The 57,400-nt window shown below is 69.3% G+C and carries 52 protein-coding genes, 4 tRNA genes and 1 pseudogene (1 of these 57 cut by a window edge); 46 read left to right on the plus strand and 11 right to left on the minus strand.

Features of this window, described 5'->3' with window-relative positions; translation table 11 throughout:
- Window positions 1-245 precede the first annotated feature (245 nt).
- The 4 genes and pseudogenes from menD to OPF83_RS13135 all read left to right on the plus strand — a co-directional run bounded on the left by menD (window position 246) and on the right by OPF83_RS13135 (window position 4,785).
- The gene (menD, locus tag OPF83_RS13120) at window positions 246-2,156 is read left to right on the plus strand and encodes a 2-succinyl-5-enolpyruvyl-6-hydroxy-3-cyclohexene-1-carboxylate synthase (protein WP_264887932.1); all 1,911 of its coding nucleotides are present in this window, start codon (window positions 246-248) and stop codon (window positions 2,154-2,156) included.
- Window positions 2,153-2,626, plus strand: a complete 474-nt coding sequence (locus OPF83_RS13125) for a DUF3592 domain-containing protein (protein ID WP_264887934.1) — start codon at window positions 2,153-2,155, stop codon at window positions 2,624-2,626. The genes menD and OPF83_RS13125 overlap by 4 nt, the downstream gene beginning before the upstream one ends.
- Before the next feature lie 61 nt (window positions 2,627-2,687).
- Window positions 2,688-3,878 (plus strand): annotated as a pseudogene (locus OPF83_RS13130) (glycosyltransferase family 4 protein); the annotation flags it as partial.
- A 217-nt stretch (window positions 3,879-4,095) separates the two neighbouring features.
- Entirely contained in the window at window positions 4,096-4,785 is a 690-nt protein-coding gene (locus OPF83_RS13135) for a demethylmenaquinone methyltransferase (RefSeq protein WP_264887935.1), read from the plus strand.
- A 41-nt stretch (window positions 4,786-4,826) separates the two neighbouring features.
- Here OPF83_RS13135 and OPF83_RS13140 read toward each other — a convergent pair whose 3' ends face one another.
- Entirely contained in the window at window positions 4,827-6,155 is a 1,329-nt protein-coding gene (locus OPF83_RS13140) for a geranylgeranyl reductase family protein (protein WP_264887936.1), read from the minus strand.
- A 181-nt stretch (window positions 6,156-6,336) separates the two neighbouring features.
- Here OPF83_RS13140 and OPF83_RS13145 point away from each other — a divergent pair, with 181 nt between their 5' ends.
- Window positions 6,337-7,431: a polyprenyl synthetase family protein gene (locus OPF83_RS13145; RefSeq protein ID WP_264887937.1), complete on the plus strand. Its 1,095-nt coding sequence runs from the start codon at window positions 6,337-6,339 to the stop codon at window positions 7,429-7,431.
- A 190-nt stretch (window positions 7,432-7,621) separates the two neighbouring features.
- Here OPF83_RS13145 and OPF83_RS13150 read toward each other — a convergent pair whose 3' ends face one another.
- From OPF83_RS13150 to OPF83_RS13170, 5 genes are all read right to left on the minus strand, one after another.
- The gene (locus OPF83_RS13150; RefSeq protein ID WP_264887938.1) at window positions 7,622-8,722 is read right to left on the minus strand and encodes a sulfate/molybdate ABC transporter ATP-binding protein; all 1,101 of its coding nucleotides are present in this window, start codon (window positions 8,720-8,722) and stop codon (window positions 7,622-7,624) included.
- Window positions 8,715-9,509: an ABC transporter permease gene (locus OPF83_RS13155; RefSeq protein WP_264887939.1), complete on the minus strand. Its 795-nt coding sequence runs from the start codon at window positions 9,507-9,509 to the stop codon at window positions 8,715-8,717. Before OPF83_RS13155 ends, OPF83_RS13150 begins: the two co-directional genes overlap by 8 nt.
- 40 nt (window positions 9,510-9,549) lie before the next feature.
- Window positions 9,550-10,344: a molybdate ABC transporter substrate-binding protein gene (gene modA, locus OPF83_RS13160; RefSeq protein WP_264887940.1), complete on the minus strand. Its 795-nt coding sequence runs from the start codon at window positions 10,342-10,344 to the stop codon at window positions 9,550-9,552.
- Window positions 10,341-10,751, minus strand: a complete 411-nt coding sequence (locus tag OPF83_RS13165) for a molybdopterin-binding protein (protein WP_264887941.1) — start codon at window positions 10,749-10,751, stop codon at window positions 10,341-10,343. Before OPF83_RS13165 ends, modA begins: the two co-directional genes overlap by 4 nt.
- An 81-nt stretch (window positions 10,752-10,832) precedes the next feature.
- Window positions 10,833-11,327: a YajQ family cyclic di-GMP-binding protein gene (locus tag OPF83_RS13170; RefSeq protein ID WP_230928324.1), complete on the minus strand. Its 495-nt coding sequence runs from the start codon at window positions 11,325-11,327 to the stop codon at window positions 10,833-10,835.
- Window positions 11,328-11,461: 134 nt separating this feature from the next.
- On the opposite strand from OPF83_RS13170, the gene OPF83_RS13175 reads away from it, so the two are divergent.
- The 6 genes from OPF83_RS13175 (at window position 11,462) to OPF83_RS13205 (ending at window position 16,931) form a co-directional block, all read left to right on the plus strand.
- Window positions 11,462-11,543: transfer RNA gene (locus OPF83_RS13175), tRNA-Tyr, on the plus strand.
- Window positions 11,544-11,742: 199 nt separating this feature from the next.
- Window positions 11,743-12,756: a polyprenyl synthetase family protein gene (locus OPF83_RS13180; protein ID WP_264887942.1), complete on the plus strand. Its 1,014-nt coding sequence runs from the start codon at window positions 11,743-11,745 to the stop codon at window positions 12,754-12,756.
- Complete coding sequence (locus OPF83_RS13185) at window positions 12,753-13,628, plus strand: phytoene/squalene synthase family protein (RefSeq protein WP_264887943.1); 876 nt, start codon at window positions 12,753-12,755, stop codon at window positions 13,626-13,628. The genes OPF83_RS13180 and OPF83_RS13185 overlap by 4 nt, the downstream gene beginning before the upstream one ends.
- Complete coding sequence (gene crtI, locus OPF83_RS13190) at window positions 13,625-15,286, plus strand: phytoene desaturase family protein (RefSeq protein ID WP_264887944.1); 1,662 nt, start codon at window positions 13,625-13,627, stop codon at window positions 15,284-15,286. The genes OPF83_RS13185 and crtI overlap by 4 nt, the downstream gene beginning before the upstream one ends.
- A complete protein-coding gene (locus OPF83_RS13195) occupies window positions 15,283-15,657 on the plus strand; it encodes a lycopene cyclase domain-containing protein (RefSeq protein WP_264887945.1) in 375 nt (124 codons plus the stop codon). Before crtI ends, OPF83_RS13195 begins: the two co-directional genes overlap by 4 nt.
- Window positions 15,654-16,931, plus strand: a complete 1,278-nt coding sequence (locus tag OPF83_RS13205; protein ID WP_309297787.1) for a prenyltransferase — start codon at window positions 15,654-15,656, stop codon at window positions 16,929-16,931. The genes OPF83_RS13195 and OPF83_RS13205 overlap by 4 nt, the downstream gene beginning before the upstream one ends.
- 73 nt (window positions 16,932-17,004) lie before the next feature.
- Here OPF83_RS13205 and OPF83_RS13210 read toward each other — a convergent pair whose 3' ends face one another.
- A complete protein-coding gene (locus tag OPF83_RS13210) occupies window positions 17,005-17,727 on the minus strand; it encodes a glycosyltransferase family 2 protein (RefSeq protein WP_264887946.1) in 723 nt (240 codons plus the stop codon).
- A 158-nt stretch (window positions 17,728-17,885) separates the two neighbouring features.
- On the opposite strand from OPF83_RS13210, the gene OPF83_RS13215 reads away from it, so the two are divergent.
- From OPF83_RS13215 to rplA, 10 genes are all read left to right on the plus strand, one after another.
- Window positions 17,886-17,958 (plus strand) — tRNA-Thr (locus tag OPF83_RS13215).
- Window positions 17,959-17,999: 41 nt separating this feature from the next.
- Window positions 18,000-18,073: transfer RNA gene (locus tag OPF83_RS13220), tRNA-Met, on the plus strand.
- A gap of 49 nt (window positions 18,074-18,122) precedes the next feature.
- Window positions 18,123-18,281 (plus strand): hypothetical protein, encoded by a 159-nt coding sequence (locus tag OPF83_RS13225; protein WP_264887947.1) that lies wholly within the window; start codon window positions 18,123-18,125, stop codon window positions 18,279-18,281.
- 90 nt (window positions 18,282-18,371) lie between these two features.
- Window positions 18,372-18,770 carry a (3R)-hydroxyacyl-ACP dehydratase subunit HadA gene (hadA, locus tag OPF83_RS13230; protein WP_264887948.1) on the plus strand — a complete coding sequence of 133 codons (399 nt, stop codon included), beginning with the start codon at window positions 18,372-18,374 and terminating at the stop codon, window positions 18,768-18,770.
- Window positions 18,767-19,279 (plus strand): MaoC/PaaZ C-terminal domain-containing protein, encoded by a 513-nt coding sequence (locus OPF83_RS13235; RefSeq protein WP_264887950.1) that lies wholly within the window; start codon window positions 18,767-18,769, stop codon window positions 19,277-19,279. The genes hadA and OPF83_RS13235 overlap by 4 nt, the downstream gene beginning before the upstream one ends.
- 250 nt (window positions 19,280-19,529) lie before the next feature.
- Window positions 19,530-19,602: transfer RNA gene (locus OPF83_RS13240), tRNA-Trp, on the plus strand.
- 38 nt (window positions 19,603-19,640) lie between these two features.
- Window positions 19,641-19,976 carry a preprotein translocase subunit SecE gene (secE, locus tag OPF83_RS13245; RefSeq protein ID WP_264887951.1) on the plus strand — a complete coding sequence of 112 codons (336 nt, stop codon included), beginning with the start codon at window positions 19,641-19,643 and terminating at the stop codon, window positions 19,974-19,976.
- Window positions 19,977-20,040: 64 nt separating this feature from the next.
- Window positions 20,041-20,922 carry a transcription termination/antitermination protein NusG gene (gene nusG / locus OPF83_RS13250; RefSeq protein WP_264887953.1) on the plus strand — a complete coding sequence of 294 codons (882 nt, stop codon included), beginning with the start codon at window positions 20,041-20,043 and terminating at the stop codon, window positions 20,920-20,922.
- 254 nt (window positions 20,923-21,176) lie between these two features.
- Window positions 21,177-21,611: a 50S ribosomal protein L11 gene (gene rplK / locus OPF83_RS13255; RefSeq protein ID WP_264887954.1), complete on the plus strand. Its 435-nt coding sequence runs from the start codon at window positions 21,177-21,179 to the stop codon at window positions 21,609-21,611.
- A 91-nt stretch (window positions 21,612-21,702) separates the two neighbouring features.
- The gene (gene rplA / locus OPF83_RS13260) at window positions 21,703-22,425 is read left to right on the plus strand and encodes a 50S ribosomal protein L1 (RefSeq protein ID WP_264887955.1); all 723 of its coding nucleotides are present in this window, start codon (window positions 21,703-21,705) and stop codon (window positions 22,423-22,425) included.
- A gap of 170 nt (window positions 22,426-22,595) precedes the next feature.
- On the opposite strand, the gene OPF83_RS13265 is transcribed toward rplA, so the two are convergent.
- The gene (locus OPF83_RS13265) at window positions 22,596-23,579 is read right to left on the minus strand and encodes a diacylglycerol kinase family protein (protein ID WP_264887956.1); all 984 of its coding nucleotides are present in this window, start codon (window positions 23,577-23,579) and stop codon (window positions 22,596-22,598) included.
- 346 nt (window positions 23,580-23,925) lie between these two features.
- Between OPF83_RS13265 and rplJ the strand changes: the two genes are divergently transcribed.
- The 23 genes from rplJ (at window position 23,926) to OPF83_RS13380 (ending at window position 52,117) form a co-directional block, all read left to right on the plus strand.
- Complete coding sequence (rplJ, locus tag OPF83_RS13270) at window positions 23,926-24,438, plus strand: 50S ribosomal protein L10 (RefSeq protein ID WP_264887957.1); 513 nt, start codon at window positions 23,926-23,928, stop codon at window positions 24,436-24,438.
- Window positions 24,439-24,498: 60 nt separating this feature from the next.
- Window positions 24,499-24,888: a 50S ribosomal protein L7/L12 gene (rplL, locus tag OPF83_RS13275; protein ID WP_264887958.1), complete on the plus strand. Its 390-nt coding sequence runs from the start codon at window positions 24,499-24,501 to the stop codon at window positions 24,886-24,888.
- A gap of 240 nt (window positions 24,889-25,128) precedes the next feature.
- Window positions 25,129-26,217, plus strand: a complete 1,089-nt coding sequence (locus tag OPF83_RS13280) for an ABC transporter ATP-binding protein (protein ID WP_264887960.1) — start codon at window positions 25,129-25,131, stop codon at window positions 26,215-26,217.
- 32 nt (window positions 26,218-26,249) lie between these two features.
- Complete coding sequence (locus tag OPF83_RS13285; protein ID WP_264887961.1) at window positions 26,250-27,080, plus strand: ABC transporter permease; 831 nt, start codon at window positions 26,250-26,252, stop codon at window positions 27,078-27,080.
- A 48-nt stretch (window positions 27,081-27,128) separates the two neighbouring features.
- Entirely contained in the window at window positions 27,129-27,938 is an 810-nt protein-coding gene (locus OPF83_RS13290; protein ID WP_375546268.1) for an MlaE family ABC transporter permease, read from the plus strand.
- Complete coding sequence (locus OPF83_RS13295) at window positions 27,935-29,371, plus strand: MCE family protein (protein ID WP_264887963.1); 1,437 nt, start codon at window positions 27,935-27,937, stop codon at window positions 29,369-29,371. The genes OPF83_RS13290 and OPF83_RS13295 overlap by 4 nt, the downstream gene beginning before the upstream one ends.
- Window positions 29,368-30,456 carry an MCE family protein gene (locus tag OPF83_RS13300; RefSeq protein WP_264887965.1) on the plus strand — a complete coding sequence of 363 codons (1,089 nt, stop codon included), beginning with the start codon at window positions 29,368-29,370 and terminating at the stop codon, window positions 30,454-30,456. The genes OPF83_RS13295 and OPF83_RS13300 overlap by 4 nt, the downstream gene beginning before the upstream one ends.
- The gene (locus OPF83_RS13305; protein WP_264887966.1) at window positions 30,456-31,478 is read left to right on the plus strand and encodes an MCE family protein; all 1,023 of its coding nucleotides are present in this window, start codon (window positions 30,456-30,458) and stop codon (window positions 31,476-31,478) included. Before OPF83_RS13300 ends, OPF83_RS13305 begins: the two co-directional genes overlap by 1 nt.
- The gene (locus tag OPF83_RS13310) at window positions 31,478-32,704 is read left to right on the plus strand and encodes an MCE family protein (RefSeq protein WP_264887967.1); all 1,227 of its coding nucleotides are present in this window, start codon (window positions 31,478-31,480) and stop codon (window positions 32,702-32,704) included. The genes OPF83_RS13305 and OPF83_RS13310 overlap by 1 nt, the downstream gene beginning before the upstream one ends.
- Window positions 32,704-34,032, plus strand: a complete 1,329-nt coding sequence (locus OPF83_RS13315) for an MCE family protein (protein ID WP_264887968.1) — start codon at window positions 32,704-32,706, stop codon at window positions 34,030-34,032. The genes OPF83_RS13310 and OPF83_RS13315 overlap by 1 nt, the downstream gene beginning before the upstream one ends.
- Entirely contained in the window at window positions 34,029-35,273 is a 1,245-nt protein-coding gene (locus OPF83_RS13320; protein ID WP_264887969.1) for an MCE family protein, read from the plus strand. The genes OPF83_RS13315 and OPF83_RS13320 overlap by 4 nt, the downstream gene beginning before the upstream one ends.
- A 53-nt stretch (window positions 35,274-35,326) precedes the next feature.
- Window positions 35,327-36,058, plus strand: coding sequence for a hypothetical protein (locus tag OPF83_RS13325; protein ID WP_264887970.1), 732 nt, complete (start codon window positions 35,327-35,329; stop codon window positions 36,056-36,058).
- Between the two features lie 16 nt (window positions 36,059-36,074).
- Window positions 36,075-36,755, plus strand: coding sequence for a hypothetical protein (locus tag OPF83_RS13330; protein WP_264887971.1), 681 nt, complete (start codon window positions 36,075-36,077; stop codon window positions 36,753-36,755).
- Window positions 36,756-37,209: 454 nt separating this feature from the next.
- Window positions 37,210-40,716: a DNA-directed RNA polymerase subunit beta gene (locus OPF83_RS13335; RefSeq protein WP_264887972.1), complete on the plus strand. Its 3,507-nt coding sequence runs from the start codon at window positions 37,210-37,212 to the stop codon at window positions 40,714-40,716.
- 131 nt (window positions 40,717-40,847) lie between these two features.
- On the plus strand, window positions 40,848-44,807 hold the full coding sequence (locus OPF83_RS13340; protein ID WP_264887973.1) for a DNA-directed RNA polymerase subunit beta': 3,960 nt from the start codon (window positions 40,848-40,850) through the stop codon (window positions 44,805-44,807).
- A gap of 212 nt (window positions 44,808-45,019) precedes the next feature.
- Complete coding sequence (locus OPF83_RS13345; RefSeq protein WP_264887975.1) at window positions 45,020-46,393, plus strand: glycosyltransferase family 4 protein; 1,374 nt, start codon at window positions 45,020-45,022, stop codon at window positions 46,391-46,393.
- Window positions 46,387-47,106: a class I SAM-dependent methyltransferase gene (locus tag OPF83_RS13350; protein WP_264887976.1), complete on the plus strand. Its 720-nt coding sequence runs from the start codon at window positions 46,387-46,389 to the stop codon at window positions 47,104-47,106. Before OPF83_RS13345 ends, OPF83_RS13350 begins: the two co-directional genes overlap by 7 nt.
- A 90-nt stretch (window positions 47,107-47,196) precedes the next feature.
- Window positions 47,197-48,288, plus strand: a complete 1,092-nt coding sequence (locus OPF83_RS13355) for a prenyltransferase (protein WP_264887999.1) — start codon at window positions 47,197-47,199, stop codon at window positions 48,286-48,288.
- A gap of 73 nt (window positions 48,289-48,361) precedes the next feature.
- Window positions 48,362-49,213 (plus strand): LLM class F420-dependent oxidoreductase, encoded by an 852-nt coding sequence (locus OPF83_RS13360; RefSeq protein ID WP_264887978.1) that lies wholly within the window; start codon window positions 48,362-48,364, stop codon window positions 49,211-49,213.
- Window positions 49,214-49,254: 41 nt separating this feature from the next.
- A complete protein-coding gene (locus OPF83_RS13365) occupies window positions 49,255-50,148 on the plus strand; it encodes an SDR family NAD(P)-dependent oxidoreductase (RefSeq protein ID WP_264887979.1) in 894 nt (297 codons plus the stop codon).
- A gap of 36 nt (window positions 50,149-50,184) precedes the next feature.
- On the plus strand, window positions 50,185-51,234 hold the full coding sequence (locus tag OPF83_RS13370; protein WP_264887981.1) for a pirin family protein: 1,050 nt from the start codon (window positions 50,185-50,187) through the stop codon (window positions 51,232-51,234).
- A gap of 66 nt (window positions 51,235-51,300) precedes the next feature.
- A complete protein-coding gene (locus tag OPF83_RS13375; protein WP_264887982.1) occupies window positions 51,301-51,663 on the plus strand; it encodes a GNAT family N-acetyltransferase in 363 nt (120 codons plus the stop codon).
- A gap of 1 nt (window position 51,664) precedes the next feature.
- On the plus strand, window positions 51,665-52,117 hold the full coding sequence (locus tag OPF83_RS13380; RefSeq protein ID WP_264887983.1) for a carboxymuconolactone decarboxylase family protein: 453 nt from the start codon (window positions 51,665-51,667) through the stop codon (window positions 52,115-52,117).
- 240 nt (window positions 52,118-52,357) lie between these two features.
- Here OPF83_RS13380 and OPF83_RS13385 read toward each other — a convergent pair whose 3' ends face one another.
- Window positions 52,358-52,774: a YccF domain-containing protein gene (locus OPF83_RS13385; RefSeq protein WP_264887984.1), complete on the minus strand. Its 417-nt coding sequence runs from the start codon at window positions 52,772-52,774 to the stop codon at window positions 52,358-52,360.
- A gap of 46 nt (window positions 52,775-52,820) precedes the next feature.
- Between OPF83_RS13385 and OPF83_RS13390 the strand changes: the two genes are divergently transcribed.
- Complete coding sequence (locus OPF83_RS13390; protein WP_375546267.1) at window positions 52,821-54,233, plus strand: sigma 54-interacting transcriptional regulator; 1,413 nt, start codon at window positions 52,821-52,823, stop codon at window positions 54,231-54,233.
- 27 nt (window positions 54,234-54,260) lie between these two features.
- Window positions 54,261-56,294, plus strand: a complete 2,034-nt coding sequence (locus OPF83_RS13395; RefSeq protein WP_264887988.1) for a VWA domain-containing protein — start codon at window positions 54,261-54,263, stop codon at window positions 56,292-56,294.
- 144 nt (window positions 56,295-56,438) lie between these two features.
- Here the strand turns inward: OPF83_RS13395 and OPF83_RS13400 are convergent, their stop codons facing one another.
- On the minus strand, window positions 56,439-57,098 hold the full coding sequence (locus OPF83_RS13400; RefSeq protein ID WP_264887989.1) for a class I SAM-dependent methyltransferase: 660 nt from the start codon (window positions 57,096-57,098) through the stop codon (window positions 56,439-56,441).
- A gap of 24 nt (window positions 57,099-57,122) precedes the next feature.
- Window positions 57,123-57,400 carry the 3' portion of a carboxymuconolactone decarboxylase family protein gene (locus tag OPF83_RS13405; protein ID WP_264887990.1) on the minus strand. Its footprint extends 121 nt past the window's final position, so 278 of the gene's 399 nt are visible here — the last part of the coding sequence; the start codon falls outside the window, past its right edge; its stop codon occupies window positions 57,123-57,125.

Consider the following 57,400-nt stretch of genomic DNA (forward strand, 5'->3'; position numbering starts at 1 on the left):
CACACTCACCCATCCGGCCCCACACCCCCGTCCCACAACGCTGGTGGCGGCACCTACCGCCCACCGTGATTCGAACTTGCGTTCCAGCTTAACGGAGTCGCTAAGATATAGCAATAGTTTTCGATAAAAATATCGATCTGAAGTTCGATCACACTCGCCTGTGTCGGCCAGCTACGCGCCCGGACCGGCCCACGCCTCGCCCGGACAACCCGGTGTCGGCACCGGGCCCGACTAGGCTGTGGACGATGACCCCTAGCCAGCACACTCAGAGCAATCCCAGCACCGCGCAGGCCCGCGTGCTGGTCGACGAGATGCTCCGCCACGGCATCACCGACGCCGTGCTGTGCCCGGGATCGCGGAGCGCGCCGCTGGCGCTGGCGTTGGCCGCCGCCGAGCGCGCAGGTCGGCTGCGACTGCACGTGCGCATCGACGAGCGCGGCGCCGGATTCACCGCCCTGGGACTCGCGATGGGGTCCAAGCGGCCGGTGCCCGTCGTGGTGACCTCCGGGACCGCGGTGGCCAATCTGCACCCGGCGATGGTCGAGGCCGCGCATTCCGGTGTGCCGATCCTGGCGCTCACGGCCAATCGCCCGCCCGAGCTGCGGGGGACCGGGGCGAACCAGACCATCGACCAGGTGGGGCTGTTCGGGCCGCACGCGCGCGCGGTGGTCGAGATGGGCGCGGCCGGTGATCCCGAGGTCGAGCACCGCCATTGGCGTGCGGCGATCGGGCGGGCGGTGCTCACGGCGACGGCGCCGTCGGATCCCGGGCCGGTCCAGGTCGACATCGCGTTCCGCGAGCCGCTGGTCCCCGCCGAGGGGGACGAGGAGTACCGCCTGGAGGGCGCGGCCGGCTCGGGCGGAGCCGGTGGCAATAACAACGACGACAACGACGACGACAACGACGACGACAACGACGACAACGTCCGCACAGACGGCAGTGCCGCAGACACCGCGCCCGGCGGTTCAGGCTCCGGCGCGTTCCCCGCCAGCGATTCACGCTCGGACGACTCAGGCTCCGGCGAGTCCGATCCCGTCCTTTCGCCGACCTTCGAACTGCCGCCCGGACGCTCAGGCGGTCGGCCGTGGGTACAGCGTGCGGTCGCGGGGGTCGACTCGGCTCCGGGAGAGTCCGCAGTCGCGGTGGACCTGACCCGCCGCACGCTGGTCGTCTCGGGCGTCGGTGCCCGGCCGGTCGCCGGGCTCGTGGGCGTTCCCACCATCGCCGAACCGGGCGCACCGGTCCCGCTGCACCCCGTGCACCCGTTGGCGCTGGCGGAACTGGACCCGGAACAGGTCGTGGTGACCGGGCGGCCGACACTGCACCGGTCGGTCACGCGATTGTTGTCCGACCCGGAGGTCGACCTCGTCGTGCTGGACGCTGGCCCGCGATTCCCGAACCCCACGGGCAGTGCTGCCGAGCTGGCGGACTCGGTGCTCACGGGATGGGGTGCCGACGCGAAGTGGACCGGCGCGACCGACGAGGCCGACGCCCGGGCGCGGGCGGCCGTCGACCGCGTCCTGGACCGCTACCTCGAGACCGGACCACCGACGGGACTGCACGTCGCCCGGGCAGTCGCGCGCGGGGTCCAGGCCGGGGACAATCTCGTGGTGGGTGCCTCCAACGCCATACGCGACCTGTCGCTGGTCGGGCCGCTCGACCCGGATGCCACCGTGTACGCCAACCGCGGCGCCGCGGGGATCGACGGCACGGTGTCGACCGCGATCGGCGTGGCGCTGTCCGCTCCCGGACGGACCGTCGCGCTCCTGGGAGACCTCACGTTCCTCCACGACATCTCCGGGCTCCTGCTGGGCCCACGCGAGGCGCACCCGACGGACCTGACGATCGTCGTGGCCGACGACGACGGCGGCGGGATCTTCTCACTCCTCGAGCAGGGCGATCCGCGGCTGGCATCCGACTTCGAGCGCGTCTTCGGCACCCCGCACGGTGCTGACCTGCGGGCGCTCTGCGTCGGGGCGGGCGTGCCGTTCACCGACGTCGACGCGGACGGGCTCGAGGAACTGCTGTCCCGGCCGTCGTACTCCCTCGAGCACCGCGACATCGTCCCCGAGGGGCTGCGGGTCGTCCGCGTGTCGACGAGTCGGCCGCGGCTGCGCGACCTGCACGCCGACCTGCGCGCCGAGGTGGCCGGGTGAGTGAGCCCGAGGCGCGAAAGGCCAGTCGGGCGGCGATCGCCAGGCGGCTCGTGCGGGGCGTCGCCGTCGTCGTCGCCGTCTTCTCCGTCGTCGTCGCCGTGCTCATCCTCCTGGCGTGCTTCGTCAACGACCAGCGCATCGACCAGGACATGGGCAGTGTTACGGCGACCGTCACCGAGGTCACCGACCGGCGCGCGGCGGTGGAATTCGACGCCGGCGGAGGGCGCCACGTCCGGCCCGTCACCGGCGTCTTCTATCCCACCGGACTGATCGAGGGCCAGCGCGTCCAGGTCGAGTTCCGGCGCGCCAACCCCGACCTCGTGCGGGTGTCCGGACGTAGTTGGACCGTCGCGATCGTCCCCGCGCTGAGCGTGCCCGTCGTGGTGCTGCCGCTCGCGGGGATCGTGCTGTACCTGACCTCACCGGTGCGGGGCAGGACTTTGCCCGGACTTAACCCACGCGCACGATGAGTTCGCCCCGGCGACCCGCTGTGATCACCGGCACGTCACCGGCCGGGGAGACAGTGGGAGCGTGCGCGTAGCCATCGTCACCGAATCGTTCCTGCCGAACGTCAACGGCGTCACCAACTCCGTCCTGCGCGTCCTCGAATACGCGCGGCGGCACGGACACGACTGCCTGGTCGTGGCGCCCTCGGGCAACGTCGGGCTCCTGCAGGGCGCGGCCGACGCCGTACGGGCCCACCCGCTCGTCAGCGCCATGACCCCGTACTTCGTCGGAGTCGACCAGTTGGCGCCCGAACGCGACCACCACCTCGGCTACCCCGTCCACCGCGTCACCTCCGTGCGCGTCCCGGTGGTCTCCTCGCTGCCCGTCGGCGCGCCCAGCCCGAGTGTCTACAACGCACTGCGGGACTTCGGGCCCGACGTGGTGCACCTGGCCTCGCCGTTCGTCCTCGGTGCCGCCGGTGCCGCCGCCGCGCGTGCCCTCGATGTGCCCACCGTGGCCGTCTACCAGACCGACGTCGCCGGATTCGCCACGTCCTACGGCGTGGGCGTGATGGCCGACGTCGCGTGGGCATGGACCCGCGCACTGCACATGACCTGCGACCGGACCCTCGCGCCGTCGACCGCGGCGATGGAGGACCTGGCCGAGCACGGCATCCCCCGGCTGTACCGCTGGGGCCGAGGCGTCGACAGTGAGCGCTTCACCCCCGCCCGCCGCAGCGAGGCGCTGCACCGGATGTGGTCACCCCAGGGACGGCCCGTCGTCGGCTTCGTCGGTCGGCTCGCCCCGGAGAAGCACGTCGAGCGACTCCAGGCACTGGCCGACCGATCGGGTCCGGACGGGGACCTGCAGCTCGTCGTTGTGGGAGACGGTCCCGACCGCGCCGCCCTGCAGGCCGCCATGCCCCACGCCATCTTCACCGGCGAGCTCCACGGCGAGCAGCTCGGACAGGCCTACGCCACCCTCGACGTGTTCTGCCATGCCGGCGAGTTCGAGACGTTCTGCCAGTCCATCCAGGAGGCGCAGGCCTCGGGCGTGCCCGTCGTGGGCCCCGACGCCGGCGGGCCGCGCGACCTCGTCCAGGCAGGTGTGAACGGCTACCTCCTCGAGCCGTCGCGGTACGCCGCTGAGGTGTCCGACACCGTCGACCGCGTCCTGGCCGACCGCGCCCGACTCGCCGCCGGCGCCCTGGACACCGTCTCCGGCCGCACCTGGGACGCCATCTGCGCGCAGCTCTTCGACCACTACGCCGCCGCCGGGGCCCGACCCGGCAGCGCCCGGCCGGGATACAGCAGCGTCGGCGCCGGGCGGGGCGCCGTCACGCGGGCTGGCATCGGGCGGGGCGGTATCGGACGGGGCGGTATCGGACGGGGCAGTGCCGGGCGGGGTCCGGCATGGCGGCAGCCGACCGTCGTGGCCTGAACCAGCGAGGCTGGCACCGTCACCGCGGGTGCGGGCGGGTAGCGTCGTGAGCGTGTCTCGCGCCGATCTCGACAAGCAGCCCCGCGACGTAGCGTCGATGTTCGACGGTGTCGCCGAACGCTATGACGTCACCAACACCATCCTGTCCGGGGGGATGGACCACCTCTGGCGTCGCACCGCCCGATCCCTGCTCGCGCCCCGACCGGGCGAGCAGATCCTCGACCTGGCCGCCGGCACCGCCGTGTCGACGGTCGAGCTCGGCAAGTCCGGCGCCTGGTGCGTGGCCGCGGACTTCTCGCTCGGCATGCTCCGCGCCGGATCCGGACGCGACGTCCCCAAGGTCGCTGGCGACGCGACGAAACTGCCGTTCGCCGACGAGTCGTTCGACGCCGCGACCATCAGCTTCGGCCTGCGTAACGTTCAGGACACCGCCGCCGGCCTGCGGGAGATGGCCCGGGTCGTGCGGCCCGGCGGACGGCTGGCCGTGGTGGAGTTCTCCACGCCCGTCTTCCCGCCCTTCCGCGCGGTCTACATGAACTACCTCATGAAGGCGCTGCCGAAGATCGCCACGAGCGTGTCCTCGAACCCGGACGCCTACGTCTACCTGGCCGAGTCCATCCGCGAATGGCACGACCAGGCGGCCCTGACGCGGATCATCGAGTCGAGCGGGTGGGAGCGGTGCGCGGTCACCAACCTCACCGGCGGGATCGCCGCGATCCACATGGCGCGCAAGTCTGCCTGATCTCCGGGCGGGTGCGAGAGCCCCCGGCGGGGGATCAGGGATCAGTGCGCGAAGAGCGGGCGGCGGTCCAAGCGGCTCGCGAGGGACCCCGCGGCACGCCAGCCGCGGGCGACGATGTCGCGGTCCGAATCGGCCACCGTGTTGGACATGCACCGCACGGCTGCCGTCATAAGTGTCTGCGAGCGCATCCCGATGGGGCCGGCGAACGGCAGGAACCGCGGGTAGGTCAAAAGTAGCGCGGCGTCGCGCGCGATCGCGAACGATTCGCCGTACGTCGCGCGGAGCAGTTCGGGCCAGGCACGCGTGAGGCCGGTGCCGGTGGAGCCGTAGCTGGTGGAGCCGTAGCTGGTGGAGCCGGACCCCACCGAGCCAGGCTCCGCACAGATGAGTTCGGCGAGGAGACGGCCGCCCTCGAGCGCGTAGTCGATGCCCTCTCCGTTGAGAGGGTTCACGCACGCGGCGGCGTCGCCGACGGCAGCCCAGTTGCGACCGGCCACGCCGGAGACCGCGCCGCCCATCGGCAACAGCGCCGACGTCACCGCGCGAGGCTCACCGGTCAGCTCCCACTCGTCGTGCACCGTCCGGGCGTAGTGGCGCAGGAGCTCCTTGACCGCGACCTTCGCCGGGCGGGCGGCCGTGGCCAGGGCGCCCACGCCGAGGTTCACCTCGCCGTCGCCAAGAGGGAAGACCCAGCCGTAGCCGGGTTGGATACCGCCGGCCTCGTCGCGGAGTTCGAGATCGGAGCCGATCCACGGGTGGTCGTGCCGCCGGGACTCGACATAGGACCGCGCCGCGACCGCGTACACCGTGTCGCGATGCCAGGTCCGCCCGAGCATCTTGCCCACCGGCGACCGAACGCCGTCGGCCACGACAAGAGTCCGGCACGCGATCCGGGTGTCGCCGACCTGCACTGCGCGGACGGTCGTGTCGTCGTCGTCCCCGCCGCGGGTGTCACGCTCCACGCCGGTCACCCGCGCGCCGTCGATCACCACCGCACCGGCGGAGACCGCGGCCTCGCGCATGCGGTCGTCGAAGACGGTCCGGCGCACGGCCGAGCCGGTTCCGCCGTGGTCGCCGTCGGGCCACGGGATACGACGACGGTGCCCGAATCCGCGCAGGTCCAGGCCCTGGATGGTGATGCGGTCGCGCGCCCAGGCGCCGAGGCCCAGGCGATCGACCTCGAGCATCGCGCGCGGGGTGAGGCCGTCGCCGCAGGTCTTGTCCCGCGGGAACTCGGCCGCGTCCAGCACCGTCACCTCGCGGCCGGCGCGCGCGAGCCACGTCGCCGTGGCCGAGCCGGCGGGGCCGCAGCCCACCACGAGGACATCGGTGGACGCGGGGAGGGTGGGCCGTGACTGCATGCGTTCCATGGTGGCAGGTCGCGGGGCGGGGAGGCCGCGGGGACCTCGCGCGGGGCGTGCGGCAGTGTCGTCCGGGGCGTGCCGCGACCTCGCGCGGGGTGGGATGACGCGGGCGGTGGGGTGGGACCGTAGTCTGTCGGGAGGACCGGACGACTCCGGGGCAGGACATGGCTGACGAGGACGAGTGGGGATGTCGAGCGATTCAATGACGACCGGCACCGCGGAGACGGCGCCCGACCACACCGTGGCGGGCGTGGACGTCGGTGACGCCGCCCTCGCGGCCATGCTGCGGGAGCGGCTGGGCGACGTCGAGACGATGCTGGTCGACAGGCTGGCCAGCGGGGAGGACTTCCTCTCCGAGGTCGCGCTGCACCTCGTCACCGCGGGCGGGAAGCGGTTCCGTCCGCTCATGACGCTGTTGACCGGACACCTCGGCCCGCAGCCCGACACGGATCGGCTCGTCAAGGCCGCCGTCGTGTGCGAGATGATCCACCTCGCGACGCTGTACCACGACGATGTGATGGACGAGGCCACCATGCGCCGCGGCGTCGAGTCCGCGAACAGTCGCTGGGACAACTCGACCGCCATCCTCGCTGGCGACTTCCTGTTCGCCCACGCCTCGATGCTGCTCGCCGATCTCGGCCCGGCCGCCGTCCAGCTCATCGCGCAGACGTTCGCCGAGCTCGTGACGGGGCAGATGCGCGAGACCGTCGGGCCCGGCGCCTACGACGCGGCCGACGGGGCGGCCGGCGGGGCGGCCGACGGGGCGGCCGGCGGGACCTTCGACGAGGCCGAGCACTACCTCCGCGTGATCTGGGAGAAGACCGGCTCGCTCATCGCCGCCGCGGCCCAGTTCGGCGGCGAGTACTCCGGCGCCGACGCCGAGCAGATCGCCCGCCTGCGCCGCCTCGGCGACGCGGTGGGGATCGCGTTCCAGATCGCCGACGACATCATCGACATCGCCTCGCCTTCCGGCGACTCCGGCAAGACCCCCGGCACCGACCTGCGTGAGGGCGTGCACACGCTGCCCATGATCTACGCGCTCGAGGCCGACTCACCGGACAGCCCGCGCCTGCGTGAGCTGCTCGCCCAACCGCTGACGGACGACGCCGAGGTCGCCGAGGCCCTCGACCTGCTCCGCGCCTCCGACGGCATGCGCCGCGCGCGGGCAACGCTGGAGAAGTACGTCGACGACGCCATGACCGAGCTCGACGCCCTGCCCGCCGGCCCCGCCAATGAGGCGCTGCGCCGGCTGGTTCGGTTCACCGTCGACCGAGTGGGCTGACGCGGCGGCGGCAAGTACGCCTATCTAACTCCACGAGACCTATGGGATTGCGCTACACCCATGGGATCCGAGCGGTTTAGGAGATTTCGATGGGCGTCGTGGGATCGTATGGGTGTCCTGCGCGCCGAGGCGTCGGAGGGGTGTCCTGCGCACCGAGGCGTCTACTGGCGTACCGAGTGGCGGCCCTGCGTCAGGGGCGCGGGTAGAGCGCGACCTGGGCGGCCTTGACCACCAGCATCACGCCCAGCCCGGGAGTCAACGCGAGGTCGGCGGCCGAGCGGCTCGTCACCTCGGCGTGGACGCGCTGGCCGTCCCGGAGTTCGGCCGTCACCCGGGTCAGCGCGCTGGCCGACGCCACCGAGACCACGCGTGCGGGCCAGGCGTTGCGCACCGACGAGGTGGGGTCCGCAGCGCCCGCCGGCGCGGGGACGGCCCGGATCGCCACCGATCGCGGGTCCACCGTCGCGATCGCCCGCACGCCCCTGCGCCAGCCGCCTGAGAGCTCGGACCGGACCCCGGTGACGGCGTCGCCGGCGGGGGTGCGGAGCTCGTCGTCGTCGACCACCTCGCCCTCCACCAGGGACACGCCCGCCAGTCGCGCGGCGAAGTCGGACGTGGGGCGGGTGAGGACCTGCTCGACCGTTCCGGTCTGCGCGACGCGGCCGGAGAGGACGACGACGACGTCGTCTGCCAACGCCCAGAGGTCCAGCGGATCGTGGGTCACCAGGGCAACCGCGCGGCCGGTGAGCCGATCCGCGAGGAGACGCCGGATCGCGGGGGCCACCTCCACGTCCAGGGCGGCGAGCGGCTCGTCGAGCAGGACGAGCTCGGGATCCACGGCCAGCGCGCGGGACAGGGCGACGCGTTGCGCCTGCCCGCCGGACAGCTGATGGGGGCGGCGGGAGGCGAGATCGGCGCAGCCCACGGCCTCGAGCTCGGTGCGGGCGCGGGCGAGCGCGTCGCGGCGGCGGGTGCCACGGGCGCGGGGGCCGTAGGCGACATTCTCGAGGGCCGTGAGGTGCGGGAACAGGCCTGGCCGTTGCTCGAGCGTCACCACGCGGCGGCGGTGTGCGGGCAGGTGGGTGCGGGCTGCTGAAACGATCCGGCCGTCGAGGCGGACCTCGCCCGAATCGGGGCGCAGGTGCCCGGCCAGCAGTGCCAGGGCGGTGGACTTGCCGGTGCCGTTGGGACCGACGATCGCCACGCGGCGGCCGGCGGGGATGGTGAGGTCCAGGTCCACGTCGCGGGCATCGATCCGGCAAGCGAGAGCGGCGGCGGGGTGCTCAGTCATGGCGCGCCACAGTCCGGCGGGCCACCCAGGCCGAGGCCGCCATGAGCCCGGCGGCGACGATGATCAGCAGGAGCGCCAGGGCGAGCGCGGTCTCGGTGTCGGACTCGCGGCTCAGGTAGATCTCGAGCGGGAGGGTCCGCGTGGTGCCCTGCAGCGACCCGGCGAAGGTGAGGGTGGCGCCGAATTCGCCGAGGGCGCGGGCGAAGGACATGCTCGTGCCGGAGAGCAGCGCCGGCAGGACCAGCGGCAGCGTCACCGTGCAGAGAACTCGGGTGGGGGAGGCGCCCAGCGACGCGGCGGTCCGCTCGAGGCGGGAGTCCACGGACCGGAGTGCGCCCTCGAGTGCCACGACGAGGAACGGCATCGCCACGAAGGTCTGCGCGATCACGACGGCTGTCGTGGTGAAACCGATCTCGATGCCGAGCACCGACAGGTGCTCGCCCACCACGCCGACCCGACCGAACGTGATGAGCAACGCCAGGCCGGCCACCACCGGCGGCAACACCATCGGCAGGGCGGTCACCGTCCGGGCGCACGCCGCGAGCGGACCGTTGCTGCGCGCGAGCAGAACCGCCACAGGGGTGCCGAGCAGGACGCACAGCACGGTCGAGAGGGCGCAGGTGCGCAGGCTGAGCGACATCGCCTCCCGGGCGGCCTCCGAGCTGAGCAGCGTCGGCACCTCGGTCCAGGGGATGCGCACCGCCAGACCGACCAGTGGCAGGGCCAGCAGCAGCACGGTGACAACGGCCGCGGCGTGCAGCCACCGGGGGAGCGGGGTCCTCAGCATGCCGGGTTGTGCCCCGCAGTGCCCAGAGGCGCCGTGGTGGTCATACGCCGCCGAATCCGTATCCGGCGAGCACCGCCCGGCCGTCGGGGCCGGTCACGGAGTCGAGGAACTGCCGCGCGAGGTCGGGCTGTGAGGAGCGGGAGAGCACGGCGATCGGGTAGCGGTTGGGGGAGTCCTCGGCGTCCGGGATCGGGATGGTCTCGACGGACTCTCCCGCGGCCGCGGCGTCGGTGGCGTAGACGATGCCGGCGTCGGCCTCGCCGGAGGTCACCTTGCCGCGGACGTCGGTGACCTTGGTCTCCTCGCTCACCGGCTGCAGGTCGAGCCCAGCAGATTCGGCCAACGCGCGGGTGGCGTTACCGCAGGGCACTCCCTCGGCGCAGATGACCAGCCGGGTACCGGACAGGGATTCGTCGAACCCGGTGATCCCCGCCGGATTGCCGGGTGGCGTGATGAGCGTGAGCACGTTGGTCGCGAACAACACCGGCTCGCCGGCGACCAGGCCCTCGCCCACGGCGCGGTCCATGTTCTTCTCATCCGCTGAGGCGAAGACGTCTGCCGGGGCGCCGCCCGCGAGCTGGTCGACGAGCCCGGAGGAACCGTCGAAGGACAGCCGGACCTCGACGCCGGGGTTCGCCTCCTCGAAGTCGACGGCCAACTCGGTGAAGGAGTCCGTGAGTGAGGCCGCCGCGAAGACGGTCAGGGTCCGGGAGTCGGCGTCGGTGGCGTTGTCGTCGTCACCCCCCGACGCACATCCCACCAGCACGGACAGCCCCACGGCGGCGCCCAGCGCGGCGGTGGCGACCCGGCGCAGCGGTGTGGCGACCCGGATCACCGCGCCGCCCCCTCGACCACGACGGACGTGGCCTTGACCCGCGCCGTGGCCAGCGAGCCGGGCTCCAGGCCCATCTCGCGTACGGCCTCCGTGGAGATCAGCGAGACCACGCGGTAGGGCCCGCACTGGATGTCGACCTGGGACATGACCTCGTCCGACTTCACCGACGTGACCAGACCGCGAAAGCTGTTGCGCGCGCTGACCGCGGCGTCGACGGAACCGCCCACTCCTGCGACCCGCCCGGCAGCCCGCTCCTGGGCCAGCCGGGCGAGATCGGCGCCGGCGACGGTCTTGCGACCGGAATCGTCCGGGGACGCGGTGAGTTCGCCGCGGTCGATCCACCGGCGCACGGTGTCGTCGCTGACCCCCATCAGGGAGGCCGCCTCGCTGATTCGCAACTGCGCCATGGAAGCCACTCTAGACCCGCAGGTGCGCAATGGTGGGGGAGGCTGGCTCGCTTCCGCGGGACCGCGCGCCAGGTTGGCGGGTCAGCGGTAGTTGGTGAACTGCAGCGCCACCTCGAAGTCCGCGCCCTTGAGTAGCGAAATGCAGGTCTGGAGGTCGTCGCGCTTCTTGGACGACACGCGGATCTCCTCGCCCTGGATCTGCGCCTTGACGCCCTTGGGGCCCTCGTCGCGCAGGAGCTTGGTGATCTTCTTGGCGTTCTCCTTGTCGATGCCCTGCTTGAGCGAGCCGACCAGGCGGAAGCTCTTGCCCGACGGCATCGGCTCGCCCACCTCGAGCGCCTTCATGCTGAGTCCGCGGCGGACCAGTTTCTCGATGAACACGTCCTTGGCGGCCATGACGCGGTCCTCGGTGTTGGCGGTGATCTCCACCGCGTCCTCGCCCTTCCACTCGATGCCGGCGTCGGTGCCGCGGAAGTCGTAGCGCGTGCCCAGCTCCTTGGCGGCCTGGTTCAGTGCGTTGTCCACCTCCTGGCGGTCGAACTCCGAGACGATGTCGAACGAGGACTCCGAGGCCATGGACGCTCTCTCCTTCACTGGTGGCGGGGCATGCTGAGGTCGATCCAGGCCAGGTTACCCGCCTCCGGAGACCCCCGATTTGGTACCCGGGGGGAGGGGCGTTGTAATGTGTCTCTGCGCCCTGCAGGGTGCACGCCAGATTGCCCGAGCGGCCAAAGGGAGCGGATTGTAAATCCGTCGGCTTAGCCTACGTTGGTTCGAATCCATCATCTGGCACTCGGAGACCCCTGCCACAAGCGGGGGTCTTCGTGCATTTCTGAGATGCTTCGGGTTCTGGTGGCCGACGCCGCGCGTCGCGATAGGCTGGCGGCGTGCATACGTGGGTGGCGACGACAGACTCGGACTCGACTGGCCGCGGTCCGGACCCATCCGCGTTCGCCTCCGCTCCGAACAACAGGGCATGACCCCGTGTTCTGTGACCGCAGTCCCTCGGATGGCCGTGCGTGACGTGCCCGCGGGGCTCGGCTCCGCCGTCGACGACTGGGTGGCCGATCTCGACGCCACGACGCGCACCGGCAAGGGGATACGTTCCGCGCTGCTGGAGGCTGTGTACGTCGCTGCCGGGGGCGATGACCCCGCGGTGCGGGTCGCGGTGGGCGAGGCGCTCGAACTGCTCCACGAGGCTTTTCTCATCCACGACGACGTCGTTGACGGCGACTGCCACCGTCGTGGTCAGTCCAATCTCCAAGGCCGGACGCGGGATCGGGTGGCTGCTCGGGGCGTCGCACCGGTGGACGCGGAGGGCGTCGGCAGGGCCGCCGGGCTGCTGGGAGGCGACATGCTGCTGGTCGCTGCGATGAGCGGCTTCGCGCGCCTACCGGTGCCCGCACCGACGGTGCACCGGGTCCTTGACGAGGTCGAACTGGCGGTCACGGTCTCCGTGGCCGGTGAGTACGCCGACATCCACTATTCCGCTGACGCCCGTCCGCCGAGCCGGGAGCGCGCACTGGCGATCGGGCAGGCCAAGACTGCCGCCTACTCGGTCTCCCTGCCGCTCGTGCTGGGCGCGATCCTCGCAGGTGCCGAGGACCAGACCGTCGAGTCGTTGCGTGAGGTGGGCGCTCACCTGGGCACGGCTTATCAGGTCGTCGACGATCTGCTGGGAGTGTTCGGCGACCCGGCGGTGACTGGTAAGTCCAACGAGGGCGATTTGCTGCGCGGTGCTCCCACCGTCCTGCTGGCGTTCGCCGCCACCACCGACGCCTGGCCGCGCATCGACGCCGCGCTCGGGGGCCACGGCCACGGAGATCCCGACCCGGATGCCGCGCGTGAGCTCCTGTACGAGTGCGGGGCCCGGGACCACGCGCAGCGGGTCGCCGAGGATCTGGTCGCTGCGGCCCGCACCGCGCTGGACCGCCCGAGCATCCCGGCAGGGATCCGGGCCGCCCTCGCACCCCACCTGACCGCCGCCCTGGAGAGGACCCGATGACCCCGACGAACCCCCACGCGGAGTTCACCGAGGCAGCGCGGGCGTGCGCGCAGGTGCTGCTGCGCCGCTACTCCACGTCCTTCGCCCTGGCCTGCCGACTGTTGTCGCCGGCCACCCGGCCCCATGTCGCCGCGATCTACGCGTGGGCGAGGGTCGCTGACGAGGTGGTCGACGGCGCGATGGACGACCCGGCCGCCGCGCGGGAGCTCATCGCCGAGGCACGCCGCCGCACCCACCGCGCGATCGAGCAGGGGCTGGACCCGGACCCCGTCACCCACGCCTTCGCCGACACCGCACGCCGGTTCGGGATCGGCGCACGCCTGGTGGACCCGTTCTACGACTCGATGGAGGCGGACCTGGACGTCACCGCGCACAGCGACGAGTCGCTGCGCCGGTACATCCATGGGTCCGCGGAGGTGATCGGGGAGATGTGCCTGCGGACGTTCGCGGGTGGCGGATCGGGCGACGACGACGAGCTCGCAGCCGGTGCACGTGCACTGGGATCGGCGTTCCAGAAGGTCAATTTCCTCCGGGACGTCCGCGAGGATTCCGGAGAGCTCGGCCGCAACTATCTGCCCGGTCGGGATCCGCTCGCGCTGACCGACCGCGATGTGCGCGAGCTGGCGGACGACGTGGACGTCGACCTGCGGCTGGCCCGCGTGGCGATCGACCGGATCCCCGGCCGGGACCGCCTCGCGGTGCTGGCCGCGCACGATCTGTTCGCGGAACTCAACGCGCGGCTGCGCGCCGCGGGCGCCGCCGGAGTGAGCTCCGGGCGGGTCCGCGTGCCCGACGCGGTGAAGCTGAAGATCATCGCCCGCGCCGCGGCCACCGGTCGCCGGGTCTCCCGACAGTCGGGGGTGTCCCGATGAGTGGTGAGGTCGAGCGGCTGCGACTGCGACTGCGGCCGCGTCGGGGGCGACCCGTCGCCCCCGACGGTCCCGTCGTGGTGGTGGGCGGCGGTATCGCCGGGCTGGCCACTGCGGCGCTACTCGCCCGGGAGGGCCGTGACGTCACGCTCGTCGAGGCCACCGAGGACGTCGGCGGCCGGGCGGGTAGCTGGTCGTCCGGCGGGTTCCGCTTCGACACCGGTCCGTCGTGGTTCCTCATGCCGGAGGTGTTCGACCACTTCTTCCGACTCTGCGGCACCTCGTCCGCCGAGCAGCTCGACCTGGTTCGACTCGATCCCGGCTACCGCGTCTACTTCGAGAACCAGTCCGAGCCGGTCGACGTCCGCTCGGACCGGGCCGCCTCCACGGCGCTGTTCGAGTCGCTCGAGCCGGGGGCCGGCGCGGTCCTGGACAGGTACCTCGACTCGGCCCGTATGACCTACGACCTCGCACTGCGGCGGTTCCTCTACACGAACTTCACCTCGTACCCGGCCCTGGTGCGGCGGGAGGTCGTGGCCCGCGCGGGGACGCTTCTCGCGCGGCTCGCCCAGCCGCTGCAGTCGTACGTGGCCCGCCGCTTCCGGGACCGCCGCATCCAGCAGATCCTCGGCTACCCGGCGGTGTTCCTGGGCTCCTCGCCGTACCTCGCGCCGTCGATCTATCACCTCATGAGCCATCTCGACCTGGCCGACGGGGTGCTCTACCCGCGCGGTGGTTTCACCGAGCTCATCGCGGCCGTCCGGAGGGTGGCAGAGCAGCAGGGCGTGCGCATCCACACCGGCACCGAGGCGATCGCCCTCACTGTCTCCGACCCCGGCCCGGAAAGGCACTCCGTGACGGGGGTCCGGGTACGTGACCGGGCAGGGGTCGAGCGGACGCTGCCGGCCGGCCTCGTCGTCGGCGCCGCGGACCTGCACCACCTCGAGACCCGGTGGCTGCCGGACCACCTCCGCACCTACCCGCAGTCCTACTGGGACCGGCGTGTGCCGGGACCCGGTGCGCTGCTCGTGCTGCTCGGCGTGCGCGGCGAGCTGCCACAGCTGGCGCACCACACGCTGCTGTTCACCGAGCGCTGGGAGGAGGGGTTCGACGCCATCTTCGGCGACGAACCGCACATCCCCGATCCCGCCTCCCTCTACGTGTGTAGACCGAGCGCGACCGACACCGACCCGAATGCCGGGATCGCGCCGGAGGGACACGAGAACCTCTTCGTCCTGGTGCCGATCCCCGCCGACCCCGCGTCGGGGCGTGGCGGTGTGGACGGGGCCGGTGACGCGACGATCGAGGCGGCCGCCGACCAGGCAATCGCGCAGATCGCCGACTGGACCGGCATCCCGGACCTCGCCGAGCGGATCGTCGTACGCCGAACCATCGCGCCGGCCGATCTCGAGGCGGATCTGGGTGCCTGGCGCGGTACCGCACTCGGCCCGGCGCACACCCTGGCGCAGAGCGCGTTCTTCCGCACCCGCAACGTCAGTAGGCACGTCGACGGGCTGTTCTACGCGGGCGCCTCGACCATTCCGGGGATCGGGCTGCCGATGTGCCTCATCAGTGCGGAGCTCGTGCTCAAGCACGTGCGCGGCGACACCGGCACCGCCCCGGTGGCCGAGCCGGGCGGAGGTACGGTGTTCAGCGGGTGATCGGGCTGGCGTACCTGGCTGTCCAGGCCCTGTCGTTCGCGGGGATCGGCGTGATCGACCACCGCCTGCGTCTCGCCGCATTCCGCGCCCCGGCCGCCACCGCACTGGCCGTCACCGCCGCAGTGGCGTTGTTCCTGACCTGGGACGTTCTCGGCGTGCGCAGCGGTGTGTTCTTCCGCGGCCGGACCGACTTCATGACCGGACTGCTCATCGCGCCGGAGATCCCTGTCGAAGAGGTGGTGTTCCTGGCTTTCCTGTCCTACCTGGCGCTCGTCTGTGCGACCGGGGTGACGGCCGCGGCCGAGCACCTCAGCGCGCGGCGGACAGGGAACGACCCGGCCCGTACCGGCGAAACGGGGGAGTGCCCGTGACCGGTATCTACACGACCATCAACCTCACCATGTCGATTCCGGTGCTCGGCGCCGCGGCGATCGCCCTGTGGCGACTGCGCGGGGCCGAGCGACGGCGGTGGTTGCTCGGCGTCGGCGGCTCGCTGGTGGTGCTGCTCGTCCTCACCGCGATATTCGACAACCTCATGATCGCCGCCGGTCTCGTGGCCTACGACGACGCCCTCACCAGCGGCCTACGCCTCGGGCTGGCGCCGATCGAGGACTTCTCGTACGCGGTCGCCGCCGCCGTTTTCGTGCCTTCGGTGTGGTCCGTACTCACGGCGCGGGCGCCGGCGGCCGTGGCCGACGGACATGCTTCTCCGCAGGAGCCCGGGACAGGCGTTCCGGACAGCGTTCGGGAAAGTGTTCCGGATAGGCTGGCGCCACCCGCACTGCTCACCACGCTGTTCTGGTCATCGCGTCCGGTGTCGTGGGTCAACACCGCCGCCCCGTTCGCTCTGGCCTACTTCCTGGCCACCGGCGGATTCGACCTCGTGGGGGTGATCGGCACGGTCTTCTTCCTGGTGCCGTACAACCTCGCGATGTACGGGATCAACGACGTCTTCGACTACGAGTCCGACCTGCGCAATCCGCGTAAGGGCGGGGTCGAGGGCGCCGTGCTCGACCGGTCGCGCCACACGGCGACGCTCGTATCCTCGGCCGTGACGACGGCGCCGTTCCTGGTCTACCTGGTCCTGGTGGGTTCGGCGGAATCATCACTGTGGCTGGCGGCCAGCATGTTCGCCGTGATCGCCTACAGCGTCAGAGGGCTGCGGTTCAAGGAAGTCCCGTTCCTGGACTCGGTCACCTCCGCATTCCACTTCGTCTCCCCGGCGATCATCGGGTGGACGATCGCCGGGGCCGAACTCACCGCAGGGGTGTGGGCGTGCCTGGTCGCGTTCATGCTCTGGGGCGCGGCGTCCCAGGCGTTCGGGGCCGTGCAGGATGTGCGATTCGACCGCGAGGCCGACCTCAAGTCGGTCGCGACCGTGCTCGGGGCGCGGAGCACCGTCTGGTTTGCGCTGGCCTGTTACGTCGCCGCCGTCCTGGTGTTGCTGATCTGCGCGCCGTGGCCCGCGTCGGGTGCGGCGTTCGCGATCCTGCCGTACCTGGCGACGGTCGCCGCCTACCTCCGGGTCGACGATGCGACCGCCGAGGTGACCAATGAGGGCTGGAAGCGCTTCCTCGTGCTCAACATGCTGGCCGGCTTCTGCGTGACCCAGCTCGTCCTCTGGTCGGTTCTCGTCTGGGGCTGACCGCCGCCTCGCCGTCCGGGCCTTCCGCGGCCGTGCCTGTCACGTCTGTCAGCGGCGGACGCGCTCACGTCTCTCAGCCGCGGGCGCGCTCCAGCCACCGCTGCGAGGGTGGGCTCGTACGCCAGTTGCGGAAGATCGTCCGGAACGCGCGGGAGAACCGTCTCCGCATCGCGGCTGGGTCGTCGAAGGGACGCGCGGAGATCCCGACGCTCAGCGAGCGGTCCACGACCACGCGGTCGGCGGCGCCGAACTGGAACGACAGGTCGATGTCGTCGTGGAGCTCAGGGTCGTTCCGGTCGACACCGTCACGCGCCCGATCCCACGCACTGCGGCGCATCGCCAGGTTGGAGCCGAACAGTACCGGGTGCGCCATCGCCGCGCCGACCGACAGGAAGAAGGCGTCCATGTAGAGCACCCGGGCCGCCGCGGCGCGCCATCCCTCGAGCCCGATGAACTCGCCGGGCCCGGAGAGTGCCGAAAGCTCCGCGTCCGTCTCAAAGGCCGTCTCGATTCGGGCGAGCCAGTCGGGGCCGGGGCGAGAGTCCGCGTCCAGCCGGGCGATCACATCGCCGGTTGCCGAGTCGTAGCCGGCCGCCGCCGCAGCCGGGATGCCCCTGACGGGCTCCTCGATCACCCGCGCGCCCGCGGCGAGGGCGACGGCCGCGCTGTCGTCGGAGCAGCCGTTGTCGACCACGACGATCTCGTCGGCCGGTCGCGACTGTCCGAGCAGTGCGGCGAGACATCCGCGGAGTTCTTCGGCGTCGTTCAGGACCGGAACGACCACGGAGATGCGCATGGGAGCATTCTGCCACCCCCGACGGCGAGCAGCCGCCGCTCAGATCGGGGTAGGCCACCATTGACCAGCCGATTTGTGTGCACTCGAAGCCTGTGTGTAATCTGCTAAAGGCTTACGCACCGAGCCGAAGACGGACAGTCCGAGACTCGATGTGGCCCGCCCCCTTAGCTCAGTCGGCAGAGCGTTTCCATGGTAAGGAAAAGGTCGTCGGTTCGATTCCGACAGGGGGCTCGCACTGTGCGGGCGGCGCGATCGCCCGACTAGCAGAGCATGCCGGTGTAGCTCAGCTGGTTAGAGCGCACGACTCATAATCGTGAGGTCGGGGGATCGAGTCCCCCCACCGGTACACCGAGAGAGCCGCCCGTGGATTCCGCGGGCGGCTCTCGTCGTCTCTGGTGTCTAAGGGATCAGCTTCGGGGCAGCGGCGTCAAAGCCGCGAGCTGGCGTACGCCTTCGAGGCCGTCCAGGTGTTCGGCTACCACCCACCGTCGCGGCGGGAGACCGCCGACAAGCTCTTCGCGTGGGCGCAGAACGAGGGCTTCCGATACGTCTGACCCGGCCTCGGGCCAGCAGCGTGCCGGGGCGGCGGCCACCCGGGCGAGACCGGCGGGACGGGCGCCGGCGCTGGGGTAGCGTCACCGGGTGTGAGCACAGACAACGCTGATGACCCCGTCGTCGTCGTCGGGGATCCCGTCACGGTCACCGACGCGGTGGTTGCGCGCTTCGCCGAGGCGGTCTCCGCACCGCCGGGGCAGCTTCCGGCGACCCTCGCCGCCGCGCTGACCGCCCCGGTCCAGCGCGCCGTGATGGAACACTCCGCGCTGCGTATCGACCTCTCGCGCACCCTCCACACCGCGCAATCCAGCGAGCACCACCGGCCGATCCGGGTCGGCGACGTCCTCACCGCCACCGCGACGGTCACCGGCGTACGGTCGGCGCGCGGCGGGCGGATGATCGGCTTCGACACCGTCCTGCGCGACGCCCGCGGCGCGGCCGTCCAGACCCTGACCAGTGCACTGCTCACCGCGGAGGTCCAGCCATGACGTCCCAGGGATCCACGCCCGAGGGCGAGGCGACGGGGGCCGCCGCACCGACGGCGCCGACGGCGACAACGACGACAACGACGACAACGACGACGGCACCGACTTCACCCTCCGCCGGCGACCAGTTGCCGACCCGCCGTCTCGAGGTCACCCGCGACGACCTGCGGAGATACGCGGAGGCCTCCGGTGACCACAATCCGATCCACCTCGACGACGCGGCGGCGCAGTCGCTCGGCCTGCCCGGAGTGGTGGCGCACGGGATGCTCACGTCCGCGCTGGCGATCGGGGTCGTCGCCGAGTGGGCCGGGGGAGCGGACACCGTGCTGGCCACGTCCATCAGGTTCGCCGGGCCCGTGGTGGTGCCCGCTGACGAGCCGGCGGTACTCGAGGTGGCCGGCAAGGTGCGCTCGGTCGCCGAGGACGGCGCGAGCGCCGAGGTGGCGCTGACCGTGACGTCCGCCGGCGCCAAGGTGTTCGGTAAGGCGATGATCACGGTCGCGCTGAGCTGACCCGGTCACTGCTGCGCTGGGTTGACCCGGTCACGGTCGCGCCGGGCTGACCCGGAGGCCGCGCGAACGACGTCCGTGCCCCCGCGACGGGCATGATTTCGACGCAGGGCACTGCTTGTCGTAAAGTGGGATGCCCGGCCGGAAGCGGTCGCGGCCCGCGCTGCCCACGGCAGTCGCCGACACTGTAGAGTCGAGGCGTTCGTGCGGACCGCAGTTCGTGGAAGGTACGGATGGTCGGGAAACCGGCCGAAGGGGCGTAGCTCAATTGGCAGAGCAGCGGTCTCCAAAACCGCAGGTTGCAGGTTCAAGTCCTGTCGCCCCTGCACTTACCCGCAAAGCCAGACGACCCGGAGGTAGGCGCGTGAGCACCGATCGCGACGACAGCGTCGACACAGACGGCGCCCGCGACTCCGAGACGGCTGTTCCCACCGGCAAAGCCGGTCGCGGCGACACCGCCGTGGCGAAGAGGGTGCGCACTGACGCGGACACGCCGGAAGACACGCGGACCGCTCGCGCGAACCCGATCACGTACATCCGGCAGGTGGCCGAGGAGCTGCGCAAGGTCATCTGGCCGACGCGTAATCAGATGGTCACCTACACCATCGTGGTGCTACTGTTCCTCATCTTCATGACGGCGCTGGTCTCCGGCGTCGACTTCGGTGCGGGCAAGCTCGTCGAGTTGGTCTTCGACCGCTGACGACCCGCCGCTGTACGTCCGGGGCGAGAACCGGACCGACGAAATTCGAGAGGACCGCAATTCCGTGAGCGAGATCGACCAGAGCCCTGAGGCCGACGGCGTCGAGGAGACCCCCGCGGCCGCTGAGCAGGCCGAGATCGAGGCCGACGCGGTGCTCGGTGACACGGGCGCGGATCCCGAGGACGCGCAGATGCCCCCGGCGGCGGACGACGTGATCGACGAGACCGTCGAGGGCGAGGCCGCCGGCGACGCCGCTGACGAGACCGCTGACGCTGGGGATGCTGATGCGGGAGAGGCTGATGCCGGGGAAACCGCGGCCCCCGCGATCGACCCGATCATCGCGTTCAAGCGCCAGCTGCGGAAGCTGCCCGGTGACTGGTTCGTCATCCACTCCTACGCCGGGTACGAGAACAAGGTGAAGGCCAACCTCGAGACCCGTGCCGTCACCCTCGGAGCCGAAGACAAGATCTACCAGGTCGAGGTCCCGATCGAGGAGTACACCGAGGTCAAGAACGGGCAGAAGAAGACCGCCAACCGCAAGGTCCTGCCCGGGTACGTCCTGGTCCGCATGGAGCTGGACGACGAGTCGTGGGGCGTCGTGCGCAACACCCCCGGCGTGACCGGCTTCGTCAGCGCGACCGGTGGTGCCACCGGCGCGCCGACCCCGCTGTCCCTGAGCGATGTCGCCAAGTTCCTGGCTCCCAAGCCGGAGAAGAAGCCCGCCGCGGCCGCCGCCGAGGGCGAGGGTGGACTGGTTCCGCAGACCATCGAGGTCGAGTTCGAGGTGGGCGAGTCCGTCACCGTCATGGACGGCCCCTTCGCCACGCTGCCCGCGAGCATCTCCGAGGTCGATCCGGCCGCGCAGAAGCTCAAGGTGCTGGTGTCGATCTTCGGTCGCGAGACCCCGGTCGAGCTGGGCTTCACGCAGGTCGAGAAGATCGACTGACGCCGACCTCGTACTTCCTGGCGAACCGCCCCACGCGCGCAGCGTGGGGCGGTTTCGTCGTCGAACGGGTGTGACAGGGCAGGGTGCGCAGCAGTCGATTCGTGTTGGGCAGGTATTGAACGTAGACTCTCCAAGGTTGCGCTTGTATTCCTCTGCCCGCTGCCGGTGGGTGGGGGTCTGTCAGGCACACACGACAGTCGGCCTCCCGCGTGTACAGCGCAGAGCCGAGATCCAGTCGAAGAATCAGGAAGACGATGCCTCCTAAGAAGAAGAAGGTCGCAGGGCTCATCAAGCTCCAGATCCAGGCCGGCGCCGCCAACCCGGCCCCGCCGGTCGGTCCGGCTCTGGGTGCCCATGGTGTCAACATCATGGAGTTCTGCAAGGCCTACAACGCCGCCACCGAGAACCAGCGCGGAAACGTCGTGCCGGTCGAGATCACGGTCTACGAGGACCGGTCGTTCGACTTCAAGCTGAAGACGCCGCCGGCCGCCAAGCTCCTGCTCAAGGCCGCCGGCCTGCAGAAGGGCTCCGGCACCCCGCACTCCGACAAGGTCGGCAAGGTCTCGATGGACCAGATCCGCGAGATCGCCCAGACCAAGATGGAAGACCTCAACGCCAACGACATCGACGCCGCGGCAAAGATCGTCGCCGGCACCGCCCGTTCCATGGGCATCACGGTCGACGGCTGACCCACCCCGAAGCACACACCTGTGGAAGGGCAGCTCAGGCCCGAACCACACCCAACCGCTGCGCAGTGGGCGCGGCAGGAATGGATGAGACATGAGCAAGAACAGCAAGGCCTACAAGGCCGCCGCTGAAAAGGTCGACCGCACCAAGCTGTACTCGCCTCTGGACGCCATGGCCCTGGCCAAGGACACCTCCTCGACGAAGATGGATGCCACCGTCGAGGTCGCCATGCGACTTGGCGTCGACTCCCGCAAGGCGGACCAGATGGTCCGTGGCACCGTGAACCTGCCGAACGGCACCGGTAAGACCGCCCGCGTCATCGTCTTCGCCGCGGGCGAGAAGGCCACCGAGGCCGAGGCCGCCGGCGCCGACGTCGTGGGTTCCGAGGACCTCATCGAGAAGATCCAGGGCGGCTGGCTGGACTTCGACGCCGCGATCGCCACCCCGGACCAGATGGCCAAGGTCGGCCGTGTGGCCCGCGTGCTCGGCCCGCGTGGCCTCATGCCGAACCCCAAGACGGGCACCGTCACCATGGACGTGACCAAGGCCGTCTCGGACATCAAGGGCGGCAAGGTCACCTTCCGCACCGACAAGGCGAACAACCTGCACTTCATCGTGGGCAAGGCCTCCTTCTCGGCCGAGCAGCTCACGGAGAACTACCAGGCCGCGATCGACGAGATCCTGCGCCTCAAGCCGTCCTCCTCGAAGGGCCGCTACCTGCAGAAGATCACCATCTCCACCACGACCGGCCCCGGCATCCCGGTCGACACCTCTGCAGTGTCCAAGCTGCTCGAGGGTGGCACCGACTCCGAGTGAGTCACACGTGACGAGATGAGCTGAGACTCCTCACCGGAACCCCGGGCCCCGCGACCATGACGGTCGCGGGGCCCGGAGTCCATTGCGGGGCGGCAGGGTGCGGCACGACGTTCGTGGAGCTGCGACGCACCTCAGCAGTGCCGGTTGTCGGATTCGGCGCGAGTGCGGCCTCAGTTCGCGACCCGCACCTTGAGACCACGGTTGGTGATGCGCGCCGAGAACTCGGTCACCTGACCGCAGTCCTCACCGTCGATCTGGAAGGCGGCCGGCTTCTCCAGGATCTGCGCCCGCATCCTGATGCCCTGTCGGAAGTCCACCGCCGAGGTCTGGCGCCGCTCCCGGTCCTCGGCCTGTGCAGTCGTGCCCCGGATCCCCTGGATTCGGTGGCTGACGGTGTGCTTGGCGAGTACGGCGCCCGCCTGGGCCCACTCGAGGGGGCCCTTCGCGCGCAGCGCCATGACGTCCAGCTTCCCGTCGTCGATCTGGGCCGCGGGCAGCAGTACCATGCCGCCCTGGAGCATCCCGCAGTTCGCCACGAGAAGCGTCCGGGCCTTCGTGTACACCTGCGGGTTCCGGTCGATCGAGTACTCGACCTTGATCCTGTGACCACGTAGCAGTGTGTTGGCGAACGCGCCGACATACGCCAGCCAGCCCACCCGGGCCTTGAGTTGGTCGTCGGTGCCCGCGATCATGTCGGCGTCCATTCCCGCGCCGAGCATGACGAGAAACACGTCGTCGTGCGACTCTCCCTCGCCGTCCGTGTAGGTGACCTCTCCGAGATCGATGGACGTGGTCCGGCCGCTCATCGCGACGAAGAGCGCGCGGTCCACCGCGTCAAGGGGGATCTCGAGGTTGCGGGCCAACAGGTTGCCGGTGCCGAGCGGGACGACCCCCATGGGGATCGTGCTGCCGAGCAGCCCCCGGGCGACCGATCGGATCGTGCCGTCGCCGCCGCAGGCGATCACGAGGCCGGCTCCCTCGGAGACTGCGGCAGCCGCCTGTCCGGTCCCCGGATCGTCCTCGGTTGTCTCATAGAACAGGGGGTCGGTCCACCCGTGGCGGGCGGCCCGGCTCTCGGTGCGCCGACGGATCTCGTCGGCACCTACCTTGATCGGGTTGTAGATGACGGCGACTCGGGACGAGGATGGGGGCACGGCTCCAATCTGTCAGAATCCCGACCCGCCCGCCATTCGCTCCTTCCGGAGGATTTGGTGTGTGCGCGGATTGCCTCTATTGTTGAGTCGAAGTTTGAGCGCCCGACGGACCTGTGTCGCCGGGTGACTGATCAAGTTTCACCGAAGACCGCAGGTCGCCATTCCCGCCGGGGATGGTCGAAGGGTCCGGGAGCGCCCGGACGACCCGCGCAGGCGAACATCGGATCAGCGTCGGACTGTCGCGCCGGGCCCTCGGGTCCGGACAGTGCCTCCACGCCCCGTGCCCACCTGCGCACGGGGCGTTCGTGTTTCTCTCGGGCGAGATGAAGCAGAAAGGAGGCGAAACATGGCAAAGCCCGCCAAGGTCCAGGCCGTTGCGGAGATCAAGGAGCACTTCCAGAACTCCTCGACCGCCGTGGTCACCGAGTACCGCGGACTCTCAGTTCCGCAGGTCACCGAACTGCGTAAGGCGCTCGGCGAGGACGCCACGTACACCGTGGCCAAGAACACCCTCGTCAAGCGTGCTGCTGAAGAGGCCGGAGTCGAGGGTCTCGATGACCTCCTGTCCGGCCCCACTGCTATCGCGTTCGTCACCGGCGAGGTCGTGAACGCTGCCAAGGCGCTCAAGACGTTCGCCAAGGACAACAAGGAGCTCGTCGTCAAGGGCGGCGTCATGGACGGCGCTGCGCTGTCCGCCGCCGAGCTTGACAAGATCGCCGAGCTCGAGTCCCGCGAGGTCCTGCTCGCGAAGATGGCCGGTGCCCTCAAGGGCAACCAGGCCAAGGCCGCCGGCCTGTTCAACGCGCCCGCTTCCCAGCTGGCACGTCTGTTCGGCGCCCTCCAGGACAAGAAGAACTGACACACCCCACACGCTTCCGGGTCGCCTGACGACACCGGGACACAACGAAAGGACGCCACCATGGCGAAGCTCAGCAACGACGAGCTGCTCGAGGCCTTCAAGGAGATGACCCTTCTGGAGCTCTCCGAGTTCGTGAAGCTCTTCGAGGACACCTTCGAGGTCACCGCCGCCGCTCCGGTCGCCGTCGCGGCCGCCGGTGCCCCGGCTGCCGGCGGCGACGCCGGTGCCGCCGAGCAGGACGAGTTCGACGTCGTCCTCGAGTCGGCCGGCGACAAGAAGATCGGCGTGATCAAGGTCGTGCGCGAGCTCGTGTCGGGCCTGGGCCTCAAGGAGGCCAAGGATCTCGTCGAGTCCGCCCCGAAGGCGATCCTCGAGAAGGTCGACAAGGAGGCCGCCGAGGCCGCCAAGGCCAAGCTCGAAGAGGCCGGCGCCAGCGCCTCCCTCAAGTGAGCTGACGACCTCACATCTGTGTGACCGCAGGGGCGGTCCGGCATCGTGCCGGGCCGTCCCTGCGGCATTTCCTCTGATCGGGGCCCGGACGTCACATTCCGGCGTGTCAGACGCCTTTCAGCGGGCGACACGACACGCCCGGAGTAACGGAAGTCCGGGGTATGTAACAAAGCCACTGTCGAGAGCGGTAGTTTACAGTGACCGTGGCCACAGACGTGGACTGAAGTGAGGAGTGGTGACGTGGGTGTCGAGGTTTCCGTCGAAGGGCTGACCAAGTCTTTCGGTTCGCAGAAGATCTGGGAGGACGTCACATTCACTCTTCCCGAGGGAGAAGTGAGCGCACTGCTGGGACCGTCAGGTACCGGTAAGTCCGTCTTCCTCAAGTCGCTCATCGGTCTCCTGCGTCCCGAGCGCGGCAAGATCATCATCGACGGGACCGACATCCTCCAGTGCACCGCCAAGGAGCTCTACGAGGTCCGCAAGCTCTTCGGCGTCCTCTTCCAGGACGGTGCGCTGTTCGGCTCGATGGATCTCTACGACAACGTGGCGTTCCCGCTGCGGGAGCACACCCGCAAGTCGGAGAGCGAGATCCGCAACATCGTCATGGAGAAGCTCGAGCTGACCGGTCTGACGGGGGCCGAGGGCAAGCTGCCCGGTGAGATCTCCGGCGGTATGCGTAAGCGCGCCGGTCTTGCCCGCGCCCTGGTCCTCGATCCGGAGATCATCCTCGTCGACGAGCCCGACTCCGGCCTCGACCCGGTACGCACCACCTATCTCGCGCAGCTGCTCATCGACATCAACGCGCAGATCGACGCCACGATCCTCATCGTGACGCACAACATCAACCTCGCCCGCACGGTGCCCGACAACCTGGGCATGCTCTACCGCAAGAACCTCGTCATGTTCGGCCCCCGCGAGGTGCTCCTCACCAGTGAGGAGCCCGCAGTCCGCCAGTTCCTGCGTGGCTCGAAGCTCGGTCCCATCGGCATGTCAGAGGAGAAGGACGACGCGCAGATGCGCGCGGAGATGGAGCAGGCCGAGGCCGGCCACAACGACGGCTCGCCCGGCGAGGACGAACTGCGTGGCGTTCCCGCGCAGATGCAGCCGACCCCCGGCAGCCCGGTCCGTCAGGGTGAGCTCCGCCGCGAGAAGCGCGTGTCCGAGATGCTCGACACGCTCCCGCAGGAGGCGCAGGACGCGATCCGCGAGGAATGGGCGTCCCGTGGTCTGACCAGCGGGACTGTCGGGGCCGGAGCCACTGCCGGGGCAGCGTCGACGGCCGGTACAGGCGGCGGTGTCGACGACCACTATGGTGCTTCTGAGAACTGACTGAGCAGTCCACGAGTCTGGGGGGAGGTGTGATGGCGGAGGACGCAGCAACGCAGTCCGGGAGAACCGCAGGGGTCTCGGCAGCCGACGTCGGCGGAGGTGTCCGCGGCGCGATCGGCGAGGCCGGGAAGATTTTTCGGTTGTTCCTCGAGGTGATCCGCGGGGTCTTCAAACGGCCGTTCCAGTTCCGCGAGTTCATCGAGCAGTCCTGGTTCATCGCCTCGGTGACCATCCTGCCGTCCGCGCTCGTCGCGATTCCCTTCGGCGCGGTCGTGGCGATGCAGACCGGATCCCTGGTGCAGCAGCTCGGAGCCGAGGCCTACACCGGTGCGACCGGTGTGCTGGCCGTCGTCCAGCAGGGCGCCCCGCTGGTGACCTCGCTCCTCATCGCTGGTGCGGCCGGGTCGGCGGTGGCCGCCGATCTCGGCGCCCGCACCATCCGCGAGGAACTCGACGCCATGCGTGTGCTGGGAATCGACCCCGTGCAACGGCTCGTCGTCCCGCGTGTTCTCGGAATGATCCTCGTCGCGGTGCTGCTCAACGGGCTCGTGTCGATCGTCGGAATCTCCGGCGGGTATGTCTTCAACATCCTCCTCCAGGGCGGTACCCCGGGCGCGTACCTCATGTCCTTCGGTGCGCTCGCGCAACTGCCGGACTTCATCATGTCCTCCCTCAAGGCGATGGTCTTCGGACTGATCGCCGGGGTAGTCGCGTCCTACTGCGGCATGAACCCCAAGGGCGGGCCCAAGGGAGTCGGCGACGCCGTCAACCTGGGCGTCGTCCTCACGTTCCTCCTGCTGTTCTTCGCCAATCTGATCCTCACGGCGGTGTACCTGCAGATCGTTCCGCCGAAGGGGTCGTAGATGGCCATCCATACCGACGTCGGCCCCGCCAGGGCCCGGCTGCGGGCCATGGTCCGTGGCCCCGTCTCCTCGTTCGACTCGCTGGGCGACCAGCTGGCCTTTCACATGCGGGCGATCGGCTGGATACCGCAGACGATCGTGCACTACCGCCACGAGGTGCTCCGGCTCATCGCGGAGGTCACCTTCGGCGTCGGCGTGCTCGCCGTTCTCGGCGGCACGATCGGTGTGATCCTCATGATGAGCGGTTTCACCGGTGTGGTGGTCGGCATGCAGGGCTACGCCGCCCTCGACCAGATCGGTAGCTCCGTCCTCACCGGCTTCCTGTCCGCCTATGTCAACACCCGTGAGGTGGCGCCGATCGTGGCGTCACTGGCCATGTCGGCGACGGTGGGCTGTGGATTCACCGCCACGCTCGGGGCCATGCGGATCTCCGAGGAGATCGACGCGCTCGAGGTCATGGCGATCCCGAGTGTCCCGTACCTGGTGACGACCCGGATCATCGCGGGGTTCATCGCGGTGATCCCGCTCTACGTGGTCGGCCTGTTGTCGTCGTACCTGGCGACCAGAGGCGTCAACACGATGATCCAGGGGCAGTCGACAGGGTCGTTCGACCACTACTTCCACCTGTTCCTCCCACCTGAAGACGTCATCTACTCGTTCATCAAGGTGATCATCTTCGCGTTCGTCCTGGTCATGATCCACTGCTACTACGGCTTCACCGCCTCGGGCGGACCCGCCGGTGTCGGCGTCGCCGTGGGGCGCGCCGTGCGAACCACGATCGTTGTCGTGGCGATCCTGAACTTCTTCGTCGGACTCGCTCTCTGGGGCACAACCACGACTGTGCGGGTTGCCGGATGACCGAGATGTCCTCGACGCGCAAGCGTCTCCTGGCCGCGCTGTTCGTGGTGATCGTCCTCGCGTTCGTCGGTGTCACCGTCGCGATCTACAACAGGGCCTTCACCAAATCCGACACCATCACCATGTTCACTGATGACATGGCGTTCTCCCTGCCCAACGATGCCGACGTCAAGGCGCGAGGCGTCCTGGTCGGTCGGGTCGCGGAAGTGCAGCCCGAAGGGGACAAGGTCCGGGTCGACATGGAGTTCACCCCGGAGTTCATGGACCAGCTGCCGTCGAACATCAGCGGACGGCTCCTCCCCAAGACCCTGTTCGGTGAGCGTTACGTCTCGCTCGCGTTCCCCGACACCCCGGTGGGGACCCTCGAGGCAGGGGGCACCATCGAGCAGGACACCCGGGGTAACGCGCTCGAGCTCGGTCGGGTCCTCGACGGCCTGCTCCCTGTTCTCGAGGCGGTCCCGCCGCAGAAGCTCGCCGGAACCCTCGGCGCGATCAACCAGGCACTCGCCGGCCGGGGCGACGAGCTCGGAGCGAGTCTCGTCGACATCGGCACCGTGTTCGACGGCATCTCTCAGGAGATGCCCGCACTCGAGTCGGGGCTGGAGGATCTCGCGACCTTCTCGCAGACCTATTCAGAGGCCCTGCCCGATCTGATCCATGCGCTGGACGCACTCCGTACCACCGGCGACACGGTCATCCACCGGCGCACCGACATCGCGGACGGCATGCAGCGGATCAGCTCCGGGGCGCAGGTCACCACGGACTTCCTGGCGAGGAACAGAGACGACCTCATCGACCTCGCGATCGACTCCCGGCGGTCCCTCGAGGCGCTCGCCGAGTACACCCCCGCCCTCCCGTGCACGGTCGAGCACTTCATGACCGCGCTCGAGCGGTCGGACGACATCCTCGGTGTGGGCACATCGACGCCCGGTATCCGGGTCACGATCGAGGTCGTCAACCCCAAGGGGCGGTACGTCCCCAACCAGGACGAGCCGCGGTTCTTCGACACCCGTGGACCCCGGTGCTACACACCGGCCGAACCGCCGTTCATGTTCCCGTCGGCGCCCGGTGGCGCAATCGCGGACGGGTCCTACCAGGTGCCCTCGCGTAACCCCGGCCCGGAGTTCATCCCCACCCTGCCCAACCCGTTGCTCGAGGACGGACCCGTCCCGGAGATGCGCACCCGTGGCACCGTGCCCGCCGCACCGGGCCGCGCCGTCCCGGAGCAGCCGAACCGACCGTTCCCGTCGACGGTCACGGCCGGACAGGGTGACGACGTCATGGCGATGGCGTACGCCGGGTCGCCCCTGGAAGCGGACACCGTCCGTTCCGTGTACGGGGTCGCGAGTTCGCGTGACGTCGAGGAGATCCCCGGGTGGATCGGCGCCATCGGCGCGCCCGGACTGCGAGGAACGGACGTGGCGTTCAAGTGAGCCCGAAACTCAAGGCGCTGTTCCGTGGCGGCCTGCTCGGATCGTTCATCAAGCTGGCGGTGTTCATCGTCGTCACGGCCATGCTCAGCACCGTTCTCGCGGTCACGATCCGGGGCGGGACCCGGGACTCCGGCACGGAGTACTCGGCGATCTTCTCGGACGTGACCATGCTCGAGGAAGGGGACGACGTCCGCATCGCCGGCGTCGTCGTGGGACACGTGACCTCGTACGAGATCTACGAGCGAGACAAGGCGAAGGTCAACTTCACCATGTCCGGAGACCGAACGCTGCCGGAGAACGTCCACCTGACGCTGCGGTTCCGCAACATGATCGGCCAGCGGTACATGAACATCGCCCGGGTGCCCGGTGAGGGAGGGACGACGATGCCCGAGGGCACGACGATCCCGATCGAGCAGACGACCCCGGCCGTCGATCTGACCGCGCTGTTCAACGGCTTCCGTCCGCTGTTCACGACGCTCCAACCCGAGGACGTCAACGCCCTGGCGGATTCGCTGGTCAAGGTTCTGCAGGGCGAGGGAGGGACGGTCACCAGCCTCGTGCAGCAGACGTCTCAGCTGACCAATCACCTGGCGGACCGTGATCAGGTGATCGGCGAGGTCATCGACAACCTGACCCGGGTGCTGCAGACCGTCAACGAGCGCGACGTGCAGTTCCAGCAGCTCGTGGTGACCACTCGCCAGCTCGTCGAAGGTCTGTCACAGGAGCGGGACGCGGTCGGCAGTTCGATCGACTCGATGGCCGATCTGACCGCGTCGGCGGAGAACATCATCACCGCGACCAGGCCCCAGGTCACCGAATCGCTGGATCACCTGAAAAAGGTCACCGACGACTTCGTCGCGAACGAGCCCAAGGTCTCCGAGGTGCTCAACAACATGCCGGTCAATACCGACAACCTCATTCGGATGGGCTCGTTCGGTTCCTGGTTCCAGTTCTATCTGTGTGGCGCGGACATCGTGTCCGGACCGGGCGCCGGAGTCCCCAACCTGCTCCCCAGCGGAGGACCGACGATCAATCACGTGCTCTACACGAACGCCGCACCCCGATGCCAGGCAGGGGGGATCTGATGAGCAAGCGCAAGGCCGACGAGCCACGGTTCTCCAATCCGATGATCGGCGCCGTCGGCATCCTGGTGATCCTCGCCCTCACGGCGGCGTCGTTCATGCTGGACTCCATCCCGATCGTGGGCGCGGGACCGAAATACAAGGCGCACTTCTCCGAAGCCGCGGGGTTGACCGACGGCAACGAGGTGCGGGTCGCCGGTGTGAAGGTCGGTGTGGTGACCGGCGTCGAGCTCGAGGGTGACAAGGTCCTCGTCGAGTTCCGTGCCAAGGACGCCTGGCTGGGCGACGACACCCGTGCGAGCATCCAGATCAAGTCGGTCCTCGGCCAGAAGTACCTGGCCCTCGCACCGGCGGGCAACAACGAGATCGACCGGTCCGAGCCGATCCCGCTCGAGCGGACAGTCGCGCCCTACGACGTCGTCACGGCGTTCTCGTCGGCGGCGGAGACACTGGACGAGATCAACGACGAGAAGTTGGCGGACAGCCTCGACACCCTCACCGAGACCATGCAGGCCTCACCCGAGGAGTTCAGGGGAGCGGTGGACGGTGTGGCACGACTGTCGCAGACGATCTCGAGCCGGGACGCCGAACTCCGCGAGCTGCTCGAGGCCACCCGCACGAGCTCCAAGATCCTCGCTGACCGCAATGACGACTTCCGTCGGCTCATCCTCGGTACCGGGCAGCTCCTCGGTGAGCTCAACGCGAGGTCGGAGAGTCTGAAGGTCGTCCTGGCGGCGACCCGCGGGCTGTCCTCACAGCTACGGATCCTGGTGGCGGAGAACGAGGCCGAGTTCGGTCCCACCCTCCAGAGCCTCGACTCGGCTCTCGGAATCCTGACTGACCACGAGGACCAGGTCAAGAAGTCGATCCACAACCTCGCGCCCTTCTACCGGCTCTACGCCAACATGCTGGGCACCGGCCGGTGGTTCGACTCCGTCGTCACCAACCTGATACCCCCGGGTGCACCTGAGCCTCCGTTCTATCCGGGTGCCCGTGGCCCTGTCAGATTGAGTGGGATCAACTGATGCACAAGAAGCTGCCGTACTGGCTCGTGGCGCTGCTCCTCGTCGTCGTCGTCGCGATCGTCGCCGTCACCTACCTGGCCGTGACACGGCTGGGACGTACCACCGTCACCGCGACGTTCCCGACCGCCGTCGGTGTCGCCCCAGGTACCGACGTCCGGATCCTCGGCGTGACCGTGGGCTCCGTCGACGAGGTCACCCCGATGGGTGACACCGTCGAGGTGAAGCTGCACGTCAACCGGGGGGTCGAGATCCCCGCCGACGCCAAGGCCGTCCAGGTCACCCCGTCGGTGGTCCCGGACCGCAACGTCCAGCTCGTCCCGGCCTACTCGGGCGGTCCGACGATGGAATCGGGCGCCCACATCCCGATCGAGCGGACCGCGACACCCGTCGAGGTGGACCGGCTCTACAAATCGCTCGAGGACCTGACCGAGGCGCTTGGACCCGAGGGCGCCAACGCCGAGGGATCCGTGGACCGGTTCATCACCGCCTCCGCGGACACGCTCGGTGGCAACGGCGCGGCACTCGGTCGCTCACTGGACGAGCTCTCCGTCGCGGCCACCACCCTCGCCGATTCCAGCCAGGACATCAGCGAGACCGTGGTCAACCTCCAGTCGTTCGTGACCATGCTGGCCCAGAACGACGCCCAGGTCCGCGAGTTCAACACCCAGATGGCGACCTTCAACAACACGGTCGCCGGTCAGCGCGAGGACCTGCAGGGCGCCCTGGCCGAACTGAGCTACGCCCTGGCCGACGTCGCCCGCCTCGTGCGGGACAACCAGGACCTGATCCGGACCAACGCCGACAAGCTCGCGAGCCTGAGCCAGATCACCGCCGACCAGCGCGGTGATCTGGAGGAGATTCTCAAGACCGCGCCGCTGGCCCTGGCCAACCTCATCTCCGCCTACGACGCGGAGTCCGGGACGCTGGCCATGCGTCCGAACATCCCGGAGAAGCAGAACCCCGCCGGCGTCCTGTGCACGCTGATGAAGCTCGGCCGCCTCAACCCCGGCAACCAGATGTTCCAGGAGCTCGACAACCTACGCCGCGCCGACATCACGGCCTGTGAGGACCTCGCGCCGATCCGCAACCAGGAGCTCCGCGCGTCCAACCCGGACCTCCCGCTCGGCATCCTCGCCGGCGAGATGAAGCAGTCGATCCCGGTCCCCGGCACCGTCCAGGGCAACTACGGCTGGCCGATGACCCCGGCATCCGAAGGGGGCCGGTGATGAACGAAAGCCGCGAGAACCACATGACCGACACCACGACAGTCGGATCAGGCTCGCCCGTCGGTGCGGGGGTGTCCCGGGCCGGCCGGGCAGGACTGGCACGCGCCGGTCGGACGCTCGGAGCCACAGCACTGGTCGCCGCACTGGCAGCGGGCTGTTCGGCGAACCTCGAGGACTACACGCTGCCCGGCGGCGCGGACGTGGGGGACAACCCCAAGACCGTGTCCATCCAGTTCGACGACGTCCTGGACCTCGTCCTCCAGTCGTCGGTGAAGGTCAACGGCCTCGACGCCGGGCGCGTCACCGGCATCGCCCTGGCCGACGACGGCTGGACGGCGCAGGTGGAGGTCGTGATCAACGACGACGTCGAACTTCCGTCGAACGTCGAGGCGTCGATCCAGCAGACGAACCTCCTCGGTGAAAAGTTCGTCCAGCTGACCCCGCCCGTCGACGAGCCGGCCGACGGCGAGCTCGAATCCGGTGACGTGATCCGCCCCTCCAACACCCGCACGGCGACGGATATCGAGCAGGTGCTCGGCGCGCTGTCCCTCGTCCTCAACGGCGGGGGAGTGGACCAGCTCCAACCGATCGTGATGGAGCTGCGCAAGGCCACCGAGGGCCGGGAGGAAGGCCTCACGGAGACGATCCGATCGGCGGATGAACTCATCTCCGGGCTGAACCGCCAGCGCGACAACATCACAGCGGCGCTCGACGGGGTCAACCTCATGACCGCCCGGGCCAACGACCAGCGGATGCAGATCCAGGCCGCGCTCGACGAGCTCCCGGCCGGCGTCGCGGTACTCGAGGAGCAGCGCCCGCAGTTCGTCGAGATGCTCCGGCGCGTGGACGCGCTCGGACAGGTCGGATCCGACATCCTCCTCGAGAGCCGCGAGGACCTCATCGCGGACCTCCGGGCGCTGCGGCCGGTTCTGCAGTACCTCGCCAAATCGACGCCCGACCTCATCCAGCTGACCGGGTTCGTGCCCACGTTCCCGTTCCCGGACGCGTCGATCCAGTCGACCGTCGGCAGCGCGGCCAACGTGTTCCTGTCGGTCGACGCCACGATCTCCGAGACATTGAGAAACCTCGGCGCCAACCAGGGCGACCCCGTCTCGGTGACACCCACCACGACGAGCGGGCCGTACAACATCGATCCCGGTAACCCGTGGGTCGGTGACAACGGCCCGGACCGGCGCACCACGATCGTCCTGCCGCTGCTCCCGGTGCCGCCGATCATGGATCGTGCGGTCACTCCGAAGCAAGCGCCGGGTACCTCGGAGTTCTCCGAGAACTACCTGCCCGAACCAGGGGAGCCCGGATTCCGATGACCAAGACCCTGAGAACCCAGCTCATCCTCTTCTGCGTGATCGCAGCGGTGGGAATCACCTACGTCGGCGCCAATTACGTGCGTCTGCCGTCGCTGTTCGGCATCGGTCAGTACCAGGTGTATCTCGACCTCCCAGACACCGGTGGTGTGTTCACCAACGCCGCGGTCAACTACCGGGGCACCCCGGTCGGGCGCGTGGGGGATCTGTCGCTGACCGATGACGGAGTGCGTGTCGAACTGGACCTGGACTCGAGTGCGCCGGACATTCCGGCGGACACCGTCGCCGTCGTGGCCAATCGTTCGGCGATCGGTGAACAGTACGTCGACCTGCAGCCCAACAGCCTCTCCGAGCCCTACCTCGGGGACGGCGACGTCATCTCGGCCGGCGAGGAAGCCCTACCCGTCAGGGTGGGGGAGCTCCTCAAATCCGTGGACGAGTTCACCCGCTCGGTCCCGCTCGACGAACTCGAGGTGACGGTCGACGAGCTCGGTAAAGCCTTCGAGGGCAGGGGGCCTCAGCTCCAGCGGCTCGCGGATTCCCTGATCCGGATCTCGGACTCCGGTATCCGGACCATGCCGCAGCTCCAGACGCTCATCCGTGACGGGGCGACGGTCCTGGACACCCAGGCCGATCAGTCGGGCGAGATCCTCAGCTTCTCGCGCGACCTTCGGATCGTGACCGAGGCGCTCCGCGATTCCGACTCCGATCTCGAGCGGCTCATCTCGACCGCGCCGGAAGCCGCGGACGAGGCACGAAAGCTCGTCGAGAACTCGGGCGAACCGCTGTCGCGGTCCGTATCCAACCTGTCCACGACGATGAAGACGGTCGATCCGCTCGCGCCGTCGTTCAAGGTGCTGCTCCAGCTCCTCCCCGCCCTGGCCGCCGGCGGATTGTCCGTGGCGCCCGGTGACGGCACAATCCACTTCGGTCTGGTGCTCGAAATGGATAACCCGACCCCGTGCACCATGGGGTACGAGGGGACCAAGCGGATCATCGACGAGATGAAGGCCGCGGATCCGTCGTTCGACCCGCAGGAGCAGAATTTCCCCCCGAACTACGACGCGAGATGCACGGTGCCGTTCGGCAGCCCCAGCGCGGTGCGCGGTGCCGACCGGGTCGAGTACGCCTATCCCGGCGTCGAACAACCCTGGGACACCAAGCCCAAGGTCGACGCGGACCGTCTCAACCTGTCGGTGGCCGCCGAGCAGCTCGCAGTGCTGCAGGGACTGATCCCGCGGTGACGGAGCGGACGGGCGATCACCCGTCGCGCCGTCCATCCGGTACCGTCGCCGCCATGAGTTCGCAGGAGGAAGGCCAGACCGACGATGCCGCCGAGAGCGGCGGCGTCCCCCGATGGTTGGCCATCGTGGCGGTAGTCGTTCTGGTCGTGGGGCTGGTGTTGCTCGCGGTGTTCGGCACCAGGTACTGGCAGGCACGCTCCGACCAGGACCTGGCCAACCAGCGGGACACGGTGTCCGATGTCGCCTCGCAGGTGATCATCAACGCCTTCAGCTTCGATCACCGCAGCGTCGACCAGTCGCTGGAGCAGTTGGCCGGTGCCTCGACGGGTGCGTTCCTCGACGAGCAGAAGCAGTGGTCCGAGGACGTCCGTAAGCGCGTGGTCGAGCAGAAGGCCGTCACCAATGCCACCGTCTCGAACACGGCGGTCGAGAAGATGGACCTGGACGCCGGAGAGGCAGCCGTCCTGGTCGTCTTCACCGCACATTCCGAGCGTGAGGGTGAGGAACCCATCACCGGGCGTCAGGCGATGCGGGTGGATCTGACGCGGGTCGACGACGAGTGGAAGGCCAGTGCCGTCAACCAGGTCGGCGTCACCGTGCCCGTCGGTCAGTCCAGTGCGTCCGTTCAGGAACTGGGCGATCCCACCGAGGGCGCGGACGAGAGCGGTACAGACACCAGTGATTCAGACGCCGGTGATTCCGACGCGAGCGGTGCGGACGACAGCGATACCGCGGAGGAGGAGTCGACCACCGCGCCGGCCCCCACCACCTCCGGCGGACGATGAGGAAGGTCCGGTAGAAATGCCACCCATCAAGAGAACCCAGAAGCAGACCGCCGCCTCCGCCTCTGCCTCCACGCGACGCCTCGCGGGGCACTCGCCGACCTCCCGCAGGGAGACCGCCGCGACCACGCCGGAGGAGTCCGCCCCGAAGCGTTCCCGGCGGACCGCGCCCTCCGAGGCGTCCGAGGACCGTGGTCGTCGTCGTGGTCTCGCCCGGCCGCTCACCTACGCCGCGCTCGTCGTCGGCGTCGCGGCAGGCGCGGCGGGAACCTACCTCGCCTTCCTGCCGGGGATCTCGGTCGACAACAGGGCGTTCGTCGAGCAGGCGGCCACCGACGAGGTCATCGCCGCCGCCAGCACCAACGTCCAGCGACTCGTGTCGATCGACCACGAGAACCTCGACGCCTACCACGACTCGCTCGGGGAGTTCCTCACCCCGAACCTCGTCGAGGAACTGGAGAAGAACTGGCCGGCGCTCAAGGAGAGCTACGAGCAGTCCGCCACGACCGTCGACGCCCAGGTGCTCGAGGCCGGCCTGTCCTACCTCCAGGGTGACAGTGCCGAAGTGCTGCTCGTGCAGGATGTCTCGATGGAACGCGACGGCGCCGCCGCCGGCAGCACCAGCGGTACCTACCTCGTCGGACTGACCAAGGTCGACGGCACTTGGAAGCTGTCCAAGATCCCGGACCTGCCGTCCTGATCGGACCGGTCGCGGCCCGATCGCAGCCTGCACTCGGCCCGGCGTGACGGCGAAATGCGGGCCGAACCGCGTCAGATCCTTGACGAACGGACTCCGACCAGTCACCCTTTAGGGGCATCGGGCGCGAGGTGAACCCCGCCCCGGGTGCGACGTCCCGACCGGGGGCCGATGAGGCGAGAGCCACGAGGGCAACCAGCGCAGAGACGGACGCCGCACGATGCGTGACAACAGCCTCCGGGGCGCATCCCGTTGGCGGCTGGACTTCCGCGCCGGTATCGGCTAGATTAGGTCGTTGCGCTGGCTGCTATTTGCCCTTTCGTCCGTCGTGGGCGGCCCGATCCCGGTCTCACCGGGCATTTCAGGGTCCACCACTTCCACGATCGATCGGGCGGGTACCCGTCGGCGGACCGCTCGCAGATACATCTGTGGTCACCGCCCGTGGTGATCACGTGAGGTGCTGGAAGGACCCATCTTGGCAGTCTCCCGCCAGACCACGTCAGTCTCCACCGTCCCCGGTGCGCCCCGGAGAGTTTCGTTCGCGAAGCTCTCGGAGCCGTTGCCGGTTCCGGGGCTGCTCGACCTCCAGACGGAGTCGTTCGAGTGGTTCATCGGTTCGGAGGAGTGGCAGACGGAGGCCGCCTCGCGCGGCGTCACCAACCTCGAGGGGGGCCTCGAAGCCATCCTCAAGGAGATCTCCCCGATCGAGGACTTCTCGGGCTCGATGTCGCTCTCGTTCTCCGATCCGTACTTCGAAGAGGTCAAGGCATCCCTCGAGGACTGCCGTGAGAAGGACCGCACCTACGAGGCGCCGCTCTTCGTCACCGCCGAGTTCGAGAACACCGAGACCGGCGAGATCAAGTCCCAGACCGTCTTCATGGGCGATTTCCCCATGATGACCGACAAGGGCACCTTCATCATCAACGGCACCGAGCGGGTCGTCGTCTCCCAGCTCGTCCGGTCGCCGGGCGTCTACTTCGACCGGTCGCGTGACAAGTCGACTGAGCGTGACGTCCACGCCGTCAAGGTCATCCCGTCGCGTGGCGCGTGGCTCGAGTTCGACGTGGACAAGCGGGACACCGTCGGCGTCCGCATCGACCGCAAGCGTCGCCAGTCCGTCACCGTGCTGCTCAAGGCGCTCGGCTGGACCACCACCGAGATCAAGGAGCGCTACGGCTTCTCCGAGATCATGATGTCCACCCTCGAGAAGGACACGGTCGAGGACACCGACCAGGCCCTGCTCGAGATCTACCGCAAGCTGCGTCCGGGCGAGCCCCCGACCCGCGAGTCGGCCGAGGCGCTCCTGGAGAACCTCTTCTTCAAGGAGAAGCGCTACGACCTGGCCCGCGTCGGCCGCTACAAGGTCAACCGCAAGCTGGGGCTGCCGGACCCGGAGGGCGACGCCACCACCACGCTCACGCGTGAGGACATCGCCGCCACCATCGAGTACCTCGTGCGTCTCCACGCCGGCGAGTCCTCGATGCAGGTCGCCGGTGGCCGTGAGGTACCGGTCGAGGTCGACGACATCGACCACTTCGGCAACCGTCGTCTCCGCACCGTCGGTGAGCTCATCCAGAACCAGGTCCGTGTCGGCCTGTCCCGCATGGAGCGCGTCGTCCGCGAGCGCATGACCACGCAGGACTCCGAGGCGATCACCCCGCAGTCGCTCATCAACATCCGGCCCATCACCGCGGCGCTGAAGGAGTTCTTCGGAACCTCCCAGATGTCGCAGTTCATGGACCAGAACAACCCGCTGTCGGGCCTGACCCACAAGCGTCGCCTCTCGGCGCTCGGCCCCGGTGGTCTGTCGCGTGAGCGTGCCGGCCTCGAGGTCCGCGACGTCCACGCCTCGCACTACGGCCGCATGTGCCCGATCGAGACCCCTGAGGGGCCGAACATCGGCCTCATCGGTTCGCTCTCGGTGTACGCGCGGGTCAACCCGTTCGGCTTCATCGAGACCCCGTACCGTCGCGTCATCGACGGAGTCGTCACCGACCAGGTGGACTACCTGACCGCTGACGAGGAGGACCGCCACATCGTGGCGCAGGCCAACTCCGAGGTCGACGCCGACGGCCGTTTCGTCGACGAGCGCGTCCTCGTGCGCAAGAAGCACGGCGACGTCGAGATGGTCGAGCCCGGCGACGTCAACTACATGGACGTCTCGCCGCGCCAGATGGTCTCCGTGGCCACCGCGATGATCCCGTTCCTCGAGCACGACGACGCCAACCGTGCGCTCATGGGTGCCAACATGCAGCGTCAGGCCGTGCCGCTGGTGCGGTCCGAGTCGCCGCTCGTCGGTACTGGTATGGAGCTGCGTGCCGCCGTCGACGCCGGTGACGTGATCGTCAACACCAACGCCGGTGTGGTCGAGGAGGTCTCCGCCGACTTCATCACCGTCATGGACGACGAGGGCGGCCGCCAGACCTACCGTCTGTCGAAGTTCGCACGCTCGAACCAGGGCACCTGCTCGAACCAGAAGCCGATCGTCGACGAGGGTGACCGTGTCGAGTCCGGCCAGGTCCTCGCCGACGGGCCCTGCACCCAGGACGGTGAGATGGCCCTGGGCAAGAACCTGCTCGTGGCGATCATGCCGTGGGAGGGCCACAACTACGAGGACGCGATCATCCTCTCGCAGCGCCTGGTGGAGGAGGACGTCCTGACGTCCATCCACATCGAGGAGCACGAGATCGACGCGCGCGACACCAAGCTGGGCGCGGAGGAGATCACCCGGGACATCCCGAACGTCTCCGATGAGGTCCTCGCGGATCTCGACGACCGCGGCATCGTGCGCATCGGCGCCGAGGTCCGTGACGGCGACATCCTCGTCGGCAAGGTCACCCCCAAGGGCGAGACCGAGCTGACCCCGGAGGAGCGCCTCCTGCGCGCCATCTTCGGCGAGAAGGCCCGCGAGGTGCGCGACACCTCGCTCAAGGTGCCCCACGGTGAGTCCGGCAAGGTGATCGGCGTCCGCGTGTTCTCGCGCGATGACGACGACGACCTGCCCGCCGGCGTCAACGAGCTCGTCCGGGTCTACGTCGCCCAGAAGCGCAAGATCCAGGACGGCGACAAGCTCGCCGGCCGTCACGGCAACAAGGGCGTCATCGGCAAGATCCTCCCGGCGGAGGACATGCCGTTCCTGCCCGACGGCACCCCGGTGGACATCATCCTCAACACCCACGGTGTCCCGCGGCGTATGAACATCGGCCAGATCATGGAGACGCACCTGGGCTGGCTGGCCAAGGCCGGCTGGGAGGTCCCGCGTGAGGCGGACGGATCCCTGCCGGAGTGGGCGTCCAAGCTGCCGGAGCAGATCCACCACGTCGAGCCCGACACGAACACCGCCACCCCGGTGTTCGACGGTGCCGCCGACACGGAGATCACCGGCCTGCTCTCGCACACCCTCCCGAACCGCGACGGTGAGCGGATGGTCCAGGGCGACGGCAAGGCGACCCTCATCGACGGTCGTTCCGGTGAGCCGTTCCCGTACCCGGTGTCCGTCGGGTACATGTACATCCTCAAGCTGCACCACCTGGTGGACGACAAGATCCACGCGCGGTCGACGGGTCCGTACTCGATGATCACCCAGCAGCCGCTCGGTGGTAAGGCGCAGTTCGGTGGCCAGCGCTTCGGTGAGATGGAGTGCTGGGCCATGCAGGCCTACGGCGCGGCGTACACGCTCCAGGAGCTGCTCACGATCAAGTCGGACGACGTCGTGGGTCGCGTGAAGGTGTACGAGGCGATCGTCAAGGGTGAGAACATCCCCGAGCCCGGCATCCCGGAGTCCTTCAAGGTCCTCCTCAAGGAGCTCCAGTCGCTCTGCCTCAACGTCGAGGTGCTCTCCAGCGACGGGCAGGCCGTGTCCCTCGGCGAGGGAGACGACGACGATCTGGATCGCACCGCCGCGAACCTCGGGATCAACCTGTCGCGCGACGAGTCCTCCGCCACCGACGAGCTGGCCCAGTAGTAGGCGGGAGGGCGAGTAGGTCTTCTCGCCCCCTCCGCACCCGAAGAATCGAAGTTCCACCACGGCGGGCCCCACACCGGTCCGACCCCGCTCCGGGCCCGCCACCATCCCACCCGGGAAAGGACGCCTACGTGCAGGACGTCAACTACTTTGACGAGCTGGTCATCAGCCTCGCCACCGCCGAGGACATCCGTAACTGGTCCTACGGCGAGGTCAAGAAGCCCGAGACCATCAACTACCGCACCCTCAAGCCGGAGAAGGAGGGCCTGTTCTGCGAGAAGATCTTCGGCCCCACCCGGGACTGGGAGTGCTACTGCGGTAAGTACAAGCGCGTCCGCTTCAAGGGCATCATCTGTGAGCGCTGTGGCGTCGAGGTCACCCGCGCCAAGGTGCGCCGCGAGCGGATGGGCCACATCGAGCTGGCCGCGCCGGTCACCCACATCTGGTACTTCAAGGGCGTCCCGTCGCGCCTGGGTTACCTGTTGGACCTGGCGCCGAAGGATCTCGACAAGATCATCTACTTCGCCGCGTACGTCATCACCGATGTGGACACCGAGCTCCGTCACAACGAGCTCAGCACCCTCGAGGCCCAGGTCGTCGAGGAACGCAAGATCATCGAGGACGAGCGTGACGCCGACATCGAGGCCCGCGCGAAGAAGCTCGAGGCCGACCTCGCCGAGCTGGAGGCCGAGGGTGCCAAGGCCGACCAGCGCCGCAAGGTCAAGGACGGCGGCGAGAAGGAGATGAAGAAGATCCGCGAGGCGGCCCAGCGTGAGCTGGATCGTCTCGAGGAGATCTGGACCACCTTCACCAAGCTGGACGTCAACCAGATCATCGTCGACGAGGGCATCTACCGCGAGCTCGACGACCGCTTCGGCGAATACTTCTCCGGTGGCATGGGCGCCGAGGCCATCCAGCAGCTGCTGGAGAACTTCGACCTCGAGGCCGAGGCCGAGTCGCTGCGCGAGATCATCCGCAACGGCAAGGGCCAGAAGAAGATCCGTGCGCTCAAGCGGCTCAAGGTCGTCTCCGCGTTCCTCCAGTCCGGCAACCCGCCGGCCGCGATGGTGCTCGGCGCCGTCCCGGTGATCCCGCCGGAGCTGCGTCCGATGGTGCAGCTCGACGGTGGCCGGTTCGCCACCTCGGACCTCAACGACCTCTACCGTCGTGTGATCAACCGCAACAACCGCCTCAAGCGACTGATGGACCTCGGTGCACCCGAGATCATCGTCAACAACGAGAAGCGGATGCTGCAGGAGTCCGTCGACGCCCTGTTCGACAACGGTCGTCGTGGCCGGCCCGTCACGGGTCCGGGCAACCGCCCGCTCAAGTCGCTCTCGGACCTCCTCAAGGGCAAGCAGGGCCGGTTCCGTCAGAACCTGCTCGGTAAGCGCGTCGACTACTCGGGTCGTTCCGTGATCGTCGTCGGTCCGCAGCTCAAGCTCCACCAGTGTGGTCTGCCGAAGCTGATGGCGCTCGAGCTGTTCAAGCCGTTCGTCATGAAGCGTCTGGTGGACCTCAACCACGCCCAGAACATCAAGTCCGCCAAGCGGATGGTCGAGCGTCAGCGCGACCAGGTGTGGGACGTGCTCGAAGAGGTCATCGCCGAGCACCCGGTGATGCTGAACCGTGCGCCGACCCTGCACCGTCTGGGCATCCAGGCGTTCGAGCCGCAGCTCGTCGAGGGCAAGGCCATCCAGCTGCACCCGCTCGTGTGTGAGGCCTTCAACGCCGACTTCGACGGTGACCAGATGGCCGTGCACCTCCCGCTGTCCGCGGAGGCCCAGGCCGAGGCCCGCATCCTCATGCTCGCCTCGAACAACATCCTGTCGCCGGCGTCGGGTCGACCGCTCGCCATGCCGCGTCTGGACATGGTCACGGGCCTGTACTACCTGACCCGTCAGGACGACGGTGCCACCGGTTCGTACGTCCCGGCCTCCCAGGATTCGCCAGCGACCGGTGTCTACTCGACCCCGGCCGAGGCGATCATGGCCGTCGACCTCGGTGTCCTGGACATCCACGCCCCGGTGCAGATCCGTCTCACGCAGCAGCGTCCGCCGGCCGATGTCGAGGCCGAGCAGTTCCCCGACGGCTGGACCGCCGGTCAGGAATGGATGACCGTCACGACGCTCGGTCGCGTCCTGTTCAACGAGCTGCTCCCGGCGGACTACCCGTTCGTCAACGAGCAGATGCCGAAGAAGCGTCAGGCCGTGATCATCAACGACCTGGCCGAGCGCTACCCGATGATCGTCGTGGCGCAGACGGTGGACAAGCTCAAGGACACCGGCTTCTACTGGGCGACCCGCTCGGGCGTCACCATCGCCATGTCCGACGTCCTCGTGCCCGAGGCCAAGAAGGAGATCCTGGCCGGATACGACGCCAAGGCCGCGCGCTTGGAGTCGCAGTTCGACCTGGGCAAGATCACCGACGAGGAGCGCAAGGCCGACCTGGTCAAGCTCTGGCAGGAGGCCACCGAGGAAATCGGTCAGGCCATGGAGGCGAACTACCCGGACACCAACCCGATTCCGACGATCGTCAAGTCGGGCGCGGCCGGCAACATGACCCAGATCCGCTCGCTCGCGGGCATGAAGGGTCTGGTCACCCGTCCGAACGGTGAGTTCATCCCGCAGCCCGTCAAGTCCTCGTTCCGCGAGGGCCTGACGGTGCTCGAGTACTTCATGAACACGCACGGCGCCCGTAAGGGTCTGGCCGATACCGCTCTGCGTACCGCCGACTCGGGCTACCTGACCCGTCGTCTGGTCGACGTCTCCCAGGACGTCATCGTCCGTGAGACCGACTGTGGCACGAACAAGGGCGTCGAGACGACCATCGCCCGCCCGGTCATGGACATCCACGGCAACCCGACCGGCGAGCTGGAGCGCGACGAGCACGTCGAGACCTCCACGTTCGCGCGGACGCTCGCCGAGGACGCCACCGACGCGTCCGGCACCGTCGTGGTGGCCGCCGGTACCGACCTGGGCGATCCCACGATCGAGGCGCTCATCGCCGCGGGCGTGCAGACCGTCAAGGTCCGCTCGGTGCTCACCTGCACCACCGGCACCGGCGTGTGCGCGACCTGCTACGGCCGCTCGATGGCCACCGGCCAGCTGGTGGACATCGGCGAGGCCGTCGGCATCGTCGCCGCCCAGTCGATCGGTGAGCCCGGTACCCAGCTGACGATGCGTACGTTCCACCAGGGTGGCGTCGGTGACGACATCACCGGTGGTCTGCCGCGTGTCCAGGAGCTGTTCGAGGCCCGTGTCCCCAAGGGCAAGGCGCCGATCGCCGAGGAGGCCGGACGGATCCGCCTCGACGAGGAGGAGCGCTTCTACACGATCACGATCATCCCGGACAACGGGGCGGACGAGATCGTCTACGAGAAGCTGTCCAAGCGTCAGGGGCTCGCGCACATCGCGCTCGACGACGGTTCGTCGCGGCCGATCGCGGACGGCGACCACCTCGACCGCGGTCAGCCGCTGCTCGAGGGTCCGGCCGACCCGCACGAGGTGCTGGCGATCCTCGGCACGAACGGCGTCCAGAAGCACCTCGTCGACGAGGTGCAGAAGGTCTACCGCTCGCAGGGTGTGTCGATCCACGACAAGCACATCGAGGTCATCGTCCGTCAGATGATGCGCCGCGTGGCGATCAGCGAGTCGAACAGTACCGAGTTCCTGCCCGGTGCCCTGGTCGAGCGTGCGGAGCTCACGGCGGAGAACCGTCGCGTGCTCACCGAGGGCGGTTCCCCGGCCTCGGCGCGCCCGGTGCTCATGGGCATCACCAAGGCCTCGCTCGCCACCGACTCGTGGCTGTCCGCGGCCTCGTTCCAGGAGACCACCCGCGTGCTCACCGACGCCGCCATCAACAAGCGGTCGGACAAGCTCGTGGGCCTCAAGGAGAACGTCATCATCGGTAAGCTCATCCCGGCGGGCACCGGTATCAACCGGTACCGCAACTCGTCGGTCGAGCCCACCGAGGAGGCCCGCGCGGCCGCGTACTCCATCCCGGACTACGGCGACGGTTTCTACGGTCCCGAGGACGGTTTCGGCGAGAGCACCGGCGCGTCGGTGCGACTGGACGACCTGGGCTTCTGAGTCGAGGCGCAGGCGGACTGACAGACACGGTCCACCTGCGATTCCGTCACCTTCGAACCCCCGCGCACACTCCGTGCCGGGGGTTCGATGTGCTTACCCGGCCGCCTTCGGGTGGGCGCGGAACGTGTTCTAGAATTGTTCGACGCGCCCCGGAGGTCCCGTGTAGTCCGGGACGGGCCGGGGAGTTCCATGACCGAAGGAGACGATCGACCGTGCGGATCGCACTGCTCTCGTACAGGAGCAAGCCACACGGCGGGGGGCAGGGTGTCTACGTGCGCCACCTCAGCCGTGAGCTGGCGGCGCTGGGACACACCGTCGAGGTGTTCTCCGGTCAGCCGTACCCGGAGCTGGATCCGGGGCCGACGCTGACGAAGGTCCCGAGTCTGGATCTCTACAACGACGCGAACCCGTTCCGCACGCCGCGCCCGCGCGAAATCCGCGACTGGATCGACGTGCTCGAGGTGGTGACCATGTGGACCGCGGGTTTCCCCGAACCGCGCACGTTCAGTCTCCGCGCGGCGCGCACGTTGAAGGACCGTCTGGCGGACTTCGACGTGGTGCACGATAACCAGTGCCTCGGGACCGGTCTCCTCGAGATGGAGAAGGACGGCTTTCCCGTGGTGGCGACGGTGCACCACCCGATCACGCGTGACCGCGATCTGGCGATGAAAGAGGCGCCGCTGCGGAAGAAGATCACGACGTGGCGGTGGTTCGGCTTCCTCGGAATGCAGATCAAGGTCGCACGTCAGTTGGAGGAGATCATCACGGTCTCGTCCAACTCCGCCGAGGACATCGTCTCCGACTTCGGCGTGGATCCCGAGCGCATCGTGACGATCCCGCTCGGTGTGGACACCGATCGCTTCCATGACCGGCGGGAGCGCGAGCCCGGCCGCCTGGTCTGTGTCGCCAGCGCGGACCAGCCGCTCAAGGGTGTTCCGGTCCTGCTGCGCGCGTTGGCGAAGGTCCGTGAGGAGCACCCGGGGGTGCGTCTGACGTTGGTCTCCAAGCTCAAGCGCAAGGGCGAGGCCGCGAAGCTCCTGGATTCGCTGGGATTGCGCGACGTGGTGGACCTGGTGTCGGGGGTCGACGACGACGAGCTCGCCGACCTCGTCGGCACGGCCGAGATCTCCGTCGTGCCCAGTATGTACGAGGGCTTCTCGCTGCCGGCCGTGGAGGCCATGTCCAGCGGGTGCGCGCTCGTCGCGAGCCGCGCGGGCGCCCTGCCGGAGGTCGTGGGCACGGACGATTCCGCGGCCCGGCTGGTCGAGCCCGGAAACGTGGACGACCTGGCCCGGCAGATCAGCGCGCTGCTGGCCGACCCGGTCGAGCGCCGGCGCCTGTCGGAGGGTGGCCGCGCGCGGGTCATGGAGCGCTACAGTTGGGCGGCTGTCGCCCGGAGGACCGTCGAGGTCTACGAGGCAGCCATCTCACGAGTGCGCGGCGAGACGCCGCGTGCCTTCACCGCCGGACCGGTCATCGGACCGGACCAGGCGGAGATCGACGAGCACGTCGCCGCTGACGTGTCCGAGGTACCACCGACAACCGGTGGGCACACCATCCGCGAGCAGGAGGACGCCGCATGCTGACAGCAGATTTCGACCGTCTGGGGGTGACCCCGGGCATGCGAGCCATCGATGTGGGGGCCGGGCTCGGCCGCCACACCTTCGAGCTCTACCGCCGCGGGGCCGACGTCACGGCGTTCGATCAGAACGCGGACGAGATGAAGGAGGTCGCGGACATGCTCGCGGCCATGGAGGCCGAGGGGCACGGGCTCCCGCAGTCCAAGGGCGAGGCCGTGACGGGTGACGCCCTGGCCATGCCGTACGAGGACGCCACCTTCGACCTGGTGCTGATCTCCGAGGTCCTCGAGCACGTGCCCGAGGACACCACGGCGATCGCCGAGCTGGTCCGCATCCTCAAGCCCGGGGGCGTCGCCGCGGTGACCGTGCCGCGCGAGTGGCCCGAGAAGCTGTGCTGGAAGCTCTCGGACGCCTACCACTCCAACCCGGGCGGCCATTGCCGTATCTACACGGCCGAGGAGCTGGGCTACAAGCTCCGCGCCGCCGGTCTGGAGGTGACCGGCACCGGGTACGCCCACGCGCTGCACGCCCCGTACTGGTGGCTCAAGTGCGCGGTGGGCACCGAGAAGGACGATCACCCGCTGCCGCAGGCCTACCACAAGCTCCTGGTCTGGGACCTGATGAAGGGGCCGTGGATCACCCGTACGGCGGAGAAGCTGCTCAACCCGGTGATGGGCAAGTCCATCGTGTTCTACCTGCGTAAACCGCTGGAGGACTGATCGACCGTGCAGTCCCAGTTCAACGGCTCGAGCAGTGGCGGGGCGCAGGGCACCGCGCTCCGCGGTGACCTCCCCGAGTCGGCACGTGCGGTGCCGTCGGTGCCGGGAGTCCTGACAGAGGACCAGGTCCGGGCGACCGGGGCCTGGATCGCGTCGGTCCAGAAACCCTCCGGCGAGATCCCCTGGTTCACCGGGGGGCACACCGACCCGTGGGACCACGTCGAGTCCGCGATGGGGCTGACGGTCTCCGGGCAGTGGGAGGCGGCCCGGCGGGCGTTCGGGTTCCTGCGGGACACCCAGCGCGCCGACGGATCGTGGCCGATCAAGTGGCAGGACGGCGAGGTGGTGGACTCCGACACCGACGCCAACTTCTGCGCATACATCGCCGTGGGCCTGTGGCACCACCATCTCGTGACCGGCGACCGGGAGTTCCTGGAGTCGATGTGGCCGACCGTGCGGTCGGCGCTCGAGGTGGTCCTGACCCACCAGGGCCCGCAGGGCCAGATGTGGTGGGGCTCGAGCCCGCGCGGGTTCTGCGACGAGGCCCTGATCACGGGATCGTCGAGTATCCACCACGCCCTGCGTTGCGGGGTCGCGATCGCCGAGGAGCTCGGCGAGACCGCCCCGGGGTGGGATGTCGCCGCGGACCGGCTGGCGCACGCACTGCGCGCCCACCCGGAACTGTTCACCCCGAAGACCGAGTTCTCGATGGACTGGTTCTATCCGGTGCTCACCGGCGTGATGGTGGGGGAGCAGGCGCGGAAGCGGATCGACGACCGCTGGGATGATTTCGTGGTGGACGGTCTGGGGATCCGGTGCGTCGACCACCGACCGTGGGTTACCGGCGCGGAGACGTGCGAGTTCGTACTCGCACTCGAGACGGCGGACCGTCACGAGCAGGCGCTCGAGCAGTTCACCAACATGCAGCACCTGCGTGAGGCGGACGGGTCCTACTGGACCGGGCTGGTCTACGCCGACGGAAAGCGGTGGCCGGTCGAGCTCAGCACGTGGACCGGCGCGGTGGTGCTCCTGGCCGCGGATGCGCTCTCGCGCACCACTCCGGGCAATGAGATCTTCCGGCACGTCTCGGCGCACACGGCGCAGCGACTACGGTCGCAGCCGGGTGATCCGACCTCCTGTGCCCCGGGAGAGGCCTGCCCCACGATGACCTCCGTGCGTTAGTCTTCCCGGTAGCGCCGATGGACACCTGTCTGGTCAGGTGTCAGGCGCACCGGACCCGCACAAAGGAGAAGCAATGGAATTCGGTCTGACCCTGTTCACCAGCGACCGGGGCATCCGTCCCACCGTGGCCGCCTCCGCCGCCGAGCGGGCCGGTTTCTCCGCCTTCTACGTGCCCGAGCACACGCACATCCCGGTGCGCCGCGAGGCCGCTCACCCCGGGACCGGTGGGGCCGAGCTCCCGGACGAGCGCTACAGCCGCACGCTGGACCCGTGGGTCACCCTCGGCGCCGCGGCGGCCGTCACGTCGACCATCCGCCTCGGCACGGCGGTGTCGATCCCCGTCGAGAGTGACCCCATCACGCTGGCCAAGACCATCGCCTCGGTCGACCACCTCTCCGGCGGCCGCGCCGTTCTGGGCGTGGGCTACGGCTGGAACCTGGACGAGATGGCCGACCACAACGTGCCGCCGAAGCGCCGCCGCACCATGCTGCGCGAGTACCTCGAGGCCATGCGCGAGCTGTGGACCCGCGACGAGGCCGAGTACCACGGCGAGTTCGTGGACTTCGGTCCCAGCTGGGCCTGGCCCAAAACGGTCCGCAAGCCCGGGCCCATGACCCTTGTCGGAGCCGCCGGTAACGAGAAGAACCTCAAGTGGATCTGCCGCAGCGCCGACGGGTGGATGACCACCCCGATCTCCGAGGACATCTCCGGCAGCGTGCGGATGCTCCGTGAGCTGTGGGCGGACGCCGGCCGGGAGGGCGAGCCGTACATCGTCGTACTGGACGGCAAGCCCGTGCCGGAGAAGATCGAGATGTACCGCGCGCTCGGCGTGCACGAGCTGGTCTACGGGACCCCCGACAGGTCCGAGGACGAGGTGCTCGCCTACATCGACCGCCTGTCCGGCAAGCTCGGGATCGGTGCATGAGGGCGGTCCGCAGAGCCGGTCCGGACAGTACCGTCCCGCGCATGAACCCCTCTGAGCAGCAGCGTCCCGTCGTCGTCGTCACCGGTGCCGGAGGCGGACTCGGGGCCGCGACCGCCCGGCTCTACGCCGGGCGCGGCTGGGACGTCGTGGCCGTCGACCTCGTCGCTCCGGACGAAGGCGACAACCTCACCGGAGTGGCCGCCGACGTCACCGACGCCGACTCTCTCGCCGCCCTGGCCGCTCGCGTCCGGGCCGACCACGGTCGCGTCGACGCGCTCATCACCTTCGCCGGGGTCCTGGGGGTCGGACCGCTCGCCGAGACCGGCCCGGAGACGGTCGGGCGCGTCCTCGACGTCAACGTCATGGGGACCGTCCGGACCGTGCACGCCCTGTGGGACCTGATCCTCGAGACCGGCGGACGTGTGGTGCTCATCAGTTCGGAAACCGGCCCGCAGCACGCGATGCCGATGAACGGGCCGTACGCCATGAGCAAGCACGCCATCGAGGCCTACGGTGACGCCCTGCGCCGTGAACTGATGTTCGTCGGGATCGACGTGGTGATGATCCAGCCCGGGCCGTTTTGCACCGGCATGACAGCGTCGATCCTGCGCAACTTCCAGGAATCGACCCGCTCCGACTCGCCGTTCGCGGCGATGGCCTCGGTGATGGGGACGATGGCCGCGGGGCAGGACGCCAAGGCCGCCGACCCGTCGGTGCTCGCCGAGGCGGTCTGGAAGGCCGGCACCACCCGGCGGCCGCGGCACCGCTATGCCGTGCGGTGGGACCTGAGTCGCCGCCTGCTCGATCTCCTCCCCGTCCCGCTCGTCGACAAGGCGCTCGCGGCGGCGCTCGCGGGGCGCATCGACGCCCGCCGACTCGAGATGCGCCGCGAAAGGGTTGAAACCCGTGTAGCAATGGAGGAGGTTGCGAAATAGCGCGGAGTTACCCGCCGGTATCGAGGAGGTGATCCGATGACGAATCTCGATGCGAGGCCCGACGAGATGGAGTGCGGTGCGGGCGGTGCCGGCGGGCCCTCGGGGCGTGCCGGTGAGGCGGGAAGCGCGGCCGGTCGCGTTCCCGTGGAGATCATCACCTCCCGCGACGTGCCGCTCGGCGGGCCCCGCGCGATGACCGTCAAGCGCACCCTGCCGCAGCGGCAACGCTCGATGATCGGCGCCTGGTGCTTCGTGGACCACTATGGGCCCGACGACGTGTCCTTGATCGGCGGCATGGACGTACCGTCGCACCCCCACACCGGGCTTCAGACCGTGAGTTGGCTGTTCGAGGGTGCCATCACCCACCACGACTCGGGCGACAACCACGCGGTGGTCCGTCCCGGGGAGGTCAACCTCATGACCTCCGGCGCCGGCATCTGCCACACCGAGGTCTCCACCCAGGACACCACCGTGCTCCACGGGGTGCAGCTGTGGACCGTGCTGCCCGACGAGCATCGTGAGACCAGCGGCCGCCGGTTCGACCACTACGTGCCCGAGCCCGTGACGTTCTCCGGCGGCAGCGCCCTGGTGTTCATGGGGTCGTTGTTGGGGTCGTCGTCGCCGGTCTCCACGTTCTCCCCGCTGCTGGGGGCCGAGATCCGACTCGACCCCGGCGCCGAGCTCACGATGGACGTGGACCCGACCTTCGAGCACGGTCTCCTCGTCGACGCCGGGGACCTCACCCTCGAGGGCGTGCGCGTCGAGCCCACCCAGCTCGCCTACACCGGGGTGGGCGAGCGGTCGCTGACCGTCCGCAACACCGGTGCGGTCCCGGGCCGGGCCCTGCTCATCGGCGGTACGCCGTTCGAGGAGCAGATCATCATGTGGTGGAACTTCATCGGCCGCACCCATGGCGAGATCGCGCGGTACCGGCAGGAGTGGGAGGACCATTCCGAGCGATTCGGGCATGTGGACGGCTACATAGGCCACGACCCGCAGGGGCTGACGCGCCTGCCCGCGCCCACGCTGCCCGGGACCACCCTCCGGCCTCGAGCCACTCCGGAGGCGCGTGCCCGGACGGACTGAGAAGGGCGCCGGTGTGGTGGCGAGAGGGACGACCGGCAGACACGCCGTGACGAAGGGACGACGACGATGACCGGCAACCAGTACACGGACAAGACCGGCGAGACGCTCACCGTGCTCCGCGATCCGGAGCAGGAGGCGTTCATGGTCCGCACACAGGGCGACGAGGTGGCTGGACGCGCCTTCTTCCGCACCCGCGGGCAGGACCGGATCTTCTACCACACGGAGGTCGACGAGGAGTTCGGTGGCCGGGGGATCGGGACCCTGCTCGTCCGCGGCGCCGTCGAGGCCACCCGTGCGGAGGGCGTGCAGATCGTGGCCGTGTGCCCCCTGGTCAAGGGGTTCCTGGAGAAAAGCGGCGAGGAGTTCGCCGGTGGCTGGCGCCTGCCCACCCCGGACGACCTGTCGTGGCTTCAGAAGGACGTGGACTGACATGGCGGTCCCCCAGCTGGACCGGGTCACGGACGTCTACCGGCAGCTCGTGAGGACGGCCGTCGCCTCGCGCGAGGCGTCGATCGCCGCGGGCCTGAACGACGGACTCCTCGAGCTGGTCAACGTCCGTGTCTCGCAGATCAACGGGTGCGCGGCCTGCCTGTCCACGCACGTGCCGGCCGCGCGGAAGGCCGGGGTCTCCCAGCGGCGATTGGACCTGCTCCCGGCGTGGCGGGACCTGGACGGGTTCGGCGACCAGGAGCGGGCGGCCCTCCGCCTGGCCGAGACCCTCACCCGCCTCGACGACTCGCGGGAGCGGGCCGACGCCCTCGCGGCCGCGACCGAGCTGTTCGACGCCGATCAGATCGCCGCGCTGGAGTGGACGGTCGTGCTGATCAATGCGTTCAATCGCGTGTCGATCGCCAGCCACCACCAGCCACGCATCGACGACTGACCCACCGAGCCGCAGCCTCGTCGACCCTCGCCGCGGCGCCACCGCCACAGCCCCGCGAACTCGGTTTGGACATCATCAGCGAGACGACACGCCGGTGGAATCTCGCTGATTACTTCCAAATCTGGCTGCTGGCGGCCGGCCACCATCCAGCAGCCGTCCCGCCGCCGCCCGCGGCGCCACCGCCGCAGCCCCGCAGCCCCGCAGCGCCACCGCCGCCGCCGCGCAGCTTCGGCGAGCTCCTCAGCGGCCGGCCACCGGGACCATCGTCGCGCGGTTCGACGGGACGATCTCTTTGCCGAACGGGAAGCACGTCACGGGGATGAGTTTGAGGTTCGCCCACGCGAGCGGTAGCCCAATGATGGTGATCGCCTGGGCGATCGCCGTACCGATGTGCCCGAGCGCGAGCCACAGTCCGGCGATGACGAACCAGACGACGTTGGCGGCAGTGCTCACGCCCCCGGCCCGCCCGGTCTGCACCACCTCGCGGCCGAACGGCCACAGTACGTAGAGGCCGATCCGGAAGCTGGCCACCCCGAACGGGATGGTGATGATGAAGATGAACGCCAGGATCCCGGCCACGACGTAGGCGAGGAACAGCCAGAAGCCGGCCGTGACGAGCCAGATGATGTTCAGGACCAGTGACAGCACTGCGCGCATGGCTTCGATCTTAGGTCGGGAGCACAAGTGCTGCCTTGCGGCTACGGTGGGCCTTGTGAGTACCAAGCCGGAGATCCGCACCCTTGGTGAGCTGCGTGCCGCCGGGTACACCAGCCGCACTCTCCGCGAGGAACTGCGGCACAACCTGCTGGAGGCGCTGCGGGCCGGCCGCGACCCGTGGCCGGGGATGCACGGCTTCGACACGACCGTGATCCCGCAGGTGGAGCGCGCCATCATCGCGGGGCACGACATCGTCCTGCTGGGCGAGCGCGGGCAGGGCAAGACCCGGCTGCTGCGCACGCTGGTCGGACTGCTGGACGAGTGGTCGCCGGTGGTCGAGGGGGCCGAGTTGGCCGAGGACCCGCTGGCCCCCATCACCGATCCCACGCGGGAGCGCATCGACCGCGAGGGGGACGCCCTGCCGATAGTCTGGCGTCACCGCGACGAGCGGTACGTGGAGAAGCTGTCGACCCCGGACACGTCGGTCGCGGACATGATCGGCGACGTGGACCCGATGCGGGTCGCCGAGGGCCGACGGCTGGGCGATCCCGAGACGATCCACTACGGGCTGATCCCGCGCGCGAACCGGGGGATCGTGGCGCTCAACGAGTTGCCCGACCTCGCCGAGCGGATCCAGGTGGCCCTGCTCAACGTCATGGAGGAGCGCGACGTCCAGATCCGCGGCTATGTCCTGCGTCTGCCGCTCGATGTGCTGGTGGTGGCCTCGGCCAACCCGGAGGACTACACGAACCGCGGCCGGATCATCACCCCGCTCAAGGACCGGTTCGGCGCCGAGATCCGCACCCATTACCCGTTGGATCTGGCTGACGAGATCGAGGTGGTGCGCCAGGAGGCCGAGCTCGCCGCGGAGGTCCCGGCACCGCTGATCGAACTGCTGGCCCGCTTCACGCGCGAGCTGCGCACGTCTGACGCGGTGAACCAGGCCTCGGGGGTGTCGGCGCGGTTCGCGATCGCCGGCGCGGAGACGGTCGCCGCGGCCGCCCGCCGTCGCGCGGCGGTACGTGGAGTCGGGGACGACGACGGCGAAGCGGTGGCCCGACTGGTGGACGTCGACGCCGCGGTGGACGTCCTTCGCGGCAAGATCGAGTTCGAACCCGGCGAGGAGGGGCGCGAACCGGAGATCCTCAGGTATCTCCTGCGCAGCGCGACCATCGACGTGGTCCGCGGCCTCTTCCGCGGTATCGACATGGCGCCGCTGGTGGAGGCGTTCGACGGCGAGTTCACCATGACCACCGGCGCGGAGGTCACGGCAGCGGAGTTCCTCGAGGACCTGCCCGGGCTGACGGACGCGCCGGAGCTGTACGACCAGATCGCCGAGCGAGCGGGAGCCCGGACTGCGGGCCAGCGCGCGGGGGCGATCGAGCTGGCACTGGAGGGGCTGTACCTGTCACGTCGGCTGTCCAAGGAGACGGGGGACGGCGCGGCGGTCTACGGCTGAGCCGCCCCGGGGAGGAAGAGGTGCACGATGGCGCGAGCTGAGCGCAATTCCCGCTACGGACGTGCCCGCTATGGTCGCTACGTCGGCGGTCCGGATCCGCTCGCGCCTCCACTGGACCTGTCCGAGGCACTGGACGCGGTGTCCGAGGGGGTGATGGCCGGGTACTCGCCGCAGCACTCGATGCGCGAGTTCCTGCGCGGTGGCGGACGGGATCTGACCGGGCTGGACGAACTGGCCGGCGAGGTCAACCGGCGTCGGCGAGAGCTGCTGGAGAACAACCGTCTCGGCGGCACGCTCGACGAGATCACCGAGCTCCTTCAGAAGGCACTGCTGTCCGAGCGCGGCCAACTCGCCCGGGACACCGAGATGGACCTGCTGGACCGGACGATGCGGGAGATGACCATCGAGAACCTGCCGGAGTCCCCGGCCGGTGCGGTCGCCGAGTTGTCGGAGTACGACTGGGCGTCCACCGAGGCGCGCCAGTCATACGAGCAGATCAAGGACCTGCTTGGCCGCGAGGCGCTGGACGCCCGGTTCGCGGGGATGAAGGAGGCGCTGGAGAACGCCACCGACGACGACCGGGCCGCGGTCTCGGAGATGATCTCCGACCTCAACGACCTGCTGGAGAAGCACGCGCTGGGGGAGGACACCCGGGAGGATTTAGAGCGGTTCATGGACAAGCACGGCCACGCCTTCCCCGAGCAGCCGGGCAGCGTGGAGGAGCTGATCGACTCGCTCGCCGCCCGGTCGGCGGCCGCGCAGCGGATGCTTAACTCCATGACCCCGGAGCAGCGCGAGGAGCTCATGGCCCTGTCTCAGCAGGCGTTCGGGTCGCCGGAACTGTCCGAGCAGCTCGGTCGACTCGACGGGCTCCTGCAGACGCTGCGGCCGGACGAGAACTGGGACGGCTCCGGGGACTTCGGGGGCGATCAGGGGCTCGGGATGGGCGAGGGCGCCGCCGTGATGGCCGAACTCGGCGAGCTGGACCGGCTCGCCGAACAGCTCGCGCAGTCCGGCTCGTCGCCGTTGTCGGAGTTGGACATCGAGGCCGTGGCGCGCCACCTCGGGGAGGACGCGGCGGTGTCGGTGCAGACGCTGGCGCGCATCGAGCGGGAGATGCGCGAGTCCGGCTACCTCAGCCGCACTCCCGACGGCGACCTGCGACTGTCCCCGGCCGCACTGCGCAAACTCGGTCGTTCGCTGCTGCGGGACGCGGCCCGCCGACTGTCGGGTCGATCGGGTGCGCGCGAGACCCGGGCCTCGGGCGCGGCGGGGGAGCAGACCGGCGCGAGCCGCCCCTGGGAGTTCGGGGACGTGGAGACCTGGGACGTCCCGCGGACGATCACCAACGCGGTCACCCGCCTCGCGTCCGACGGGCGGTCTCCAGCCGACGGTATCCGGCTGCTCCCGGAGGACATCGAGGTTCGCGAGACCGAGGCTCGCACTCAGGCGGCCGTCGCGCTACTGGTCGACACGTCGTTCTCCATGGCCATGGAGGGCCGCTGGGTGCCGATGAAGCGCACCGCCTTGGCCCTGCACCACCTGATCAGTACGAGGTTTCGTCAGGACCGGATGCAGCTCATCTCGTTCGGCAGGCTCGCGCAGTCGCAGACCATCGAGAATCTCCTCGCACTGGACGCCCGCTACGAGCCCGGCACGAACCTGCACCACGCGCTGCTGCTGGCGGGGCGGTTCTTCCGGGAGCATCCCACGATGCAGCCGGTGCTTCTCATCGTCACCGACGGGGAGCCGACGTCGCACCTGCTCTCCGGCGGCGAGCCGTGGTTCTCGTATCCACCGGACCCGGAGACCATCCGCACCACGATCGACGAGCTGGACCGCGTCTCGCGGTTCGGCGCGCAGACGACGTTCTTCCGCCTGGGCGAGGACCCCGGGCTGTCCAGGTTCCTCGACGCGCTGGCCCGGCGGGCGGGCGGCACGGTGGTCGCGCCGGAGGTCGACGACCTGGGTGCGGCTGTGGTCGACCGGTTCCTGCACACGCGGCGCGGCCGGCCGGGTGCGTCGGACCCCTGGAACGCCGGCGGCCGCTGGGCCGTATAGCCCCACTCACCACGAATCCGCGACTCCTCGGATCCGCTGCCCCGCCCAACAAGGAATCCGCTACTCCCCATAGGGATCCGCTACCCGTCTAGAGGTAGCGGATCTGCAGGGGGAGTAGCGGATTTGTGGGTGGTGAGTGGAGTGTCAGGGCAGCGGTGCGCCGACCTCGCCGGAGGTGCGGCGCAGGACGCGCAGCGAGTCCACGGCCCGGACCTCGGTGAACTGGTCCGACTCGAGAGCGCGGCAGTAGATCTCGTACGGGGGCCGCCCGCCGTCCTCGGGGTTCGGGAACACGTCGTGGATGAGCAGGGCGCCACCGATCTCGACCCACGGGGCCCAGCCGGAGTAGTCGGCCTGCGCGGCCTCGGACGAATGGCCGCCGTCGATGAACACGAACGAGGCCGGCTTGCCCCACACCCGGGCGACCTGGGTCGAACTGCCGACAGCGGCGGTGACCACGTCGTCCAGGCCCGCGTCCCAGATCGTGTGCCGGAACGTGCCGAGCGTCTCGAGACGGCCGGTGTGCGGATCCACGAGGTCGGAGTCGTGGTACTCCCAGCCCGGCTGGTGCTCCTCGGAGCCCCGGTGGTGGTCGACGGTGACGACACTGCCACCGGTCACACGGGCGGCGGCGCCGAGGAACACGGTCGACCGGCCGCAGTAGGTTCCGATCTCCACTCCCACGCCCTCGCCCAGGAACTCGCAGGCGATCTCGTACAGGGTGTGGCCCTCTTCCAGCGGCATGAAGCCCGGGGCGGCCAGTGCCACGGCCAGGAGGGACGGTTCGATCTCGGGTGCGGTCATGGCCACCAACCTAGTGGGCACGGGTCAGCTCTCGGTGCGGCGGGCGGCATTGCGGGCCCTCGCCACGTGTGGGCCCACTACGTTGCCGAGCTTGGTTCCGTTCGGCCAGCCCGCGTAGTAGCAGAGGAAGATCACGATCTCCTCGAGCTCCTCCGGGGTCAGCTCGCCGTTGCCGAGCGCGGCGCCCACCTGGATGTCGGCGACGTCGGAGTTGCCCTGCGCGGTGAGCGCGCCGAGCAGGAGCAGGCGACGATCCCGATGGGTCAGGCCGGGACGGGACCAGATCCGGCCGAACAGATGGT

The organism is Dietzia sp. NCCP-2495, from assembly GCF_026011735.1.
In the GTDB taxonomy this organism is placed as follows: Bacteria; Actinomycetota; Actinomycetes; order Mycobacteriales; family Mycobacteriaceae; genus Dietzia.

Excerpts from the sequence above, each read along its gene's own strand:
- OPF83_RS13305 (WP_264887966.1), top strand. The coding sequence starts at position 30,456 with ATGAGCAAGCGCAAGGCCGACGAGCCACGGTTCTCCAATCCGATGATC.
- OPF83_RS13140 (WP_264887936.1), bottom strand. The coding sequence starts at position 6,155 with ATGGAACGCATGCAGTCACGGCCCACCCTCCCCGCGTCCACCGATGTC.
- OPF83_RS13310 (WP_264887967.1), top strand. The coding sequence starts at position 31,478 with ATGCACAAGAAGCTGCCGTACTGGCTCGTGGCGCTGCTCCTCGTCGTC.
- OPF83_RS13325 (WP_264887970.1), top strand. The coding sequence starts at position 35,327 with ATGAGTTCGCAGGAGGAAGGCCAGACCGACGATGCCGCCGAGAGCGGC.
- OPF83_RS13330 (WP_264887971.1), top strand. The coding sequence starts at position 36,075 with ATGCCACCCATCAAGAGAACCCAGAAGCAGACCGCCGCCTCCGCCTCT.
- menD (WP_264887932.1), top strand. The coding sequence starts at position 246 with ATGACCCCTAGCCAGCACACTCAGAGCAATCCCAGCACCGCGCAGGCC.
- OPF83_RS13380 (WP_264887983.1), top strand. The coding sequence starts at position 51,665 with ATGGCGGTCCCCCAGCTGGACCGGGTCACGGACGTCTACCGGCAGCTC.
- OPF83_RS13320 (WP_264887969.1), top strand. The coding sequence starts at position 34,029 with ATGACCAAGACCCTGAGAACCCAGCTCATCCTCTTCTGCGTGATCGCA.
- OPF83_RS13155 (WP_264887939.1), bottom strand. The coding sequence starts at position 9,509 with ATGCTGAGGACCCCGCTCCCCCGGTGGCTGCACGCCGCGGCCGTTGTC.
- OPF83_RS13385 (WP_264887984.1), bottom strand. The coding sequence starts at position 52,774 with ATGCGCGCAGTGCTGTCACTGGTCCTGAACATCATCTGGCTCGTCACG.
- OPF83_RS13210 (WP_264887946.1), bottom strand. The coding sequence starts at position 17,727 with ATGCGCATCTCCGTGGTCGTTCCGGTCCTGAACGACGCCGAAGAACTC.
- OPF83_RS13360 (WP_264887978.1), top strand. The coding sequence starts at position 48,362 with ATGGAATTCGGTCTGACCCTGTTCACCAGCGACCGGGGCATCCGTCCC.
- OPF83_RS13395 (WP_264887988.1), top strand. The coding sequence starts at position 54,261 with ATGGCGCGAGCTGAGCGCAATTCCCGCTACGGACGTGCCCGCTATGGT.
- OPF83_RS13150 (WP_264887938.1), bottom strand. The coding sequence starts at position 8,722 with ATGACTGAGCACCCCGCCGCCGCTCTCGCTTGCCGGATCGATGCCCGC.
- rplL (WP_264887958.1), top strand. The coding sequence starts at position 24,499 with ATGGCGAAGCTCAGCAACGACGAGCTGCTCGAGGCCTTCAAGGAGATG.
- OPF83_RS13165 (WP_264887941.1), bottom strand. The coding sequence starts at position 10,751 with ATGGCGCAGTTGCGAATCAGCGAGGCGGCCTCCCTGATGGGGGTCAGC.
- OPF83_RS13290 (WP_375546268.1), top strand. The coding sequence starts at position 27,129 with ATGGTCCGTGGCCCCGTCTCCTCGTTCGACTCGCTGGGCGACCAGCTG.
- OPF83_RS13235 (WP_264887950.1), top strand. The coding sequence starts at position 18,767 with ATGACGTCCCAGGGATCCACGCCCGAGGGCGAGGCGACGGGGGCCGCC.
- OPF83_RS13365 (WP_264887979.1), top strand. The coding sequence starts at position 49,255 with ATGAACCCCTCTGAGCAGCAGCGTCCCGTCGTCGTCGTCACCGGTGCC.
- OPF83_RS13145 (WP_264887937.1), top strand. The coding sequence starts at position 6,337 with ATGTCGAGCGATTCAATGACGACCGGCACCGCGGAGACGGCGCCCGAC.
- rplJ (WP_264887957.1), top strand. The coding sequence starts at position 23,926 with ATGGCAAAGCCCGCCAAGGTCCAGGCCGTTGCGGAGATCAAGGAGCAC.
- OPF83_RS13295 (WP_264887963.1), top strand. The coding sequence starts at position 27,935 with ATGACCGAGATGTCCTCGACGCGCAAGCGTCTCCTGGCCGCGCTGTTC.
- OPF83_RS13350 (WP_264887976.1), top strand. The coding sequence starts at position 46,387 with ATGCTGACAGCAGATTTCGACCGTCTGGGGGTGACCCCGGGCATGCGA.
- rplA (WP_264887955.1), top strand. The coding sequence starts at position 21,703 with ATGAGCAAGAACAGCAAGGCCTACAAGGCCGCCGCTGAAAAGGTCGAC.
- OPF83_RS13375 (WP_264887982.1), top strand. The coding sequence starts at position 51,301 with ATGACCGGCAACCAGTACACGGACAAGACCGGCGAGACGCTCACCGTG.
- OPF83_RS13185 (WP_264887943.1), top strand. The coding sequence starts at position 12,753 with ATGACCCCGACGAACCCCCACGCGGAGTTCACCGAGGCAGCGCGGGCG.
- OPF83_RS13285 (WP_264887961.1), top strand. The coding sequence starts at position 26,250 with ATGGCGGAGGACGCAGCAACGCAGTCCGGGAGAACCGCAGGGGTCTCG.
- crtI (WP_264887944.1), top strand. The coding sequence starts at position 13,625 with ATGAGTGGTGAGGTCGAGCGGCTGCGACTGCGACTGCGGCCGCGTCGG.
- OPF83_RS13370 (WP_264887981.1), top strand. The coding sequence starts at position 50,185 with ATGACGAATCTCGATGCGAGGCCCGACGAGATGGAGTGCGGTGCGGGC.
- OPF83_RS13315 (WP_264887968.1), top strand. The coding sequence starts at position 32,704 with ATGAACGAAAGCCGCGAGAACCACATGACCGACACCACGACAGTCGGA.
- rplK (WP_264887954.1), top strand. The coding sequence starts at position 21,177 with ATGCCTCCTAAGAAGAAGAAGGTCGCAGGGCTCATCAAGCTCCAGATC.
- OPF83_RS13170 (WP_230928324.1), bottom strand. The coding sequence starts at position 11,327 with ATGGCCTCGGAGTCCTCGTTCGACATCGTCTCGGAGTTCGACCGCCAG.
- OPF83_RS13400 (WP_264887989.1), bottom strand. The coding sequence starts at position 57,098 with ATGACCGCACCCGAGATCGAACCGTCCCTCCTGGCCGTGGCACTGGCC.